Here is a 56,955-nt window from a genome sequence, read left to right on the forward strand (position 1 = left end):
TCTTGAAAGTGCGATTCGCCATAAGACGAATCCTACATCAACTCCCAAAAAGCAACATTCTTGCCCAGCCTCGACGGATCAAATCGGGCTTCGCTTAATCGGAATTGCCCGCCGCCCCGCCGTTGGCCCCTGCCACAGGAACCATCGTTCCCCCGCGGCATTTCTTCCCGGCTTCCCTTTTTCTCAGACGGCACGCCGGAAAGACCCGAGACCCCTTCATGAGCGACAGCGCCCTCGCCCCGCCGAAATCCGCCTCGACGCCGCTGAAAAGACTGGGGCCGGGTCTCATCACGGGGGCGGCCGACGACGATCCTTCCGGCATTGCCACCTATTCGCAGGCCGGCGCGCAATTCGGTTACGGGCTGCTCTGGACGGTGTTTCTGACCACGCCGTTCATGATCGCCATTCAGCTCGTCAGCGCGCAGATCGGCCGGGTCACCGGAAAGGGGCTGGCCGCCAACGTGATGCGGATCGCGCCGCGCTGGGCGGTGCTGGCGCTCGTCTTCATGCTGGTCGCCGCGAACACCTTCAACATTGCCGCCGACATCGCCGCGATGGCCGAGGCGCTCTCCCTCGTGATCGGCGGCCTCAACCACGAGCACGCCCTGATCTTCGCGGCCGGCTCGACCCTGCTCCAGGTGTTCGTGCCCTATCGCCGCTATTCACCGGTGCTGAAATTTCTCACTTTGGCGCTGTTCGCCTATGTCGCGACCGCCTTCACCGTGAAGATCCCGTGGAGCACGGCGCTGCTCGCCGCGGTGTGGCCGGAGGCGAATGTCAGTGCCGGCTATTTCATGATGGTGGTGGCCGTGCTCGGCACCACCATCAGCCCCTATCTGTTCTTCTGGCAGGCCTCGCAGGAGGTCGAGGAGATGAACCAGGGCGAGCGCGACATGCCGCTTCGCGAACTGAAGCGCGGCGGCAGTCCGGAGCTCGCGCGCATCAGGGCCGATACCATCGCCGGGATGCTGCTCTCCAACGGCATCGCCTTCTTCATCATTCTCACCACGGCGTCGGTGCTGCACGCCAACGGCGTCACCAACGTCAATTCGGCGACCGATGCCGCCGAGGCGCTGCGGCCACTCGCCGGCGATTTCACTTTTGCCCTGTTCGCGCTCGGCATCATCGGCACGGGCCTGCTCGCGATCCCGGTGCTGGCGGGCTCGGCTGCTTACGGCGTTGCCGAGATTTTCCGCTGGCACGCCACGCTCGAGGCGAAACCCGACGAGGCCGTCGGCTTCTACACCATCATCGCTGCCGCGACCGCTATCGGCTTCGGGCTGGGATTCACCGGCATCGATTCCATGCACATGCTGGTCTGGAGCGCCGTGCTCAACGGCATCGTCGCTGTGCCGATCATGGCGATGATGATGCGCATCGTCTCGAGCCGCACGATCATGGGCCGCTTCAGGGCCCGGCCGTGGCTGATCGCACTGGGCTGGCTCGGCACCACGCTGATGGCGCTGGCCGTCCTCGCGCTGCTCGGCTCCTCAATGATTGGCTGACTAACCTCGCGACAGCGGGCTTCACGCCGGTCCGTTGTTGGCCTAACAGTTGCAACCAGGGCGCGGCTCTTTCGACCTCGCCACAACAAAAATAAAGCCCGACGGGGCAACAGGGAGCAACATGACCAAATCGTCAAAAGCAACAAGCCTCGAAATCCTCGCCTGCGATGCCGGCTGGAGAAACTACCATTTCGTCAAGCTGACCACCGAAGACGGCATCGTCGGCTGGAGCGAGTTCGATGAGGGCTTTGGCTCACCCGGAGTCGGCGCCGCGATCCAGGGCCTGTCCGCCCGCGTCATCGGGCAGAACGTTTTCCAGCACGAGCGCATCTACGCCGAGCTGTTCGCAGCCACCCGCCCCGCCGCAGGCGGCGTGGTGGCGCAGGCGCTCGGGGCCATCGAGAACGCGCTACTCGATGCCAAGGCGAAGTGTCTGGGCGTGCCCTGCTACGAGTTGCTCGGCGGCAAGATCCGCGATCGTGTCCGGGTGTACTGGTCGCATTGCGCGACGTGGCGGATCAATCACCCATCCTGGTACAAGCCGGCGATCGAGAGTCTCGATGGCGTCAAGGCGATGGGCGGCGAGGTGCGCGAGAAGAAGTTCACCGCGCTCAAGACCAACATCTTCTTCTACGATGACGGCAAGCCGACCGGCTGGCGGCCCGGCTTCGGCTCACCGTTTGCGCCGGAGATCAATGTCGACAGGAAAATCCTGCGCGACCTGCGCATGCATCTGGAAGCGATCCGCGAGGGCGCCGGCCCTGACGTCGACATCCTGCTCGACTGCAACTTCAACGCCAAGACCGAGGGCTACCTGAAGATCCTGCGTGCCATCGCGGACCTCGACATGTTCTGGATCGAGATCGACAGTTTTAATCCGGAGGCGCTCGGCTACATCCGCAGGCAAAGCCCGCATCCGATCTCCTCGTGCGAGACGCTGCTGGGCTTGCGTGAATTCCTGCCCTATTTCCATGAGCAGGCGATGGATGTCGCGATCATCGACACGCCCTGGAACGGCGTCTGGCAATCGATGAAGATTGCCGCGGCGGCCGAAGCGTTCGAGGTCAACGTCGCCCCGCACAATTTCTACGGCCATCTGTGCTCGATGATGAACGCGCATTTCTGCGCCGCCGTGCCCAACCTGCGCATCATGGAGATCGACATCGATCGTCTGTCCTGGGATCGCGAGTTGTTCACGCACGAGCCCGAGATCCAGAACGGCCATCTCCTCGTCCCGGACCGCCCCGGCTGGGGCACCGAACCGAACGAGGAGGCGTTGCGTGCCCATCCACCCAAGACGAGCGGCGGGCTCCTCAACTACGGTCGCAAGGGCTGACGCGGATTACGGCGTCACGGGATTGACGGTCGGGGATGTCTTCGGCCCCGGCCGCGCCGGCTCGATCGGCGACTTTCGTTCGGTCGGAAGCACTGCAGCGCCTGCGGCGCGTGCAGCTTCCCCCGTCGTCGCATACATCGCGACATGGGCCGGCTGTGTCTTGGCGCGGCTCCACGGTCCGTGGTCGACGATCAGCATGGCTGCAATCGTCAAACCAGCCACGATCAGCGCGATCACGCCGGGATGGCGGAGCGCCGTAGAGATGGAGTTCGCGAAACGATCAGTCATGAGGGATCCGCTTCTTTCCTATCGCAGGTTAATTCAATTGCGCCCCTCGGAGTTCCCCCGTTCGACTTAAGCAAGTTCCACGCCAAACCTTCGGAACTTGATCTGTTCATCGTTTCACATCCGGGCGAGCATCGCCGACGAATCTGTCGCGGTTCGGCATCTTCACCGCGGCCAACGATTTCGCATCGAGGATCGCATCCGCTCCCACCAGCCCGTTCAGGTTCAGGATAAAAGCGGACACCGCATAGACGTCCTCATCACTCAGCGACTGCGGCGCGTTCTGCGGCATGGCGCGACGGATGTAGTCGAACAATGTCGGTGCATAGGGCCAGTAGCTGCCGACTGTGCGGATCGGTTTGGCCGTTCCGATCGTGCCCTGCCCGCCGGCGAGCCGATCGCCCAAACCGCCCTCGCCCTTCTCGCCGTGGCACGAGGCGCATTGCTGGGCGAACACCTCACGTCCGTGGCTGACCGAGCCGCTTCCCTCAGGAAGATTACTGCCGTCGCGTCCGATATCGATATTCCACCCCGCAACCTCGGCGGCTGTTGCTGGTCGGCCGATGCCATACAGACTCTGCGCCTGCGCTTCGTTCGAGAAGGCACACAGCACGATTGCGGAGAGGATCCCGCAAATCTCACGCCAGCGCATTGGTCACCTCGCCATCGGCCGCGATGCGCCAGGGCCAGATCGCGTTGTTGTGGTAGAAATAGTTTTCTCCGCGCACCGCGAGCAACTCGGCCAGGGTCGGCTGCACGTAGCCAGTCTCGTCGATCGCTCGGCTCTGAATCACGGCGGGCTTGCCGTCCCATCGCCACGGCAGACGGAAGCGCGTCAGGGCACGCGTCAGCACCGGCTCCTGCAAACGAGCCTCCTGCCAGCTCTTCCCATCGTCGACGGACACCTGGACGCGCGCGATCTTGCCGTGCCCGCTCCAGGCGATACCCGTGATCTCATGAAAGCCCGGCGCGCTCAGACGCTGACCGCCGGAGGGACGGGTGATGATCGACTTGGCTTCCATGTAGAAGGAGAATTCTCGCGCCGTGCCGTCGGGCAGGAGGTCGGTATATTTCGACGTTTCCTCACGCGAATAAACCGGCTCCGTGGTCACATGCAGGCGACGCAGCCATTTCACGCTCATATTGCCCTCGAATCCCGGCAGGAGCAGCCGCAGCGGATAGCCTTGTTGCGGACGGAGCCGCTCGCCGTTCTGGCTGTAGACCAGCATCGCGTCCTCGAGACATTTCTCGATCGGGATACTTCGCGTCAGCGCAGCCGCATCCGCCCCTTCCGCGACCACCCATTTGGCTTCTGCCTTCAGCCCGGCCTCCTGAAGCACCCGCTTCAGGCTCACGCCGGTCCATTCGGCACAACTCACGAGACCCACGAGGTCCGAAGCCGTCTTGCCATAGGGCTTGGTGTAGCCGGGATTGCCGGAGCATTCGAGAAAGTGGATGCGCGACTCCGACGGAAAGCGCCGGAGATCGTCCATCGTGAAGACCAGGGGACGTTCGACCAGCCCATGCAGCATCAGCCGGTGCTGCGCGGGGTCGATAGTCGGAACACCGCATGCCGTCAAGCTCCTGCAAGGGCGTCCGGCTGGACGCGGAGATGTATTGCTTGAGAGTCTTCGAGATGTTCCTGACGACGCCCTTCTCGAACGGCGACGGCGTGCCGTAGGGCTGACCTCCGGTTGGCTCGCCCGGCGCCTTCATCCATTCAGGAACGTTGGGCGGAAAATTATCCGCCTCTGCGGCAACGGAAGCGCCTGCTCCGAGAACAACGCCTCCCGCCGCAGCGGTGCCGGCTGTCAGGAAGCGACGGCGTGTCGTCGCCACGGAATCATTGTCGGGATCGGTCGTGCTGTTCATTGCGGCCCCTCGGCTGGCGCTGAGCCCGCATGAAACAGTCCGACGGCGGCATTTGCAATTCGCAGCCGTTTCAAAAGCAGGCGATTTCGATCAAAGCTGATCTAAATCGCCCGGCTGCTGGAGCAGTTCCTTTCCTTGCAGCGCACAAACACTGCCCGGCATGATTCACTCGCCCGGAGCAATCGCGTTGCTCGGCGTGGGCCGGTCGGTGATCTGCTGCCCGAACAGGCTGCCGATCAGTTCGACCGCCGTGCGCGCGGTCCGGCCACGCTCGTCGAGGAAGGGATTGAGCTCGACGATGTCGACCGATCCCACCACGCCGGAATCGTGCAGCAGCTCCATGATCAGATGTGCCTCACGATAGGTCGCCCCGCCCGGCACTGTTGTCCCGACGCCCGGCGCAACGCAGGGGTCGAGGAAGTCGACGTCGAAGCTGACATGCAGCACGCCGTTGCACGCCTTGACGCGCTCGATGACGCGCCGGATCAGCACGGCAACACCGAATTCATCGATCTGGCGCATGTCGACAACCCTGATCCGGCGCGAACGCATCAGCTCCTTTTCGAGCTTGTCGATCGAACGCGCGCCGAACAGATCGAGTCTATCAGGATCGATCGACGCACGCGGGTCATCGCCGAGCAGGCCATCGAGACCCGGCTCGCCACACAGAAACGCCGCCGACATGCCGTGCATGTTCGCCGTGATCGTCGTCTCCGGCGTATTGTAGTCGGCATGCGCGTCCAGCCAGAGCACGAAAAGCTCCCGTCCGCGCTCCTGCCAGTGGCGCGCCATGGCATTGACCGAGCCCATCGACAGCGTGTGATCGCCGCCGAGGAAGATCGGAAGCGCACCGGTTTTCGCGATGTCATAGCCTCTGCGGCTCAGCACGCGCGTCCAGCGCTGGATTTCGCGGTAGTGGTTGGCCTTTTCGGGCGGTCTGTCGGCGAGATCCGTGACCTCGGCCACGGAGAGATCGCCGTAATCGACGACTTCAAGATCCAGGCTCTCGAGCAATGTCGCAAGGCCCGCGGTGCGCAGCGCCGCGGGGCCCATCAGGGTGCCGCGCTGCGAGGCGCCCATGTCGATGGGAGCACCGAGCAAGGCGATGCGCCGGGCTCGATCCGTCATGGTCCGATCGGTCACGGCGGTCTCCTGTGATCAGCAAGGCTGCCGCCAGCCTAACAGAGATTCGCATCCGTCGTTTCACGGGGATCGTCCCGCCTCGGCTGGAACAAAACCCCGCGCGCCGAATTGCCCATCCAAGGCCGGTGCCCGCCGTCAATTACGGCGCCTGTCGCGGATAGCCAAAGGTCGTCAGACCCGCTGTTCAGAACGAGCGCTCGCGCGGATAGCCAAAGGTGCCGGCCTCCATCGCTTCGTCGGGTCTGGAGGTCGCAAGCTTGAGCACGGAGATACCGCAGCCCAATCCCCAGCCCAGCGTGGCGGAACGCGCCATCGATGCCGCGACCGACGTATCCCGCACGATCGGCGAGGTCGTCGGCGGCCTGCACGCCGCGGTCGATCGCCTCACCCTGGCGATCGAAGAGGCACGTAAGCCCGGCCGGCCGCTCGCGACCGTCGCGGCCATCACGCGTGAAGCGCCCTTGGCCAGTCTCTTTGTGGCCTTCCTGTTCGGCGTGGCGGTGGCGCGCCGGCGTTAGCGAGCTTACCGGATATGCGCCGACTAGGCGGCGCTGATCGTAACCTTCTCGGTCGCCAGGAACTGCCGATCAAATGCTTCCGCCGGCATCGGACGGCCGAAGAAATACCCCTGTCCTTCCGCGCACCCCATGCTGACGAGAAAATCGGCCGTGGCCCTGTTCTCGATGCCTTCGGCAACGACCGTGAGCCCGAGCTGTTTGCTGAGGCCGATGGTCGAGCCGACGATCGCGGCGTCGTCGGAATCGGTGAGCAGATCGAGCACGAACGACCGGTCGATCTTGAGCCCGTCGAGCGGAAACTTCTTGAGATAGCTCAGGCTCGCATAGCCGGTGCCAAAATCGTCGAACAGGACGCGCACGCCGAGCTGCTGAATCCGCTTGAACATGTCCAGCACGCGGCCTTCGTCGTGCAGCAGGATATCTTCGGTGACCTCGAGCTCGAGCAGCGACGGCGTCAATCCCGTCGCTTCGAGCAACGCCGCAACCGAATGTGCGAGATCGCCGGATTCGAGCTGAGAAGGCGAGAGATTGATCGCAACGCGTACGCTGTTGCCGGACAATTCCCACGCACGCGCCTGCCGACAGGCGGTTTCCATCACCCAGTTCGCGATCCGCTCCGATAGCGCCGAGGTATTGACCACCGGCATGAACTCGCCGGGCGAAACGTAACCGCGCACGGGATGCCGCCAACGGATGAGCGCTTCGGCTCCGAGCAGGCTGCCGTCGACCAGGCGGACCTGAGGCTGGTAGAACAGCTCGAACTCGCCGCGATCCGCGGCAAGCGCCAATTCGCTCTCCAGCGTCAGCCGGTTCTCCAGCTCCTGCCTGATCGCGCTCTCGAAGATCACGTGGCTGCCACGTCGCGTCGCCTTCGCGCGGCTCAACGCCAGATGGCCGTTGCTCAGGAGATCGTCGGCGTTGTGTCCACCGTCAGGATAGACGGCAACGCCGAGGCTGATCCGAACGCGATGCTGTCGTGTGCCCGTTCCAAGCGGCGCTTCGAACGCGCGAGCGATCCGACCGGCGAATTCCGCAATCGGCTCGCCGGCTTCCGCACAGTCGAGCGCGATCGCGAATTCGTCACCACTGAGCCGGGCAATGATCGCCTTGCCGTCGACTTTGGTACGAAGTCGCTCGGCAACAGCCCGCAGCACGAGGTCGCCGGCCGAATGTCCGAGCATGTCGTTGATCTGCTGGAAGCCGTCGAGCCCGAGCACGAGCAGCGCGACCTCGGAAGACCGCCGCTCCGCCGCGGTGATCAGACCGGTGAGGCCCGCATGCAGCATGTTGCGATTGGCAAGCCCCGTCAGCGCATCATGTTCAGCCAGGTACCTGACGCGTTCGGCCTCGCGCTTGCGGACCGAGATGTCGCGCAGGATCGCGCCGTACTGGAAGCCGTCCGTTCCCTGGCAGCCGGAGAAGCTCGCCTCGACCGGGAAGGTCTCACCATTCTTGCGCCGGCCTTCGAACTCGACGACAACGGCCCCGCCGGGGACCAGCAGCGCCTGGCGGGCGGCGTCGCCCATGGACGGCCTCGCGTTGCCGTCCGCCGGTACAGCACAAAGCGTTTCGAACGGGCGGCCGATGATCTCGGCTGGCATGTAGCCGAAGATCGCGCTCGCACCGGGGTTCCAGACCGTGATCCGATGATCCTCATCTGTGCAGACGAGGCCATCGCCGAGCGACATCGCGATGCGATGAAAGCGGCTCTCGGCAATGCGTCCCAGGAGACTACGGAAGTCGATCTCGTCCAGTGCGATCGCCGTCAGGTAAGCGATGATCGCGATGTGGAACAGCGACGTGTCGATGACGAGGGGCCATCTTGCCTGCACGAAGACCGCGGTCAGTTCGACAGCCGCCCCGGCTGCGACGAGGATTGCGACGCGCAATCCCGGCGCCAAGCGGCGCCACGAATACATCATCATCAGGCAGATCGCGCCGAGGCCCAGGATCATGCCGATGTCGGAGGTCCAGCGCAGCGTCCGATTTTGCAGGATCGATTCTGCCGCCAATGCCTGAAGAACGGGCCCCGAGACGATGCCGCCGTTTGGAACGCTGAACCGGTCGCCGAGCTCGAGCGCCGTGGCGCCGACGATGATCTTCTTGTCCCTCAGCTTGTCGAGACTCGCAGTGTCGCCACGGATCACGTCGACATAGGATACGCGCGGAATGGACGCCGCCTGAATACTGAAGTCGATCAGGAAGGGCGGCCGCCGGTTGGCGTCCTGTCCGGCGAGCACGACGGCCATGGACGGCATCAAGGCATCGCCGAATTTCTCACCGAACGGATAACGACGAACCAGTCCGTCGAATTCGACCGCGACATTGACGAGGGCTGGCCACGACTGGTTGCCGAACGGCTTCAGGGGGCGATTGAGGTGAACCGCGCCACCATTTGCCGTCGGTTGCCTGAAGGACGGCAGGATCGTCGAACCGCCGACGTCCCGAAGCGCCTTGACGAAGGCCTCGTCGGAGGCCGCATCCGACGGCGTGCTGAAATCGACGTCGAACGCGACGTCCTGCGCGCCGGCCGCTTCGAGCCTGTGCAACAGTTCAGCGTGGAGTCGGCGCGGCCAGGGCCACACCCCGATCTGGTCGATCGAGGGCGCGTCGATGGCGACCACGACGACATTGCCGCTCGCCGCACGCGACTGCCAGGCGAACCGCAGATCGGTGAGCGCATTGCGAAGCGAAGCATGCCACCCCGTGGACAGCACGACCGCCAACGCGATCACGACAAGAATATGCGGCCGATAACGTTTCACTTTGCTCCCCTGCACCGGCGGTGCTTGCCGCCGCGCGCTCCCCCTATGCCGACTGCACGGTCCTAATGATGGCCTCTGCCCCAGTACCAACCATGATGGTGGCCGTTATTGCCGCTGTTACCATTGTTGCCGGTGCCGCCGCTTCCATTGCCGGTCGCACCCGTCCCACTGCTTCCGGTCCCGGAAGTTCCGGTGGACACATTGCTGCTCGACCCGGCGGTGGTTGCAACGGTCGTCGTCGCACTCGACGACGTCGATGCGGCGCTGGCCGTTGATGCGCTGCTGCTCGCGGTGACCGCTGTCACGGTGGAGCTGTTGGAGGCTGTGGTGGTGGTGTTCGACGAGTTGTCGCTCCACACCGTAGCTGTGCTGGCACCGGTGCTGGCGTGCGCGTTGCGCACGCGCCCCGTTGCCACGGCTCCGTGAGCGAGGCCATTCGTGACCTTGTGGACGTTCAGCTTGACCTCGCCGAGCGAGCTCGAGATGCGCACGACGCCGGCCTTCGGCGCTTGACCTCCGGCCGCCTGATGCGATTGCATCGACGCGCCCACTGCCTTGGTCCCCTTGTCGATCGGACCGAGCGCATGGATGGCATGACCATTCGCCGCGTTGCGCGGCGCCGACAATCCCGATTTCGGCACGGGAATTCGCTCGATCGTCGAGGCGCGCGGCTTGCCATGCTCGATCGGATTGAAGGTGCCGGAGCCGCTCAGGCTGAGGCCTGGCTTGCCATGCTCGAAGGCGGTGGCCGCTTGTCCCGGCATGACTTGCGCGATCTGTCCGGTCTTGAAGTCGGAGACTTCGACCTGGCCGCGCAGCACCCCGACCTTGGTGCTGCCCGCACCCACCGTGACGCTGAACTGCGTTCCCTTGACGACAGCGGCGAGATAGGGCGTCTCGACCTCGAAATGCTTGACGTTGCGCTTCTCGACTTCGAGCAGGATCGAACCCGCCCGCTGGATGATGGTGGTCGAGAGCCCGTCCTTCTTCTCGGCCGGCAAGCCGACAACGGAATTGGGCGAGATCAGGATCGTCTCTTCACCGCGGACGAGCAGCACCCGGCCATTGCGTCCGGTGCGAATGGTATTGCCGGGCTTGAGAGTCTCTTCCTGGTTCAGCGAGACCTGTTGCGCGCCATCGGTCGCGACCCAAACCTCGCCGGTGGCCTTGCTGACCGACCAGACGCCATCGTCCCCGGCGAACGCGCCGGAAGCCGTTCCCAGGGCCAGCGCCGCCATGAAGGCGCACCGCATTCCAATTCTGCCGAGCATGACGATTCTCAGTCCCCGTTACAGCCGGGCCCGAGGCGTATCCGAAATCACTCAAGAGAGGATTAGCAGGAAGAGGTCAGTGGAACTGCCGCATTAACCAATCATTGACCATAAAAACCTATGAAAAATCATGCGGCTAACGATCCCTTACCGCCCCGTGGCAATCGCTCCGTCAAACTACGGAGACAGGTTTGTTGCGCGCGTTGGGAGGCGGCATCTCATTACCGCACTGGCATTGTTGGTACCGACTTTTGCGGGAGTCCCGCAGGCATTCGCACAACAGGCGAACCAGCCGGGTTTTGATCCGCGCCAGCCCGAGAAATACTTTGAAAACCAAACCGAGCGGGAAACTCTGAATCGTCCCCCGGTCAAGCTTCCGCCCGTCAGCCCAACCAACACCGGCGGCGACACCAAGCCCCAATTTGCGCTGCGCGACGTCAGCGTCACCGGCGCTCAAGCCGTCCCTCGCGATCGTATCACCGCGGTCTATCAACCCTATCTCGGCAAGAAGGTCTCACAGGCGGATCTCGCCGCGATCGCCGGCGCAATCAGCGACCTCTACCGCGCCGATGGTTTCCATCTCAGCCGGGCCATCGTGCCGCCGCAAGACATTGCCGATGGGCGCGTCCGGATCCAGGTGATCGAAGGCGCCATCGTGCAGGCTGAGCTGAAGGGCGACGGCGCCGAGCAGTTCGGCATAAGGCCGATGCTCGGGCCGGTTCTCGCCGAGCAGCCGTCGCGGCTGGCAACGCTCGAACGCCAGCTCTTCCTCATCAGCGGCAGGCCCGGCGTCCGGATCACCGATACCGCGCTGGAGGAGATTGGCGGTGCCACCGGCCGCTTCCGCCTCGTTGTCTATTTGAAGACTTGGCACGTTTTCACGTCGTTCGGCCTGGACAATCTGGGCTCATCCTCCGTCGGTCCGTGGCAGAGCTACGCGACGGGCGCGTTCAACTCCTATCTCACACCCGGCGATACGCTGGCGGTCAACCTGTCGACCATTGCCAACGACCCGCGCGAACTCGGCTTTGCCCGGCTGTCCTATGACGCGCCCGTCGGCGTCGACGGCGTGCGGCTCGGCGTGTCCGTCCTCTACAGCGCGGTCCGGCCGGGCGACGCCCGTCGGCTCGACAGCGATATCACCACGACCGAGGCTTTCGAGGTGCGGGCAAGCACCGTGCCCTTCATGTCGCAAGCCTCGGCACTGACGCTGACCCTGGCCGGGACCTTCAGCAACGTGTCCGAGCACGACCTGTACGGCCCCTGGTACAACGACCACATCAGGACCGCGAGCCTGACCGCCGACTACCGCCTCCAGGATCGCTTCGGCGGCACCAATTTTGCGACGGTGACCTACCGCCAGGGCCTCGACGTCTTCGGCGCCTCGCATTTCGACGACGATTTGTTGTCGCGCGACGGCGCATCGTCGAACTTCTCGGTGCTGAACCTCTGGTTCACCCGCTACCAGGCGCTCAACGACGCCTGGTCGCTCAAGCTTTCCGCGGCGAGCCAGACGGCATCGCGGCCGTTGTTCACCTCGCAGCAATTCTACCTCGGCGGCGCGGCCTTCGGCCGGGGCTATGGCGCCGCCGAGATCAGCGGCGACAACGGTCTTGCCGGCTCGCTCGAGCTGCGCTTCGACCAGAAGCTCAATTTCCGCTACTGGAGCGGCTATCAGCTCTACGCCTTCGGCGACGCCGGCGCGGTCTGGAACGACGGTTACCGGCTGAGCGATGGCCTCTCGCTGACGTCGGCCGGAGCCGGTGTGCGCTTCTTCCTGTGGGACGACCTCCAGGCCGATCTCGGCGTGGCCGTCCCCTTGAGCTACCGGGCGCCGGACAATGAACGCCGCAGCCCGCGCTTCCTGTTCACGCTGTCGAGCGCGTTTCGGCTCTGCCCCGAGCGCGGCCGGGGCGGCTGCCTGTAGCTCGCTTCCTTCGCGCAGCAGACCCGGCATGCGGCCGTTTTGCGGTCTTGCGCACAGACTTGCCTAAATTTAATCCCGTAACCTGCTCACGATCGCTCGATCCGGGGGCTCCAATGACCATTTTCAGCCGAAAGTGATTGGGAAGGAATCATGAAGAGGGTGTTTGCGATCCTGGCGTTCTTTGGCGTGCTCGGTGTCGGCGAATATTTCATCGTCAGCCGGTTCGCGATCCGCCACGAGACTTTGACCCTGTTCGACGCCACGCGCCAGCGGCCGATCTCGGTCGAGATCGCGGTGCGACGCGATTACGAAACCAAGGCCAATCTCGGTCTCTGGAAGCTACCGCTTGCCGTCATCAGCAACGGCAATACCGTCAAGGCTACCGAGTATTCCTTCCTCGCCAACGCGCTCGCAGCGCGCGGCTATCTCGTTGCCAGCATCCAGCAGGACCTGCCGAGCGACCCGCCGCTGATGACCCATGTCGGTCAGCAATATGTCGGCCGGCGTGAAGTCTACATCCGCTGCGAGGCGAATATCCTCTTCACCCTGGGCGAACTGAAGCGGCGGCAGGAAAACGCGGACTACGACCACATCACCCTCGTTGGACATTCCAACGGCGGCGACGTCTCGATGTATGTCGCCCACCAGCACCCGGAGCTGGTGTCGAAAGTCATCACGCTCGACAATCTGCGGGTGCCTTTCGTCCTCAGCGACAACATGAAGATCCTGTCGTTCCGCTCGAAGGATCCGCACTTCCTCACCGACTCGGGCGTGTTGCCGACCCCGGAAGAGGCCAAGGCGCGCGGCATCGACATCGTCCATACCGGTGCGCAGCATAACGAAATGAGCGACCGTGGTCCTGATGCGGTCAAGGAGAAGATCCAGGCGACGCTCGACCGCTTCCTGCGCGACAGCGCCAGCAGCGCACTCGCCCCGGCCGATACGAAAAGCCCGATGATCATGAACCCCGGCGACTATTAGCCGGGAGCGCCCTTGCGACAGATCAAGGCAGCTCCGGGCCGGCAGGCTAAAAAGGCCATGTAGCGTCGGAGAGACACGTGTCGCACTATACCGAAAGTCTCGATACCAAAGGCCTCGGCCTGCCCGCGACGAGAACGCCGTCATTCGCACGGCATCTCTATCGTGCGACCCGCAGGCTGCTGCGGTCGATCATCGCCCGCATCGATCTCTCGCAATTTCCGGGATCGTGCTGTGGATGAGCACGGCCGCAGGCGAACGCATGAAGGTTGCCTTATGCACCAGCATTTGAGACGAATTTGCCTGCTGCTCGCAGTGACCTCGAGCCTAGGCACGTCCTCTGTTCTGGCCGCCGATGCCGGTCACGGTGCCGACCTCGCCAAGCGCTGGTGCGCAAGCTGCCATGTCGTGGCCAACGGCCAGGCGACAGCCAGCGCCGACGTGCCCTCCTTTGCTTCCGTTGCACGACGGCCGGATTTCAGTTCGGAGAAGCTCGCCTTTTTCCTGCTCGACCCGCATCCGAAGATGCCGAACTTTCCCCTGAGCCGGATCGAAGCTGGCGACATCGCGGCCTATATCGGATCGCTGCGTCCCTAGGGCATGATCCGGCCCCCAAGGGCCGCGTTAGCGCAAAGTGCGGAGCGGTTTTCCGGAAAGATCGAGCAACAGCCTAAGCCGCGAGGATGGTTCCTCTCAATCTCATCGTGCCTGGCAGCGCAGGCCGATCGCGACACCTGGCACAAATGCAAATCCCTGCCGGAGGACCGACAGGGATCAGCAGAAAGGATGATGGACGGCGAATGAGACATCATTCGGTGGCCCATCATGGACCTGCGCCAAGCATCGAAATGCGGATCTTCATGCCGCGCAAGATCAATTTGTAGGCAGCTGGCACACAGGCCGGGAATCAGGATTTACCCTTGCCCGACTGCATGAGACTGCCGGTCATCTGGCGCATGTGATCTCCGGCGCTGGTGAACTGGCTGCGCAGGAAATCGGACTGGATCCGCATCGCTTCCTGAAGGTCGGTGGCATGCACGAGCTTGCGTGCATGCTCGAATGCCGACTTCATATTCTGCTCGGTGAAAGCAAGCGCCTGCTTCGACACGTCCGTCCCGGCTCCCGGAACGGACGTCATCGATTTCGTGGCGGCTTCGAAAAACATGCCGAATGCTTTTTCTGCTTGGTCAATTGTCCTCTCGGCCAAGTCGCGCAGTTCGGCCGGAACTTCGAGCTTCGGTTCGATCATGGTCGCACTCCTCCCTTTTTCTTGACTGAATACCACACTTGCCCGACCGCCTTCCAGCAGCGAACACCGGGGCAAACACCCCCCGGGTGGCCTGGCTGGGCAGGAAAGGGAGGAAAAAGGCGTGAGACAGGCGGTCCGGGTCAGGACAGGGGGTGTTCGGGAAGGGCTTCTTCGGTGGCGAGGTCTTCAACGAGTTTGATCACCTCGAAGCGCTGTCGAGGCGCGAGCTTCAGAAAAGCGCGGAGCAGGCGCAGGCTTTCGACGGTGCCGGTCGCAGGCGCGCCGAGCTTGAGGTGCAGTTCAGCCGCGAAGTTGAGGTTCTTCATCTCGCACCTATGACAAGCATCGGCCTTCCTGAACTGACATCGGGGTCCACGCCAGAGCCGAACACCACAACCGGACGCCATGGCGAGCACGCACTCTCGGGCGGAGGGCCCGGCAGGTTAGTACCCTCAACGACACATCCGGGCTCAACCGATGAGGTTGCAATTATGCCAAGGAACAACCCATCCGGCAAGCCCAACCCACCGGCTTGGCGATGCTTCGCCTGCATCGCTCCACCGCAATTCCGGATAACAGGAATATGAGCCGTCGTCACCCACCTGCGTCAAGAAGCTGCATTAAATCACGCACGCAGCACCGATTGCTGTCAACCCGCACTACATTTCGCGTTGTTTCAGGTGTGAATGGGCATTGACGGAGGCGTCTAGCGCTTCTTCAGCGTATACACGTAATTGTTGAGTCCCACCTCGACGGTTGTATCGTCGACGAAATGAACGTCGATCTCACAGCCGGTTTCCAAGGTCTTGATTGACGCGCCGGTAAAGCCGAGCGAGGCGGCGAGCGCCTTCGGGTCGGCCTTCTTGTCGCCACGCTGCATCTCGTCGAATGCGCCCTGGAAGATCATATCGGGGCCATAATCGGCCAACTTGTACTGCGGCTTGGCACAGGCAAAGGGGCGCGGCCCCGAGATGCCGTTCGCCTTCAGGACGACCGCCTTGCCCATCAGCCGCTCCCGCTCGGTGCCGTCAGGCTTGCGCTGCGGGTCGGCCCACGGCGCGACCACGGCGGCCGTGAATGTCCAGGTGCCGATGTAAAAGGGATCTGCGGCCGCAGCAGTACCCGCGGTGCCGACAGCGACGAGAAGGCAAACAGTTCCGGCGAATTTCATCCAGGTATCCCCTTGAGTCTTTGGCTTGGACTCGCCTCTTTGCTTCAAGGTTCATCGCGCCCGGCGATATCTCCGCCCGTGAACCGTTGTCTAGGATCGAGCGACCAAGCGTTTGCGAAACGGCCACGCAGATCACGGGCGCCATGGCTGATGGACTGATTGATTCGGGCGCGCCTCAGCACAAGGACGACGGCATGCTTTCTCGCTGCGATCTCATCAAGGGCGCCGCGGTCGCGCTTCTCACCCTCTCGATCCAAGGCGCATGGGCGCAGGAGACCAAGATGAACCTGTTCAAGATCGTCACCATCAAGGACGAAATCGTCGTCGGACTGTCTGCGGAGGAGCTTCAGGCGCTCGGCGGCAATGATGCGAGCGCCGTTGCGCACGCGCTGGCGCAGAAGGGCGACCTTACCGTCTGGCAATACAACGTGCATCGCGGCCCGAACGGCGAATTGCAGCAGGCGCCGACCGCCAAGATCGGGCTGTTGGCCAACGCCTCGCTCCGTGTCGAGCCCTACACGACGCCCTACCAGATTGTACCTCATCCGTAAGCGGTAGACAGGCGCGCCTGCGGCCGAGACCGCAGGCGCGCCGCATTCATCTGCGCCCATCCGCACGCCGTGTCCCCGCCTCCGTCGCAAAGCCGTAGATCAGCGCCAGCCGATCCAGGCATTCGCGAAACCGGCGGCCAAAATAGTCGTTCCAGCGCTGCGTGCGGACGGCACGACGCTGCCCGATCTGATCCATGGTCAGACCCAGCACCAGCACGTCGTGCACCAGCGCGGCGCCGTCGGTGCCGAGTTCGCGCTCGATCCGGTTCAACCGCAGCACCGCCTGACGCTGGCTCTCGGTGACAGGCTCGCGCGTGCCGGTCCCATCGACATATTCGCGGGTCGTATCCACCGCCTGAGGGCCTCGCTCCGCCCGCTCCCAATCGTTCTGGAAGGCGCGCCCACCGCGGTATTGCGCTTCATCGATCTGGTGGTGCGCGTGCAGCCGGCCGAGCGGATCGCTGCGGATCGACCGGATGGCCAGGATCTTTTCGCCGGAATCGAGCGCGAGCGGATTGTCGACCTCCACCTCCGCCACCTCGGCATTGAACGGCACCTCCCGCGACCGCCGGTCGTAGATCTGCGCCAATTTGTAGGACTTGTTACGTCGGGGACGTGCCACTCGGATGCTCCTTGCAAGACTGACGATTGAACGGACGGCGCGGCTTCAGGCGGCGGAGACCAACCTCAGCACGACAGGAGTTGCGATGCGGGCGGACGCAACTCCGGAACGGCGCGTCAGGCGCGCATGCGGTGCGCAATAGCTGGAGCCCGGCTGGCGCGGATGGCCGCAGAAGGCGATGTCCTCCCCATCCTTGTCGCCGCCGTAGGGATAGCGGCAGTCGGCCGCCTCGAGCTCGACCAGCTCGATCAGGCGCGGCTGGACGCCGACGCAGCGCAACTTGACCCGCGCGGCAGGCTTCATTGCGGACTTCGGCGGCAAGTTCAGGTTCGGCAACGCGGAGCGGCGCGGCGAAACCAGAGCCTCGCCCGGCAAAGGCGGTACGATCGACGGGCTCGTCATCCATTCCGGTATAACGAGCCCGAGCCGCTTGGCGCGGCCGACCACCGCGTTGCGCGTGTAAGCCGTTCCGAATCTTGCATTAATCTGCCGTCCGATCTCCGCATAAGACATCCCCTTGAGAAAATAGTCGCGAAGCGCGTCGGAGTGCTCCGACGGCCAATGGCCCGGTTCCATGATGCTGTCCTGTGATGCGCCTCCCCCGACCGCACGATCCGGAGGCGGGACACACATTCCGGTATTCCGAAGCTAGTGTCAAGCAGAAATTCTGATATTCATAATTGCATCAATTCCGAATTTCGGATTACAAGAGACGACACGATGGGCAATCGAGGGAATCACCATGTTGGACGTTGCAATGATCGAGCGGGGCCTGGAGAAGACAGGCAAGAGCAAGGGCGGCCTGGCCGCGGCCATGGGCGTGCGGCCCGGCGCGGTGTCGGAGATCCTCGGCGGCGAGCGCCTGGTGAAGGCGTCGGAAATCATTCCGATCATGGAATATCTCGAGCTCAATCTCGCGCCGATCATGGGCCGCGTCGGGGCCGGCGCCGTGATCGAACCGGATTATGAGCAGGTTCCCCCGGAAGGCCTCGGTGACATCGCGCTGCCCTTCCCGATCATGGAAGAGACCGTCGCCTTCGAGATCGTGGGCGATTCGATGCTGCCCAAATACGAGAGCGGCGACGTGATCGTGGTCTACAAGGACCAGCGTCATCCGCTGTCGAGCTTCTACGGTGAAGAAGCCGTCGTCCGGCTCAAGACCGGCGAACGCTATTTGAAGACCATCGAGCGGGGTAAATCCCCCTCCGTCGTCAATCTCACCAGCTTCAACGCCAAGCCCATCGTCGGCGTCAAGCTCGACTGGGTCGGGGAGATCTGCCTTTCCATGCCCAAGGGGCAGCTCGAACGGCTGCGCGCCAAATCGGCCCGCCCCCGCAAGAAGGGCAAGTAGGCGCTCGAGGATTTCCGTTTTTTAGAAATCCACCTTGACACAATTCCGTTTTTCGGAAATACTCTGCCGCACCCCGACCATGGGGCGCGGCAGGGCCGTTTCATGCAGTATTTCGTCGTAATGATTGACTACGGGCGGCGCGGCCGCGAGGCGGTCGTCGATCCCGAGATCACCAGACGCGAGGTCATCTCCCGCCTCGCCTCGGGTGAGTATCGGAACGTCTCGTTCATCCACGAGATCGTGGAGAACTCGGTCGAGGACGTCACCGAGGCCATCCTGGCCGAAGCAGCCCTTCCACAGATCGAGCCCGAGGACGTCGATCTGCAGGCGATCCGCCTCGATCAGGTCCGCGACCTGCGCGAACACGAACGGACGTGATGCAGGCCGCAGCGGCCTGCATCACGTCCGGACGAATATTACACCAGGAGAACGGTCGACCCCGTCGTCTTGCGCGCGGCGAGATCGGCATGCGCCTTGGCCGCGTCCTTCAGCGGGTAGGTCTGGTGAACCTCGATCTTCACCGCACCGGACTTGACGACGTCGAACAACTCGCCCGCCATCGCCACCAGGTTCTCGCGCTTGGCGGCATAGGTGAACAGCGTCGGCCGGGTGACGTAGAGCGAGCCCTTCTGGGCGAGCAGGCCGAGATTGAGCGGCTCGACTGCGCCTGAGGACTGGCCAAACAGCGCGGCGACGCCGAGCGGTGCAAGGCAATCCAGCGATTTCAGGAACGTGTCCTTGCCGACGGAATCATAGACCACCGGCACCTTCTTGCCGCCGGTGATCTCGTCGACGCGCTTCACGAAATCCTCGCGGGTGTAGATGATCACATGGTCGCAGCCATGCGCTTTGGCGAGCTTCGCCTTCTCGTCGTTGCTGACGGTGCCGATCACGGTCGCGCCGAGATGCTTGGCCCACTGACTCAGGATCGAGCCGACACCGCCGGCCGCGGCGTGGAGCAGGATGGTATCGCCGGCCTTCACCCGATAGGTCTGCCGGATCAGGTACTGCGTCGTCAGCCCCTTCAGCATCATTGCCGCCGCGGTCTTGTCATCGACGCCATCGGGCAGCTTCAAGAGACGGTCGGCGGGGATCAACCGCGCCTCCGAATAGGCACCGAGCGGCGAAGCGCCATAAGCGACGCGATCGCCCGGCTTCAGATCGGTGACACCTGGACCGACCTCCTCGACAACTCCGGCGGCCTCGCTGCCGAGCCCACTCGGCAATTGGGCGGGATAGAGACCTGAACGGTTGTAGATGTCGACGAAGTTGAGACCGACGGCGGTGTGGCGAATGCGCGCCTCGCCAGGTCCCGGCTTGCCGACACTGACCTCTTCCCAGACCAGGACTTCCGGTCCGCCGGTCTTGTGAAAACGAATGGCATGCGTCATGGGCGTTGCTCCCTTATTGTTGCAGTGAAGGTCCGATAACCGGATCGGCCTGTGAAATAGGCATTTGGTCCGCCCGTTACAGTATAGAAGGCGTAACAAGAATGTCACAGCGAACGACAAACGCCCGCCGTTCCGCCTCTGTTCGAAAGAGTTGATGACGGCCTTGGAGCAACCAGCAGTAGCCTTTGCGCGGGGATTGGTGGTCGCCTGCGAAGGAGAGCCGAGATGCCAGCTTATGTACAGCATCATCAGGATATCGAGATCGCGCCTGTGATTTGCCCGACGTGCATGGGGTTCCTGCCAATGTATGTGCGCGAGGTCGAGCCGCATTGGAGCCTTGCCAAGATCGACTTCGTCTATGAATGCGCCGATTGCGGCGCCGAGGTCCGGCAGACGATCCGCAAGCCGGAGCTGCTCCGGAACTGAGCGCGACCGAACCGCTCAACTATTTGCGCTGAACGGAAAAAACGCCGCTCACGCGGATCTGATGTCTCCCAAACGAGGCTTGTTCTTTGCCGTGAACGCAGGCAGAACAAGCCTCAAGCAAGACCTTTGGGAGCGCCATTTCGTGGCTGATCAGAAGGCCTCGACGTCGATCGAGGCAGTGGAGAGCGGCCTCGCCGCGCAGGGCTATATCGCGAGCCGGCAGATCGCGACCGCCGTCTATTTGTCGCAACAGATCGAGAAGCCGATCCTGGTCGAGGGCCCGGCGGGCGTCGGCAAGACGGAGCTCGCCAAGGCGATCGCCGCCTGGCGCGGCATGAAGATGATCCGCCTGCAATGCTACGAGGGCCTCGACGAGGCCAAGGCGCTCTACGAGTGGAAATACGCCAAGCAGCTTCTCTACACGCAGATCCTCAAGGACAAGCTCGGCGAAGTTCTGGGCGGGGCGCAGACGCTGCATGCCGCGCTCGATCAGCTCCACGATTTCGGCGACGTGTTCTTCTCCAAGGAGTTCGTCGAACCGCGGCCGCTGCTCCAGGCGCTGGAGCAGCCGGGCGGCTGCGTGCTGCTGATCGACGAGATCGACAAGTCGGACGCTGAATTCGAGTCGCTGCTGCTGGAAATCCTGTCCGACTTCCAGGTCACGATCCCCGAGCTCGGCACCGTCTCGGCGATCACGCCGCCGACGGTGATCCTCACCTCCAACAGCGAGCGCGACCTGGGCGATGCTCTCAAGCGGCGCTGCCTGCATCTGCATATCGGCTTCCCCGAGCAGCGGCTGGAGGAACGCATCGTCGAAAGCCGCGTGCCCGGCATCTCGCAGGCGCTGCGCCGGCAGATGGTCGGCTTCATCCACGAGATCCGCTCGCTGGACTTGAAGAAGCTGCCCTCGGTCAGCGAGACCATCGATTGGGCGCGCGTCCTGGTGCTGCTCCAGGCGTCGGAGCTCGACACCGATATCGTCAAGGACACCCTTAACGTACTCCTGAAATACGAAGCCGACATCCAGGCAGCCGCGCCGCAGGTGACGACCTTCATTGCCAAGGCGGCCCGGTCCAACGTCTTCGGTTGACGCCGATGCGCGAGAATCTCCATCGTTTCTTTCGGGCGGCACGCGGCGTCGGCGTCCACGTCTCGCCCGCCGAAAGCATCGATGCGATGCGCGCGGTGTCGCAGGTCGGCTTTTCCGACCGGACCATCCTGCGCGACGCGCTGCTGCTGACGCTTGCCAAATCCCAGGACGAGAAGCTCGCGCTCGGCGACTGCTTCGATCTGTTCTTCAGCCAGCCCGAACCGCGGCAGGAGCAGCCCGAGGGCGCCGACCAGGATGCCGCACAGGACGCGGATCAAGCGCCCTCTTCCGGCGCGGCCAGTGATGCCGGCGGCGGTTCACCGCAACAGGAACTCGGGCCACTCGCCCAGATGCTGCTGTCGCAGGATCGCAATGCCATTGCCGCCGCGATCGCCAGCGCGGCGGGCGCCGCCTCGCTCTCCGACATCCGCTATTCCACGCAGCGCGGCATCTTCTCCAGCCGCATCCTCGATGCCATGGGCCTTCAGCGCCTGCGCGACGAGCTCGACCAGCTGACCGCAACCAATCCCGCACTGGCCGAACGCCTGCGCGCCGCGCTCGATGGTTTGCGCGAGGCGGTACGCGACACGGTCTCACAGGGACTTGCGCTTTATGCCCGCGAGGAGGCCGAAAACCTCCGCAACGAGATCCTGCGCAACGCGCCGCTCGCGCGCATCGAGCGGCGCCAGGTCGCCGAGATGCGGGCCCTCATACGCCAGATCGCCCGCCGCTTGCGCGAGCGCTACTCAAAACCGCGCAAGCGCCAGCGACGCGGCCATCTCGACGTCCGCCGCACGCTGCGCCGCAACGCGGCCTGGGGCGGCGTTCCCTTCCTCACCGCGTGGAAGCGCAAGCACCGCGACCGGCCGAAGATCGTGGCGCTCTGCGACGTCTCGGGCTCGGTCGCACAGGTCTCTGATTTCTTCCTGCTGCTGATCCATTCCCTGCACGAGGTCGTCGACGACGTCCGCTCCTTCGCCTTCTCCTCGCATCTGATCGAGGTCAGCGACATCCTGGAATCGAAGTCGCCGGAAGAAGCGATGGCCGAGATCATGTCCAAGGTGGGCTTCGGCTCGTCGGACTACGGCTCTTCGCTGGTCGATTTCGAGAAGGATTTCATGAGCACGCTGACACCGCAGACCACGGTGATCGTGCTTGGCGACGCCCGCAGCAACAACCTCGATCCGCGCGCCGACATCCTGCGCCGGATTTCCGAGCGATCGAAACGGGTGGTCTGGCTCAATCCCGAGGGACGGCTTGCCTGGGGCTTTGGCGATTCCGAGATGCCGCGCTATGCGACCTTTTGCAGCGTCGTGCGCCAATGCGCCACCGCGCAGCAGCTCGAGCGCGCGGTGTCTGACATCGTGGCGACTTATCAGTAGGCGGCGACGACGACCTCTCGCGTCAGGCGGCGGTCAACTCGGCCTGGATGAGATTGCACTCCCGAAAGTGATACGCAATTTCGTCGAGCGCGCGCTGCTCCCACTCCTGGGCCTGTGCCAGCCAGAACAGCCTGCGCTCAGAATCGAGCGCAGCGCGCTCGCGACACAGGGATTCCTGACTGCGAATTTCCACCAGCCTGTTCATGCACTCCACTCCTGCCGTGTGAAGCCATTCCCCGCGAATCAACGTAACAGAGTCCCGAGCTCCTCGCCTCATGATTTCTGTGCATATCGCGACGCAGAATGGGACAGCGATGCTTCCCGTGCACCGCGGCAGTTCGCAGCGCAACATCAAATGTGGATCATCAATTAGTGATTGTCGGGACGATATTCCTGCGCGAACGATCTTAATTCCTGTGGCCGCAATGAAGTGCCGCAATTTGTGAAGAGATGTTCTAAACAGCTGACCGAATTCCCGACTCATTGTCGTCGCACGGTCTTCATGCGGCGCCGCTAACAGGGGCACGCAAACCGGACTATCGCCTGAGGCAGCATGAGCAACGATTTCGACGTCGATCTTTCATCCGACCAGTGGGAAGCGCTGAAGGCGCTTCGCAACCCGGTGTCGAACGGTCGCCTCGCGAAGGCCTATCTCGTCGGAAGCCTCGTCAAGCTCGGGCTCGTTGTCATGAATGATGGCGTGCCTGCGATGACTCCCGCTGGACGCAAGGTGCTGGTGCGCGGATCGTGTCGGCTGCTGGATCTCGTGGCGTGACGGGATCGCCTGCTGCCGCGTAACTGCGCCATCGCCTGAAAAATAATCTTTAGCTCCTCGCCGAAATCGGATTTGCTTCTTGCGACAGGATCCGGCGCGCAACGACGCAGTGCCGGACGGGCAAGGGAGCTGATCATGAACGGGCTCGGCGGGCTGAACAAATCTCCCAACGGCGTGGTCGTCGGACTTGTGCAGCTTCAACTGCCGAATGTCGTGACTCCGGCCGATCTGGCCAGGCAGACCGAGCGCATCGTCTGGATGGTCGGCAAGGCGCGCCGCAATCTCTCCACCATGGATCTGGTGGTGTTCCCCGAATATTCGTTGCACGGCCTCTCGATGGACACCAATCCGGAGATCATGTGCCGGCTCGATGGACCGGAGGTCGCGGCCTTCAAGCGGGCCTGTGTCGACAACAAGATCTGGGGCTGCTTCTCCATCATGGAGTTCAACCCGCACGGCAATCCATACAATTCCGGCCTGATCATCGACGATCACGGCGAGATCAAGCTCTACTACCGCAAACTTCATCCTTGGATTCCGGTCGAGCCATGGGAGCCCGGCGATATCGGCATTCCCGTGATCGAGGGTCCGAAGGGTGCGAAGATCGCATTGATCATCTGCCATGACGGCATGTTCCCGGAGATGGCGCGCGAATGCGCCTATAAGGGCGCCGAGATCATGATCCGCACTGCCGGTTACACCGCGCCGATCCGCGACGCCTGGCGCTTCACCAATCAGGCCAATTCGTTCCAGAACCTGATGGTCACGGCGAATGTCTGCATGTGCGGCTCGGACGGCTCGTTCGATTCCATGGGCGAAGGCATGATCGTCAATTTCGACGGCACCGTGCTGGCGCATGGCACCACCGGCCGCGCCGACGAGATCATCACCGCCGAGGTGCGGCCCGACCTCGTGCGCGAGGCGCGCATCAACTGGGGCGTCGAGAACAACATCTACCAGCTTTGGCACCGCGGCTATGTCGCGGTGAAGGGCGGCGCGATGGACTGCCCCTACACGTTCATGCAGGACATGGTCGCAGGCACCTTCCGCCTGCCATGGGAAGACCAGGTCAAGGTGACCGACGGCACCTCCTGCGGCTTCCCCGCCCCGACGCGGATGTTCGGCGCCCGGACGGCCAAGGCGGCGGAATGACTCCGAACCCGACCGACCGCGCGTTCTAGGCAGGCGGCCTGAAGACAATGCAAACGGGGCTTCCGACCTTCACGGTCTGGTCCGTTCGAACGAGGCGGCCGGTGTCGGCATTTCGGCTGAACAGAACGGCCGTGTCGCTGTCTTCATTCGCCACAAACAGGAATCTGCCTGAAGCATCCAGCGTGAAGAAGCGCGGTGTCTTGCCACCGCTCGCGGTCCAATCGACGGGACTCAACCGTCCGCTCGCAGCATCGATAGAAAAGATCGCGATGCTGTCGTCGCCGCGATTCGAGGCATAGACGAAGCGTCCGTCTGCCGACACGGCGATCTCGGCGGCGCGGCTGTTCCCCGTGAAGGCATCCGGAACCGCGGAGACGATCTGGAACGGGGCAAGCGCGCCGGTGGCCGGATCAAAATGGTAAGCCGTGACGGTCGAGTCCAATTCGTTGACGACATAAGCAAGCTTGCCGCCGGGATGAAACGCGACGTGGCGCGGCCCGGCGCCCTCGCGCGTCTGCACCGGTTTGGTCGCCTGCACGAGCTTTCCGGCCCCGGCATCGATCCGATAGGTGAAAATCAGATCGAGCCCCTTGTCCGGCACGACGATGAATACGCCTGACGGATCGAACTCGACCTGATGCGGCTTGGCAAACGGCTGCTCCACCCGATGCGGCCCGATCTTGCCCTCCAGCTTGACCAGATCGATCACGGCACCGAGCGAGCCGTCGTCCCGGCGCGGCAATAGTGCGAGCGTGGAGGTAATGTGATTGGCGACCACGACGAACCGGTTGCCCGGATCGACGGCGAGATGGACGGGGTTTTTCCCTTCGGTACTCTGGCGGTTGATCACGCTGAGCTTGCCGCTCACAGGGTCGATCGCCATGGCGGTGATGTCGCTGAGATCGCCATGCACGGTGTAGAGAAACCGGCGCGTCCTGTCGAAGGCGAGGAACGAAGGATTGACGAGATCACCGAGCAATTGGACGTGGCGCCAGACCCCCGTCGCATTGTCCATCACATAGACGTTGAGCCCGTCGCCGCGGGCATTGCGCTCCTTCGTGGTGCGCGCGCCGACATAGACGAATGAGCGAGAGCCTTCGATCATGATGTCCCCCTTGTGGGCTCCCAGTGTTTGCGCTGATGCTGCGGGTATTGCAGAGGTCACGGCACCGGCGGCGATAAGCTGCGCGAACATACGCCGCGACAGGCTCGCCCGATCGGCGCAGACAGGCGAGGCATCGCGTCCAACAGAATGTCCCGGCGTCACGGCTCCTCCCATATTGCTTTTTATTTTTTAAAACACAATTTTACAGCTCGCGCAAGGACCGCCCCAGCGACCGCTTGTGCCGCGCCCGCCGTTGGGCGAAATCTTGCCAATCAGGACCAGCCCGAGTCGCCAATGCCACGCCCCAATCTCGCGACCCAGATGACCGCACGGATTCTCGATTACATCCGCGCCAACGGCTTGCAGGCCGAACAGCATCTGCCGAGCCAGACGCTCGCGGACGCACTGCGGGTGTCGCGCGCGCCGATCAACGCGGCGCTCCAGATCCTCGAAGACATGAAGGTTGTGCGCTCCGAGCCCAACCGCGGCTTCTTCCTGGTCAAGGGCGCCGGCGAGCTTCCCGATCTGCCCGATGCGGAAGACACCGAGCCGGAGCGCGAGGACGAATGGTATTTCGCCATCGCAGAGGACCGCCTCGCAGGAAAGCTTCCGGACAAGGTCAGCGAGAACGAGCTGATGCGCCGCTACGGCCTCTCGCGCACCCGCCTGCTGAAGATTCTCACGAAAATAGCCGATGAAGGCTGGATCGAACGCCTGCCCGGCAACGGCTGGGCATTCGGCCCGCTCCTCACCTCCCGCGAGAGCTATCAGCAGGGCTACCAACTGCGCGTCGCGCTCGAGCCGCAGGCATTGCTGCTGCCGAGCTTCGAGATCGATCGCGCGGCCTTTGCGGCCGCACGCGAGCAGCAGCAATGGCTGCTCGATGGCGCCTACAAGCGCGCATCGCGCTCGGAGATATTCGCCGCCAACGCCGAGTTCCACGAGATGCTCGTCGGCTGCGCACGCAATCCGTTCTTTCTCGACGCGGTCAAGCGCGTGAACCGGCTGCGCCGGCTCGTGGAGTACCGCATCACGGTGGACCGCAGCCGTCTTCCGATCCAGTGCCGCGAGCACATCAACATCCTGACTTTGCTGGAAAAAGGCCTGCGACAGGAGGCGTCCGACTTCCTCCGCGTCCACATCGAGGGCGCCGGCCTGATCAAGGTCCCCAAGGTCTGATTCAGGCCTTATTGCATTTTATATTATAAAATGCATATATGCCCGCAAGGCGCCCGCCTGCGGGGAAGGCTGGCGTTGCCCGACAAGCCCCAGAAACGCAGCCAGGGAACGCGCCAATGTCCGCCACCACAGCGACCATCGAGCAATCCACCATGCGCAAGGTGCTTTGGCGCATCGTGCCCTATTGCTTCGGCCTCTACGTCATCTCCTATCTCGACCGCGCCAATATCGGCTATGCGGCGCTCCAGATGAACAAGGAGCTCGCACTGACGAGCGAAGCCTTCGGCTTTGCCGCCGGCATCTTCTTCATCGGCTATTTCCTGTTCGAGGTGCCGAGCAACGTCGCCCTCAACAAATACGGCGCGCGCATCTGGATCTCCCGCATCCTGATCAGCTGGGGCATCGTCGCCACCGCAACCGCCTTCGTGCAGAGCGCGATGCAGCTCTACATCCTGCGCTTCCTGCTCGGCGTCGCCGAAGCTGGCTTCTTCCCCGGGATCATCATCTATCTGACCTACTGGTTCCGCACCAAGGAGCAGGCCACGACGGTGGCGCTGTTCACCGCCGCCATTCCGGTCTCCTACCTGATCGGCGCGCCCCTCAGCACCTGGATCATGGACCACGTCGGAGGCCTGGGCCTGAGCGGATGGCGCTGGATGCTGCTGCTCGAAGGCGGTCCCGCGATCATCGCCGGTATCCTCAACTATTTCATCATGACCGATCGTCCTGAGCAGGCGAAGTGGCTGACGCAGCAGGAGCGCGACTGGCTTGTCGATGAGCTGCGCAAGGACCAGACCGGCCGACGCAACGTGCAGCATCTCGGAATCATCGCCGCCATCACCAACCCGAAAGTGCTGTTCCTGTCGGTGATCTATTTCATCTACCAGGTCGGCAATCTCGGCATCGGAATGTGGATGCCGCAGATCATCAAGGGCCTGTCGTCGACGCTGACGAATTTCGAGGTCGGACTCATTGCCATGCTGCCCTACGCCTTTGCCACCGTGGTCATGGTGTTGTGGTCGCGCAATTCCGATCGTACCGGCGAGCGGCAGAAGCATTCGGCGATCCCGCTGCTCTGGGGCGCCGCCGCGCTTGCGCTCACGGGGCTCGTGGTTCAGCCCGCCATCGCCATGACGCTGATCTCGCTGTCGCTCGCGGGCATCTACGCCTTCAAGTCGCCGTTCTGGTCGTTGCCCGGCCTGTTCCTGACGCGCTCGACGGCGGCGGTATCGATCGCGGCGATCAACTCGATCGGCAATCTCGGCGGCTTCGCCGGCCCCTACGCCATCGGCGCCATCAAGGACTGGACCGGCAGCGCCTATGGCGGGCTGCTGTTCCTCAGCGGCTTGCTGTTCGTGTCGTTCCTGATGACCTGGTTCGCACGGATGGAGAACGCGGACGAGACAGAGACACAACCAGCCGAGCAACACGCCTGATCTCGCAGCCAGGATGAGATGATGACCGCCTTCGCAACGCTTATCATGGGGTCGCAGACCTACCGCATCGCCGACATCACGGCCGCGGCGGGCGAGGGCCTGCTTCGCTTGCCCATGATCCTGCGGATCCTGCTCGAGAACGTGCTGCGCAACGGCGGCGAGGAACGGGATGCATCCGTTGCCGCGATCCTCGGCTGGCTCGCCAATGGGCGCAGTGACCGCGAGATCGCGTTCCAGCCCTCGCGCGTTCTCATGCACGACACGACTTGCGGTCCCGCGCTGGTCGATATCGCGGGCCTGCGCGCCTCGCTCGCGGAAGCCGGCGGCGATCCCAACCGCCTCAATCCGGTCCTTCCCGTCGACGTCTCGACCGACCACTCGCTCGGCGTCGACGTATTCGGGCGCCCCGACGCGATGAAGCTGAACATGGCGCAGGAGCTCAAGCGCAATGGCGAGCGCTATCGCTTCATGAAATGGGCAAGCCAGGCGCTCGACGGAGTCCGCGTGCATCCGCCGGGCACCGGCATCATGCACACGCTGAACCTCGAGCGCCTCGCGAGCGTCGTGACGACCACGACTCGTGACGGTCAGCTCTGGGCCGTGCCCGACACGCTGATCGGCACCGACAGCCACACGCCCATGATCAACGGCATCGGCGTGCTCGCCTGGGGCGTCGGCGGGCTCGAGGCTGAAAGCGTGATGTTCGGCATGCCCGTGACCATGCGGGTCCCCGAGGTGGTCGGCGTCCGCCTGACGGGACGCTTGCGCGAGGGCGTGCTGGCAACCGATCTCGCGCTGACCGTCACCGAACGCCTGCGGCGGATCGATCTTGCCGATCGCTTCGTCGAGTTCTTCGGCCCCGGAGTCTCCGCGCTCTCGGCCGGCGACCGTGCCGTCGTCGCCAATATGACGCCGGAGTTCGGCGGCAACTCGGGCTACTTCCCAATCGACGAACGGACGGTCGACTATCTCGGGCAGACCGGCCGGTCGCGCGAGCAGCTCGCTTTGGTCGAGGCCTATGCGCGCCGCCAACAGCTCTGGTTCGATCCGGCCGCCGAGCCCCGCTACACCGAGACGGTCACCATCGACCTCGATGAAGTCGAGGTGAGCCTCGCCGGCCCTCGCCGCCCGCAGGACCGTATTGCGGCCGGCAGGACGGCCGAGGCACTCGGCCTGGAGCGCCGCGCGGCGACCGCAGACACGGATCGCGCGCGCCCACCAGCCGACGGAGCGGTTGCGATCGCCGCGATCACGAGCTGCACCAACACATCAGACGCACGCCTCCTGATTGCCGCGGGTCTCCTGGCCCGCAAGGCGCACCAGCGCGGGCTCAGGCCGCCGTCCTGGGTCAAGACCTCGCTCGCGCCGGGCTCGCCGACGGCCGAGCGCTATCTGATGCGTTCCGGTCTGCTCGACGATCTCAAGACGCTGGGCTTTGGCATCGTCGGCTACGGTTGCACGACCTGCATCGGCAATTCAGGTCCTCTGGCCCCCGCAATGGCACAAGCGCTCGCCGGAGGTCACATCACGCCCGTCGCCGTGCTGTCAGGTAACCGCAACTTTCCCGGCCGCGTGCATTCGCAGATCGAGCTCGCGTTTCTCGCGTCACCCCCGCTCGTCATCGCCTTTGCTCTCGCCGGCGACGTCAGCCGCAACATCCTGCAAGACCCGATCGGGCGCGACGATGCCGGTGTGGACGTGCGCCTTGCGGATCTCTGGCCGACCGGCCCTGAGATCGACGCGGCGCTCGCCCGCGCCCGGGAAGCAAGCGATTTTGGCCGCGCCTATGACGCGGCCGAAGCGAGCGCCGACTGGGCCGCCTTCGAGGCCCCTGACACGGCGCTGTTTCCTTGGGACGACGCCTCGACCTACATTCGCCGCCCGCCCTTTGCGGATTTCGGCCAGGGCACGCGTCTCGGACACTATGCGGCAACGCCCCTGCTGGTGCTCGGCGACGACATCACCACCGACCACATCTCACCGGCAGGAGCGATCGGAGCGAGCAGCGAGGCGGCCCGCTATCTCGTCGCGCGTGGCGAGGATGCGCAAGACCTGAACGTCTTCGCCTCACGCCGCGGCAACTGGGAGGTGATGCTGCGCGGACTCTTCACCAACAAGAGCGTGCGCAATCTGCTCGATCCCAACCTACCGCCCGGACAGACGATCCTCGCAGGCACCCGTGAACGCCTCCCGCTACGTCTCGCGGCCGACCGCTATGCACAGGAGGGACGCCCCGCCGTCATCGTGGCCGGCGAACGCTACGGCATGGGCTCCTCGCGCGATTGGGCAGCGAAGGGCGTCGCCCTGCTCGGCGCGCGCGCGGTGCTGGCACTGAGCTTCGAGCGAATTCATCGCTCCAATCTGATCGGCATGGGCATCCTGCCGCTGCGCCTGCCGGCGGATCGTCGGCCGCAAACGCTCGGGCTGAAAGCGGACGACATGATCGAGATCGAGGCGTCCGTCGAAGCTCTCGCGCCGCGCGCCGCAATCGAGGTTCGGATCCTGCGGGACGGCACCGAGATCGACCGCTTCACGGCCATCGCCGCGGTCGAGACCAATCTGGAATGCGAGACCCTGCGCGTCGGCGGACTGCTGCCGCTGATCCTGCGCCGGCATTCGCCTGAGCCTACCGGGCAGGCCCTTGGGCTGCCTTCCCGACGGCCCGCTGGCGCGCCGGTTTGAGCGGCCTGAACGGCAAATTCCCGGTTTCCGGGAGGTAACCGCGACATTCTGGCACGGTTGTTGCTCCTTTTTTGGACGACGGAAACGTCGTCAGAAACGGGGAGTTTTCATGTCGACCATTGCCGCGGCTCCGGCCGCCGAGTCCAAGCCGCTCTATACCTCGCTGTTCGTCCAGGTCTTGGCCGCGCTGGTGCTCGGCGTCATCCTGGGAATGGCCGTCCCGGACTTCGCGATCGGACTCAAGATCCTCAGCGACGCCTTCCTGAAGCTGATCTCGATGATCGTGGCGCCGATCGTGTTCTGCGTCGTCGTGCATGGCATCGCCGGCGCCGGTGACCTCAAGAAGGTCGGGCGGGTCGGCGTCAAGGCGCTGGTCTACTTCGAGGTCATGACGACGGTGGCGCTCGTGGTCGGCCTGCTGCTCGCCTATCTCTTCGGCCCCGGCCACGGCATGAACATCGATCCGTCGACGCTGGATGCCAAGGCGCTCAACACCTATGCCGACAACGCCCACAAGCTGTCCGGCGGCGGCATCGGCGCCTTTCTGATGAACGTGATCCCGACCACCTCCTTCGATGCGCTGTCGCGCAACGACGTGCTGCAGGTGCTGTTCTTCGCCGTGCTGTTCGGGGTCGGCCTTGCGCTGGTCGGCGGCGAGAAGGGCGCGCTCGTTACCTCCATCATCGACGCGGCCTCCACCGTGCTGTTCCGCGTGATGGGACTGATCGTGCGTGTCGCCCCGCTCGGCGTGCTCGGCGCGGTCGCCTACACCGTCGGCAAGTACGGCGTCGGCTCGCTGAAGCAGCTCGTGTCGCTGGTGATGTTGTTCTACGTCTCCGTCGGCATCTTCGTGTTGGGCGTGCTCGGCGGCGTCATGGCGCTTGCCGGAATCAACATTCTTAAATTCCTCGCCTATCTGCGCGAGGAGCTGACCATCGTGCTCGCGACGGCGTCCTCGGACGCGGTGCTGCCCCAGATCATGAAGAAGCTGGAGCGCATGGGCGTGAAGGATTCCATCGTCGGCCTCGTGATCCCGACCGGCTATTCCTTCAACCTCGACGCCTTCTCGATCTACCTGACGCTTGCCGTCGTGTTCATCGCCCAGGCGACCAACACGCCGCTCTCGTTCGGCGACCTCCTGCTGGTGCTCGGCGTCTCGCTCATCACGTCGAAGGGCGCGCATGGCGTGCCGGGCTCAGCCATCGTGATCCTGGCCGCGACGCTGAACGCGGTGCCGAGCATCCCCGCGATCGGCCTCGTGCTGGTCCTCTCGGTCGACTGGTTCATCGGCATGGCCCGCGCGCTCGGCAACCTCGTCGGCAACTGCGTGGCGACGGTCGTGGTGGCGGCCTGGGAAGGCGATCTCGACAGCGCCAAGGCGGCCAAGGTGCTCGAAGGCGGCGAACTCGTAGACGTGACGGCGGGATAACCCCGCGGATCAATCATTCCACTGGAGGAGCGGCGTTCCATACGCCCTCCTCCAGACGGACAGGAAGCGCGGAAACCAGGAGTGGGCCACCGCCCCCTTGTAGGCCCAGGTGCGATATTTCAGGCCCTGCTCCGAGATCAGCTCCTGATAGCCGCCATGGACCTCGGTCGCGGTGCGAATGTCCTTCAATATCCTTTGCGCGCAGGCCCGGTAGGTATCGCTCCCTGAGGCCTCATCAAAGTCCAGCATACGATCCGCAAACTCGACATTGAACGTCGGCCAGGACGAACGCCCCTGATAGGCCGGCGCCGCGATCTTGTGGATGATCTTGTTGCGCGGATTATCCGCGGACACCAGGAAGTGGAACGTGCTGGGGATGCGGAAGCGCGGTTCGGCGATGATCAGATCGGCCGTCGCCGAGAACAGCGCGCGCTCGCTGGCATCGCTCATATCCCAGAAGCCGCGATGCACGCTGACGAAATCCAGGGCCACCAAGGACACCGGCGCGCCCGCTGCGCCGTCAAGCGAATGCCTGATATAGCCGTCCTTGCCGAACAGACGGAGCAGATCCCGCTTGTACTGCACAAGGTCGCGCCCAAGCAGCCGCTTCAGCTCGTTTTCGTCGACGATCCCAAGCCGCACTCCCCACACGAACGTCGTGTAGACGCAGGCATTGGTGACGAAACGCCGGCGCTCGGCACGTGTATCCGTCGCCGCAGAGCGAGGCCCGCTGGCGTCGCACAGCAAATATCTGGTGCCGTCAGCGTCGAACGGCTCCAGCTCGCTTGCAAGCTTCAGGATCGCGCGCTTCAGATCGGCGCCATATTCGGTCAGCAACAGGTGGCCTGCATGCGCGCATTGTGACATCGCCAGATAGGTCGACGCCCTCTCCTCGGCGGAGAGCATCTGCTGGAGACCGGCGAGAATGCCGAGCAGCGTGTCCGAGGGGCGCGAGAAATAATTCACGCCGAGATACCGGCCGCGTCCCGCCGGCACGATGGTCGTGGTGACGACGTCGGCGCGAACCGCCTCCAGCAACAGGCGGACGCTCTTCTCGAGCAAACGAGCCCGTCGAACCGCGTCCTGCGCATCCATGATGGTCTCGGGGTCGAGGACATCGGGGTAGAACCAGGCGAAGTCGCGCGGGTAATAGGCGGAGGCATGGGGCGCGCCCGTGACGAGGAAAGCCTCGGTCACCGAAAAGGCGCTGTCCATCGAGTGCCGGTAAAGATCCGCGATGGCCGAGAACGAATGGGGCGATTGTCTCAGGAATCGATCGCCGAGAAAATTGACCGCCTGAAGGGCGTTGGCGACGAAGGTCGCAGCTTTGCCCTGGTAAAATCGATTTCCGCGATGTGACGGCAAGAAAATATCGCTATTCATTCGCGCCTGATGTCTCGTGCTTCCGGCCATTGCCGGTCACCATTCTCAGGATGACTGATTCTTATCTCTTCCCGATGACAGGCAGCTCCCGGCCGTCAGTTCGCGCCGGCGCGGTCCTCCCGCGGCCTGAAATTCTCGATCACCCGCAGCAGCACCCGCGCGCCGGCGTCGGCATCGGCAAGCTCGACGTGTTCGTCCGGGTGATGGCTGATGCCGCCGCGGCAGCGGACGAAGATCATGCCGACATCGGCGATGTCGATCATGGCCATGCCGTCATGACCCGCCCCGCTCGGCAGCTCGAACACGGAGAGACCTTCCGCAGCGATCGCCTGCGCGATCTGCTGCTTCAGCCAGGGTGCGCAGGGCGCGGTGCGGTTCTCGTGGGTGACGTCGAGCTGGAGCGTCAATTGCCGGCGCTTTGCGATCGCCTCGATCTGGCGGACGACGTCGGCAACCGCGCGCTTGCGGTGCATGTCGGTTGGCGCGCGCATGTCGATGGTGAAAGACACCTCGCCTGGGATCACGTTGGTCGCACCGGGCCTCGCCTGGATGTAGCCGACGGTGCCGACCAGACCGCCCTCGTCGGTGCGGCAGAACTGCTCGATCGCGCCGATACATTCGGCCGCACCGGTGAGCGCGTCACGGCGCAGCGCCATCGGCACGGTGCCGGCGTGACCGGCCATGCCGGTCAGCCGCGCAGCAAGCCGTGTCGCGCCGGCAATTGCGGTGACCACGCCGACGGGCAAGTTCTGTGCTTCCAGCACCGGACCTTGCTCGATGTGCAATTCGAGATAGGCGAGCAGTTCGCGCCGAGTCCGTGCGGCCGCGCCGATGTGATCGGGATCCAGCCCAAACTGAACGAGCGCATCGCGCATCGACACGCCGTCACGGTCGCGCGTGTTCAAAACGCTCTCGTCGAAGGTGCCGGCCACCGCGCGGCTGCCGAGCAGGGTCGAGGCGAACCGCACCCCCTCCTCGTCGGCGAAGCCAATGACCTCGATCGCAAACGGCAGACGCTTGCCGCGGCGGTTGAGATCGGCGATGCAGGAGATCGCGGTGATCACGCCCAGCGGTCCATCCCATTTGCCAGCATCGCGCACGGTGTCGTAGTGCGAGCCGAGCATCAGGCAGGGCGCGCCCGGCCGCTCGCCTTCATACCGGCCGCAGACATTGCCGATCGCGTCGAGATGCGCGCTCATGCCGGCCTCGCGCATCCAGCTCAGGATGAGGTCGGCGGCCTTGCGCAATTCCTTGCTGAGGAAGATGCGGGTGAGCTTGTCGGGCTCTTCCGAGATCGCGCCGAGCTCGTTGATGCGGCGAACGATCTCCTTGCCGAGCGATGCATCGTGAACGGTACCAGCACCCATCTCGGCGAGCTTTCCATCTTCTAGGGGACCACAGCAGCGGCGGTCCTGACGACAATCGATACAAGTTCGGTGCCAGCGAACATCTTCCGGCGCCGTCCCAGTCAGCGCGTGGTTAGCATGAATGCACCTTCTCGGCCGACGGTCCGAAGCTGGTCATGCACATCTGGGAGCCGGTTAAGACTGCTTAACTCCACTGCATACAATTACGAAATACTGCCTATAAATTAATCTGCTACTTTCCTCGCCAAGTTCTCGACGATTATTATATCTCATATATTCCATATACTTAATCGCAATTGCACTCTTCATAATCTCTGGCACGAAGCTTGCGACATCCGATCCCGGCTCCGCCAGGCTGGCGCAGCCGCGAGATCAAGGCGGGGCATCCGCCAAGGGGAGCGAGCAATGGATTCTGGCAGGATTTCACGACGTCATTTGTTGCAGGGCGGCGCGGCCCTCACCCTCGGCGCGGCAGCGGGCCTCCGCCCGGCCTTCGCGGCCGAGACCACCATCGGCTTCATCTATGTCGGCTCGCGCGACGACTACGGCTACAACCAGGCCCACGCGCAGGGCGCGGCGGCACTCAAGAAGATTCCCGGCCTCAAGGTGGTCGAGGAGGAGAAGGTGCCGGAGACCGACGCGGTCGAGAAGACGATCGAGTCCATGATCAATCTCGACGGCGCCACCCTGCTCTTCCCGACCTCGTTCGGTTACTACAATCCGCACATGATCAAGATGGCCACCAAGTACCCGAAGCTGCGCTTCGAGCACTGCGGCGGCCTCTGGAGCGACAAGGACCCCAAGAACGCCGGCAGCTATTTCGGCTATATCGACGAGGCCCAGTACATCTCCGGCATCGTCGCCGGCCTGACGTCGAAGAGCAGCAAGCTCGGCTTTGTCGCGGCCAAGCCGATCCCGCAGGTGCTGCGCAACATCAACGCCTTCGCGCTTGGCGCCAAGTCCGTCAATCCAAAGGCCACCACGCAGGTGATCTTCACCGGCGACTGGTCGATGCCGGTCAAGGAGGCCGAAGCCACCAACAGCCTGATCGATCAGGGCGTGGATGTGCTCACCTGTCACGTCGATGGTCCCAAGACCATGGTCGAGAACGCCGCGCGGCGCGGCGCCTTCGTCTGCGGCTATCACACCAACCAGTCGGCACTGGCACCCAAGGCCTATCTCACCGGCGCCGAGTGGAACTGGGAAGCGCTCTATCCGAAGTTCGTCAAGATGATCGCCGCCGGCGAAGGCATCCCGAACTTCTACCGCGGCGGCCTGAAGGAAGAGATCGTGAAGGTCTCCCCCTACGGCGAAGCGGTCTCAACGGAAGCGCGCAAGGCGGCTGACGAGGCCAAGGCAAAATTCCTGTCGGCAGAAGGCTACGCCATCTTCAAGGGTGGGCTGGTCGACAACAAGGGCAAGACGGTGATCCCTGCCGGGACCGACCGAGGCCAGAAGGATCCCGAACTCGAGAAGATGGACTATCTGGTCGAGGGCGTGATCGGAGCCACTTCGTGACCACGGAAGCGGCGGATTCCACGGACGCGGTCGGGACAGTCGCCCCGGCCGCCGATCCCGGCTTCCTCCAGCGTCACGGCGGCACGATCGAATATGTCCTGATCCCGGGCGCGGCGCTCGTCGGCGCGCTTGCGGTGTTCGGCGTCTTCGTCGCGATGTTCGGCAAGAACCCGCTCGATCTCTATTTCTACATGTATTACGGCGCGTTCGGCACCTGGTTCTCCTGGCAGAACACGCTGACGCGCGCAGCCCCCCTGATCCTCACCGCACTCTGCACCGCGCTACCCGCGCAACTCGGCATGGTCATCATCGGCGGCGAAGGTGCGCTGCTGATCGGCGCACTGTCGGCAACCAGCGCCGCACTCGCGCTTCAGGGCATGCCGCCGTTCGTCGTCCAGATCGCCATGGTCTGCGCCGGCGTGATCGGCGGCGGGCTGTGGATCATGCTCTCCGGCTCGCTCCGGCAATATCGCGGCGTTAACGAGACCATCTCGAGCCTGCTGCTGGTCTACATCGCGCTCGCGATCCTCAACCATCTCGTCGAGGGGCTGATGCGCGATCCCGCCAGCCTCAATAAGCCCTCCACCCGCGAGATCGGCGCCGCCAACATGATCGGCTCCATTCCCGGCACCGACGTGCATTGGGGCCTCGTCTTCGGCCTGATCGCCGCGATCGCGTCTTACATCCTGATCTATCACACCGTGTTCGGCTTCGCCGCGCGTGTTGCCGGCGGCAACATCCGTGCTGCCAAGATCGTCGGCCTCGGGGTCAGCAAGCTGATCTTGACCGTCTGCTTCCTCGCCGGCGGCGCGGCGGGTCTTGCCGGCATGGTCGAGGTCGCCGCCGTGCAGGGGCGCACCAACGCCAACCTCGCGGCCGGCTACGGCTTCACCGGCATTCTCGTCGCCTTCCTCGCGCGGCAAAATCCGCTCGCCATCATCCCCATCGCGATCCTGCTCGGCGGCATCAGCGCCAGCGGCGGCCTGCTGCAACGCCGCCTGGGACTGCCCGATGCGTCCGTGCTGGTGCTGCAGGGCATCATCTTCGTCTTCGTGCTCGCCAGCGATGCGCTCTACGGCCGCATCGGATTTTTGAAGGGAAAATCCTGAGATGGCAGACGGATCGATCGGACTCTGGACCGTCCCGCTCGCCGTGCTCGGCGGTGCCATTCGCGTCTCCACCCCGTTCCTGTTCGTGAGTCTCGGCGAATGCATCACCGAGCGCGCAGGCCGTATCAATCTCGGCCTCGAAGGCACACTGGTGATGGGCGCGATGAGCGCCTATGGCATCTCTTACCTCACGGGATCACCATGGTTGGGGGTGCTCGCCGCCGGCATCACCGGCGCGCTGCTGGGCGCACTGCATGCCGGCATCTGCTCGCTGCCGCGCGTCAACGACGTCGCGGTCGGTATCGCGCTCATGCTGTTCGGCACCGGCCTCGCTTTCTATCTCGGCAAACCGCTGATCGAGCCCACCGCACCACGCCTGCCCGCCATCGATTTCGGCTGGTGGAGCGACCTCCCGCAGGTGCGCGCCGCGCTGCGTATCAACGTGCTGTTCCTGATCGGCGTCGTGCTGGCGCCAATTCTCTATTGGGCATTCCGTACCACGCGCTGGGGCCTGCTCATCCGCACCGCCGGCGAGAGCTCGGATGCCGCCCGTGCGATGGGCCATTCCGTGCTGCTGATCCGCCTGCGCGCCACCATGGTCGGCGGCTTCCTCGCCGGCATCGGCGGCTCGTTCCTGTCGCTGTTCTATCCCGGCAGCTGGAACGAGGGCCTGTCCTCGGGTCAGGGCATCACCGCCGTGGCGCTCGTGATCTTCGCGCGCTGGGATCCCCTGCTCTGCCTGTGGGCCTCACTCGCCTTCGGCGGCGCCGCGGCGCTGGGACCGGCGCTGCAATCGGTCGGCGTCACCTCCGGCTACCACCTCTTCAACGCTGCGCCCTACATCCTGACGCTGGCGATCATGATCATCACCTGCTCGCCGAAGCGGACGCTGACCGGCGCACCCGCCGAACTCTCGATCACACGGTAACACGCACGAGGTCGTCCATGCCCGAGCGCTACATCAAGTCCGAACCCTACGCCTGGCCCTACAACGGCGATCTCCGCCCCGAGAACACCGCGCTCATCATCATCGACATGCAGACCGATTTCTGCGGCGTCGGCGGCTATGTCGACAAGATGGGCTATGACCTCTCGCTAACGCGGGCGCCGATCGAGCCGATCAAGAGGCTGCTCGCCGCGATGCGCAAGCAAGGCTTTCACATCATCCATACCCGCGAGGGCCACCGCCCTGACCTCTCCGATCTTCCCGCCAACAAGCGCTGGCGCTCGCGCCAGATCGGCGCCGGCATCGGCGACCCCGGCCCATGCGGCCGCATCCTTGTGCGCGGCGAGCCCGGCTGGGACATCATCGAGGAGCTGGCACCCCTGCCCGGCGAGCCGATCATCGACAAGCCAGGCAAAGGCTCGTTCTGCGCCACCGATCTGGAGCTGATCCTGCGCGTCCGCGGCATCGAGAACATCGTGCTGACCGGCATCACCACCGACGTCTGCGTCCACACCACCATGCGCGAAGCCAACGACCGCGGCTTCGAATGCGTGCTGCTGCACGATTGCTGCGGCGCGACCGACAAGAGCAACCACGACCACGCGCTGAAGATGATCAAGATGCAGGGCGGCGTGTTCGGCGCGGTCTCGACCTCCGATGCCTTCATCGGAGCGATTTCGTGATCATCGGCGAAACGCCTCCGCCGTCGGGCGCCTTCGGCGTCGATGCCATCGCCATGACCATGCGCTTCGGCGATTTCCTGGCGCTGGACAATGTCGAGCTGAAGGTGCGGCCGGGCTCGTTCCACGCCCTGCTCGGCGAAAACGGTGCCGGCAAATCCACCCTCGTCAAATGCATCATGGGCTACTACCACGCGACAGAGGGCGACATCATCGTCGGCGGCCGCGAGCAGGCGATCACCAACCCGAAGGATGCCCACGCGCTCGGCCTCGGCATGGTCTACCAGCATTTCACACTGGTGCCGGCCATGACGGTTGCCGAAAACCTCGTGCTGGCGCGAGACCATGTGCCGGCCGTCGTGAACTGGCCCAAGGAGATGAAAGAGCTCGAGGCGTTCCTTGCTCGGATGCCTTTCAAGGTGCCGCTCTCAGCGCGGGTCTCCGACATCTCCGCCGGCGAGCGCCAAAAGTGCGAGATCCTCAAGCAGCTCTATCTGAAGCGTCGCTTCCTGATCCTGGACGAGCCGACCTCGGTGCTAACGCCGGCGGAAGCGGACGAAGTGCTCGGCATGCTCCGCGACATGGTGGTCAGGGGCGAGCTGACCATCCTGATGATCACGCACAAGTTTCGCGAGGTCATGGCCTTCGCCGACGAGGTCACGATCCTGCGCCGCGGCAAGCTTGCCGGGGCCGGCAAGGTCGCCGAGCTGACGCCGGATGCGATGGCGCGCACCATGATCGGCGCCGAGGAGCTGACGGTGCAGCCGCCGCGCACCGGCGAAGCCGGTCAGGCGCGGCTGGAGCTTGAGAAGGTTCGGGCACTCGACGATGCCGGCGCGATCGCCGTGCACGATGTTTCCCTGACCGTGCGCGCCGGGGAGATCGTCGGCATCGCCGGCGTTTCCGGCAACGGCCAACGCCAGCTCGTCGAGGTGCTGGCCGGCCAGCGCGAGGCCGAGAGCGGCGAGGTGCGCGTGGCGGGCGATCCCTATCACGCCAGCCGCGAGGAGATGCGGCGCCACCGGATGTCGCTGCTGCCCGAGGAGCCGCTGAAGAACGCCTGCGTCGGCGGCATGAGCGTCGCCGACAACATCGCCTTCCGCGAATTCGACCGGGCGCCCTTTGCAAGTGGCGGCTGGTGGCTCAATCGCAGCGCCTTCCGCAACGACGCCAGGAAAAAAATTGGTCAGTACAAGATCAAGACCCGCACGCCCGATACGCCAATCTCGGCACTGTCGGGCGGCAACGTGCAGCGCGCCGTGCTCGCCCGCGAGCTCGGCGGCGACGTCGAGGTGCTGATCGCAGCCAATCCCTGCTTCGGCCTCGATTTCGCGGCGGTGGCCCAGATCCACGCCGAGATCATGGCGGCGCGCAACCGCGGCGCCGCGGTGCTGCTCGTCAGCGAGGATCTCGACGAACTGCTCGAACTGTCGGACCGTTTGGTGGTGATGTTCCACGGCGAATTCGTGTATGAAGCACGGACCAGCGAAGCCGATCTCACCGTGTTCGGCCGGCACATGGCGGGTCATTGATCGCGGAGGAGCGATGAGCGAGGCAACCGAACGCGACGAACACTTCTTACGTTTGTCCTTCGCGGTCGCCCGGCGCTCGCTCACCCACGGCAACCATCCCTTCGGTTGCATTGTCGTCGGTGCCGACGGCAAGGTGCTGATCGAGACCGAGAACGGCTACATGCCGGACCGCGACGGCACCGCACATGCCGAGCGGCTCGCGGCCACCCAGGCCTGCCGCACGCTCGGCCGCGAGGTGCTGGCCAAAGCCACGCTCTATTCGTCCGCCGAACCCTGCGCGATGTGCGCCGGCGCGATCTACTGGGCCGGCATCGGCCGCGTCGTCTACGGCCTCAGCGAGCACCGCCTGCGCGGCGTCACCGGCAACCACCCGGAGAACCCGACGCTCGATTTGCCCTGCCGCGAGGTGTTTGCCAGCGGCCAGCGACCGACGGAGGTCGTCGGGCCACTGCTCGAAGACGAAGCCGAAGCGCTGCACGCCGGCGTGTGGACGAAGTAGGTATCCAGCAAACAGTGCCGTAGGGTGGGCAAAGGCGCCTTGCGCCGTGCCCACCATCTCAACGCAATGGAAGCAGAAGTGGTGGGCACGCTACGCTTTGCCCACCCTACGGCAGTTCATCGCCAAACGAAGATGGCGCCGCGGAGGTTTGACGCGGCGCCATCGTCTTTCACCTGAAATATCTCAGGTGGCTAGAACTTCACGGTGATACCGGAGTAGAGCGAGGACTCGGTGCAGGACCCGGTGCTCACCTTCGCTCCACCGACCAAGGTGGTGCAGGCAACTGCGTTGTTGTGATCGAGGCCGAACTTGTTCTGCCAGTAGCGATAGGCCACCCAGACATCGACGAAGTGCGAGTACTTCTCACCCCAGATCGCCTTCGAGGCATCCATTGTCAGGCGGATCGGCTCCGAGTTGAACTCGACCTTGGTGGGATAGACGCCGTTGGCAACGCTGGCCGGAAGCGGCTCGGTGTCCGTTCCCTTCTTGCCATACCAGCCGGCGCGGCCGCTGATCGAGAAATACTGCATGTTCGGCGGCAGGAAGCCGAGGTCCATGTAGTAGTTGGTCTCGATCGCCCAAGTCGGCTTGAACGAGGTGTTGCCGTCGGTGAGACACGGGGCCATCCAGCCGGCGCCGCACTGCGAGAAGGAGTTGTGGTTCGCGAACTCCCAATACACCAGAGGCGCCACGTTGAAGTAGCCCTTGTAGGGAAGGTCGAAAGCGAACTGCAGACCGGCGACGACGTCACGCTTGGCGGCGCCGAAATAGCGGTTCTCGGTGTTGGCATCCATGCCAACCTCGAACGAGATGTTGTGCAGGGGCCCTTGCGTGAACGCCTTGGTGTTGAATATCTCGTTCCAGCCGAAGGTCGAGCGGAACAGGCCGTAGATTTCGGTTGCGCCGGCGCAGCTTGCGGGCGTGGCTGCGAAGCCGGCAGCCGGTGACACGATCACGCCGGTGGCGGTGCACGGACCCGCCGGATCGTTGTGATCCGACTTGAACATCGAGATGGTGAAGAAGTTGGTGCCGTAAGCCCAGGCGTCGAAGTGGGTGAAGGAGTAGACCTGCTTCGTCGTCTTGGCGTTGATCACACCGTTGGTGTTGGTGAACGCACCGGGCTGCGAGGCATTGAAGATGTAGGAGAAGGTGACGCGGTCGTCGATCACCAGGAAGAACGGAAGGTCCGGCGCCTTCTTGGCAGCCTTGACCGGCAAATCCGCAGCCTGAGCCAGGCCACCGGTGGCGAGCGTAGCAAGTGACAGCGCCGCCGCTGCAATTGCCTTGAAACGAAACGACATCCTGATACCCCCAAGTTTGGACACGTAAAAATGAATGTCCCTTGGGTGCGACACTTGCGCCGATCATCAGGAGTGAGAAGCCTCAACTTTTTTCAAGGCATGCCGTTTGTTTCGGCAGCAGGCGACATTTCATCGCTGGATTTCGAGGATTTTCGCGGGCCATGCGCGCCGGCACACAGCGATGCGAGGCCGGCCATTGCCAAACATTCCCGTTTGATTTTGTTCGCGTTTCACGTCGAGCGAACGAGGTTGACGGAATCGTCGACGGCGCGTCGCGCGGCGATCCGACGTTGCATACGCGTCTTGGCGCGATTTTGCTCAACTTCAGATCAGGCCTGCACACGGGGTTCCGATTTGATTTGAACCGTCACAAATTTGCAACAGGCCCCACGCCCGAGCGGTCCCCACAAGGACAATCCTGGAGCGCTCAAGCACAATCCGCGCCCGGCGAGAGCCACGACTCGCCGACACCGCCCGCCTGCCGAAGCGTTGAGCAAGGGATGACGCTTTTTCACACCTTACGCGGCGGTTCAAACTAGCCCACTATTGAGGCACTTCACCCCATGCAAGCGCATCAGCGAATGTTAGATCCGACGCCTAACGGCCTGCATTCCGGCGAGTCCCCGTTGCTTCAGACGCTCGGGCTCACCAAACGCTATGGCGATTTTCTCGCCAACGATTCCATCGACATCGACATCTGGCCGAAGGAGATTCACGCCCTGCTCGGGGAGAACGGCGCCGGCAAGTCGACGCTGGTCAAGGCGATCTACGGGCTGATCCAGCCTAGCGCCGGCGAGATTCGCTGGCAGGGCCAACCGATCGTCCTGTCTGGTCCGTCCGAAGCGCGCAGCCGCGGTATCGGCATGGTGTTCCAGCACTTCTCGCTGTTCGACAATCTGACCGTCGCCGAGAACGTCGCGCTCGGCCTCGATGGGAAAGAATCCTTCAAGGACATGTCGGCGCGGCTGGAGCAGGTGTCGAAGACCTACGGTCTGCCGCTCGATCCCAGGCGCGAGGTCTGGCAATTGTCGGTCGGCGAGCGCCAGCGCATCGAGATCGTCCGCGCCCTGATGCAGGACCCGAAATTCCTGATCCTGGACGAGCCCACCGCGGTGCTGACCCCGCAGGAGGCCGATCAGCTCTTCATCGTGCTGGAGCGCCTCAAGGCGGAAGGCCGCGCCATCCTCTACATCAGCCACAAGCTGGAGGAGGTGAAGCGCCTCTGCGATACCGCCACGATCCTGCGCGGCGGCAAGAAGGTCGAGACCTGCAATCCCCGGCTCGAGACCGCAGCTTCGCTCGCCCGCATGATGGTCGGCGGCGAGATCAAGGAAGTGAAGGCTCCCGCCGGCCGGCAGACGACGGTGCCGCGGCTGGTCGTCAACGATCTCTCGCTGGCGCCAAGCGAGGCGCATGGCGTGCGGCTCGAGCACATCTCGTTCGAGCTGAAGGGCGGCGAGATCCTCGGCATCGCCGGCGTCGCCGGCAACGGCCAGGACGAGCTCTTTGCGGCGCTCTCCGGCGAGCGGCTGTCCAAGGATCCCGGTACCGTGGTGATCGAAGGCATCGCCGCCGGCCACCTCTCGATCACGCAGCGCCGCAAGCTGGGCGCGGCTTTCGTTCCCGAGGAGCGGCTCGGCCATGGCACCGCGCCGCGCATGAAGCTGTCGGAGAACGCGTTGCTGACCGGGCACGCCGCCAGCGGCATGGTCCGTCGCGGCTTCATCGACACCGCGGCGACGCTGAAGACAGTTGATCGAGCGACCGAAACTTTTGATGTCCGCAAGGCCAAGCGCGATCCCGAGGCCGCGAGCCTGTCCGGCGGCAATCTGCAGAAGTTCATCGTGGGACGCGAGATCCTGCGCAACCCGGCGGTGCTGGTGGTGAGCCAGCCGACCTGGGGCGTCGACGCCGGCGCTGCTGCGGTGATCCGCCAGGCGCTGCTCGATCTCGCAACCGCCGGCGCCGCCGTGCTGGTGACCAGCCAGGACCTCGACGAGCTCGCGGAGATCGCCGACCGCATCGCCGTGATGTTCCACGGCCGGTTGTCCGCACCACTTGCGACAAGCGAAGCGACGCGCGAAAAGCTCGGCCTTCTCATGGGCGGCAGCAGCCTGGAGCCGAAGGAGGCCGCGCATGCAGTTGGTGCTTGAGAAGCGCGCCGAGCGCTCTGGCACGATCGCGCTGGTCTCGCCGCTGATCGCGATCGGCCTCACGATCGTCACCATGACCATCCTGTTCGCGATCCTCGGCAAGAATCCGCTGCTTGCACTCCACGCCTATTTCATCGCGCCCTTGACCGACGGCTATTCGCTGCAGGAGATCGCGGTGAAGGCGACGCCGCTGGTAATGATCGCGATCGGCCTGTCGCTCTGTTATCTCGCCAATGCCTGGAACATCGGCGCCGAGGGGCAATTCCTGATCGGCGCCGTCGCCGGAAGCTGGATCGCGGTGAAGACGCAGGGCACTGATGCCGGCGCCTGGGTGCTGCCGGCGATGCTCGTGCTCGCAGCCGCCGCTGGCGCGCTCTATGCGCTGATCCCGGCGATCTGCAAGGTGAAGTTCGGCGCCAGCGAGATCCTGACCAGCCTGATGCTGGTCTATGTCGCCGATCTCTTTCTGGATTATCTCGTGCGCGGCCCCTGGCGCGATCCGCACGGCTTCAATTTCCCGACCACGGCCGAGTTCGATCCGGTCGCGACGGTGCCGCTGCTGATCGAAGGCGGCCGGCTGCATCTCGGCTCGATCATCGCGCTGCTCGTCGTTGCGGCTGCGGCGATCCTGCTCGGGCGCACCATCAAGGGTTTCGAGATCCGCGTGGTCGGCGCCGCGCCCCGCGCGGCGCGGTTCGGCGGCTTCAACGCCAACCAGCTGATCATCCTGACCTTCGCGGTCTCCGGCGCACTGGCGGGCCTTGCCGGCATCATCGAGGTCGCCGGTCCCGTCGGGCATCTCCAGCCCGGCATCTCGCCCGGCTACGGCTTTACCGCGATCATCGTCGCCTTCCTCGGCCGGTTGAACCCGCTTGGAATATTAATTGCAGGCCTTTTTCTCGCACTGACCTTTATCGGCGGCGAGCAGGCGCAGATCGCGATGAAGATCCCGTTGGATGTCACCAAGGTGTTTCAGGGCATTCTGCTGTTCTACGTGCTCGCCTGCGACTCCCTCATCCTCTACCGCTTCAAGCTGGTGTTCCCGAACCGACAGGTGGCCCGTGGAACTCATTGAGGCCATCGTCCTCGCGGTGCTCGCCGCATCGACGCCGCTGCTGATCGCCGCGACCGGCGAGCTCGTGACCGAACGCTCCGGCGTGCTCAATCTCGGCGTCGAGGGCATGATGATCGTCGGCGCCGCCTGTGGTTTTGGCGGCGCGTGGCTGACCGGTTCGATTCTGGTCGGCGCATTGTTCGGCATCGTCGCGGGCACGCTGATGTCGCTCGTGTTCGCGCTGATGGCGCTCGGGCTCGCCGTCAACCAGGTCGCGACGGGTCTTGCGCTGACCATTCTCGGCATTGGCCTCTCCGGCCTGATCGGCGCCGGCTTCGTCGGAGAACGCATCACGCCGGCCGTGCACCTTTACATTCCCGGCCTGACCGACATGCCGCTGATCGGCCGCGTGCTGTTCGGCGAGGACGGCTTCGTCTATTTCTCCGTCGCGCTGATCGTTGGCGTCTGGTGGTTCCTGTACCGCACGCGGGCGGGATTGATCCTGCGCGCCTGCGGTGACAATCACGTCTCCGCGCATGCGCTGGGCTATCCCGTGCTGCGCATCCGAACCTTCGCCGTGATGTTCGGCGGCGCCTGCGCCGGACTTGCCGGCGCCTATCTGCCGCTTGCCTATACGCCGTTCTTCATTCCCGGCATGACCGCGGGCCGCGGCTGGATCGCACTGGCGCTGGTGGTGTTCGCGTCCTGGCGGCCGGGCCGCCTCGTGGTCGGTGCCTATCTGTTCGGTGCGGTGACGATCCTGCAACTGCACGCGCAGGGCTGGGGCGTCGGCATTCCCTCGCAGTTCATGTCGGCGCTGCCTTATCTCGCGACCGTCATCGTGCTGGTCCTGCTCTCCCGCGCGCGCACCGGCGGCTCGACCGCGCCGGCCGCGCTCGGCACCGTGTTCGTGCCTGATCGCTAGCGTTTCATTTCCGCGGCGTGCGCGATGGGGCGCGCACGTTGCGGATCGTGGCTTTCCCCTGATGTTTGGAGATTGATGATGAGGAAATCACTTCTTGCGCTGACTGCCGGGCTTTTGCTTGCCGGGAGCGTCAGCGCAGCCTCCGCCGCCGACAAGCTGAAGGTCGGCTTCATTTACCTGGGCCCGATCGGAGACCTCGGCTGGACCTACCAGCATGACGTCGGCCGGCAGGCGCTGGTGAAGGAATTGGGCGACAAGATCGAGACCACCTATCTCGAGAACGTGCCCGAAGGCCCCGACGCCGAGCGCGCCATCGAGCAGCTCGTCCGCGCCGGCAACAAGCTGATCTTCACCACATCCTTCGGCTACATGGACCCGACGCTGAAGGTTGCCAAGAAGTATCCGAACGTGCATTTCGAGCACGCCACCGGCTACAAGCGCGACAAGAACATGTCGACCTATTCGGCCAAGTGGTACCAGGGCCGCTACATCCAGGGCCTGATCGCGGCCAAGATGTCGAAGTCCGGCGTGCTCGGCTATATCGGATCGTTCCCGATCCCCGAGGTCGTCTCCGGCATCAACGCGACGATCCTGGCGGCGCAGACCATCAACCCGAACATCAAGGTCAAGATCATCTGGGCCAACACCTGGTTCGACCCGGGCAAGGAAGCCGACGCCGCCAAGGCGCTGATCGACCAGGGCGCCGACGTCATCATGCAGCACACGGACTCGCCGGCCGCCATGCAGATCGCCAGCGAGCGCGGCAAGCTCGCCTTCGGCCAGGATTCCGAGATGATCAAGTTCGGGCCCAAGACCCAGCTGACCTCGATCCTCGACACCTGGGGCCCCTACTACATCGATCGCGTCAAGGCCGAGCTCGCCGGAACCTGGAAGTCGGAGGACACCTGGGGCGGACTCGACAGCCACATGTTCGCGATGGCGCCCTACACCAACATGCCTGACGACGTGAAGAAGATGGCCGAGGATGCCCAGGCCGCGATCACCGCGGGCAAGTTGCACCCGTTCAAGTGCCCGATTGTTGCGCAGGACGGCAAGGCGGTCGAGTGCAAGGGCGGCGCCAATCTCGACGACGGCCAGATCCTCGGCATGAATTTCTACGTGAAAGGCATCGACGACAAGCTGCCGGGCAAGTAGCACGCTTCTTGCATTGCCTAACTCACCTGCTCCTCCCGGAGGAGGTTCGGAGGGGGTGGCCAGAAGCACCCGGCACTTGTGGTCGCCCCCTCTTTCAATTTTTCGGCCTGATTATCCCGACTGCATGGCCCGCGCCGCCGAACTGTGGCGGCGGATGAGGTCGGCGACATCCAGTCCCGGGATCGCGCCGTCGATCACGGCCCATTTCCCCGACACCATCACCCGATCGGCCCGATGCGCCCCGCATAGCACCAGCGCGGCCAGGGGATCGCCATGGCCGGAGAAGCGCAGCTCGTCGAGCTTGAATAGCGCGAGATCCGCCGCCTTGCCGACAGCGATCTCGCCGAGCTCCGGACGGCCGACGCAGGCTGCCGAGCCCCTGGTCGCCCAGCGCAGCGCATCCTTGTGGCTGACCCTCGTCACCCCGTAACGCGCCCGCTGCAGCAGGAAGGCGGCGCGCACCTCCTGCATCAGGTTCGATCCGTCGTTCGAGGCCGAACCATCGACGCCGATCCCAATCCCGACGCCGGCCTCCTCCATCTCGCACACCGGGCAGCAGCCGGACGCCAGCAGCTGGTTGCTGCAGGCACAATGGCTGACGGTCGTCCCGGCCTTGCCGAGCCGCCTCATCTCGTCGGGATTGAAGAAGATTCCGTGGGCGAGCCAGGTCCGCGCGTTGAGCCAGCCGCATTGCTCGAGATAGTCGAGCGGACGGCAACCATACATCTGCTGGCAGAATCTGTTCTCATCCTCAGTCTCGGCGAGATGGGTGTGCAGGCGCACGTCGAGCTTGTCGGCGAGATCGGCGGTGGCGCGCATCAGTGACGTCGTCACGGAGAACGGCGAGCAAGGCGCCAGCGCGATCTGCACCATAGCATCCACCCCGCGCTGGTGATGTTTTGCGACCACGCGCGCGCTGTCGGCAAGGATCGTGTCCTCGTCCTGCACGACGCTGTCGGGCGGCAGCCCGCCGTCGCGCTGCGACAGGTTCATCGAGCCACGCGTGAGCAGCACCCTCAACCCGAGCCGCTTGGCGACACTGACCTCGATGTCGACGGACTCCTCGAGCCCCGCCGGGAAGACATAGTGATGATCCGTCGTGGTGGTGCAGCCCGACAGCAGCAGCTCGGACATCGCCACGGTGACGCCAAGCTCCAGCCGCTCCGGCGTCAGCTTCGCCCACACCGGATAGAGCGCCTGGAGCCAGGGAAACAGCTCGCGGTCCATCGCCGCGGGCAGCGCCCGCGTCAGCGTCTGGTAGAAGTGATGATGCGTGTTGATGAGGCCCGGCAGGACGACGTGCTCGCCCGCGTCGAACACCGCAACATCCGCGGTTGCGGGCGTGCCGCCTGCCGGCACGAGCTCGACGATCCGGCCATCCCTGACCACGATCCCGCGCGCAGCACCGTCGGCGAGGATGGCCAGCGGATCCCTGATCCAGATCGGCTTTGCATCGTTCATGAACCTGCTTCTCCTCACATCTGCTGACGACAGGCCTGCAAGCCGGACGCCAGTCCGAACACGTTCATGCCATGACTTTGCTTGTTGCGACTTGGCTCCGGTCTTGCAAGACTCTATCGCACGATTCACCGGGCGGAAGCTTTTGGCGCAGCCATGGATTTGAATACCATCACAGCAGTCGCCCATCCGCAAACGCGCGCGCAGCTGCCCGTTTGGACGCCAGGTGATGCTTGGCTCGCAGGCGGCACCTGGCTGTTCTCGGAGCCGCAAGCCCACCTCACGCGGCTCATCGATCTCACCGATCTGAAATGGCCCGCGCTGACGATCACCGAGAGCCACCTCTCCATCGCCGCAACATGCACCGTTGCGCAACTTGACGGACTCGCTTGCCCACCCGACTGGCTTGCAGCACCTCTCATCGGCCAATGCTGTCGCGCCTTCCTTGCTTCGTTCAAGATCTGGAAGACGGCGACGGTGGGCGGCAATCTCTGCATGTCGCTGCCGGCGGGACCGATGATTTCCCTCACCTCCGCGCTCGACGGCGTCTGCACCATCTGGAAGGCCGGCGGTGGCGAGCAGAGGATTCCGGTCGTCGACTTCGTCACCGGCAACCAGCGCAACCGCCTGACGCCGGGCGACCTGCTCCGGCAGATCGATATCCCGGTTGCCGCACTGAAGCGCCGAACCGCGTTTCGCCAGATCTCGCTGGCTCCGGTCGGCCGCTCGGCAGCGCTCCTCATCGGCAGCCTCGATGCCGATGGCACGCTGACGCTCACGGTCACAGCCTCCACGGTGCGACCGATCCAGCTGTCGTTTTCCAAGCCGCCCGATGCGGGTGCGCTGCGCGATGCGATCATGCAGCAGATCACCGACGACCTCTACCACACCGACATCCACGGCAAGCCGCTCTGGCGCAAGCACATGACGCTGCGGCTCGCAGAGGAGATCCGCGGCGAACTCCTGGGAACCGCATCGCCATGAGTTTTGAGATCAACGGCAGCACGTTCACGCAGGAGCCGCGCGCGGGCCAGTGCCTGCGCACATTCCTGCGCGAGCTCGGCCATTTCGGCGTGAAAAAGGGCTGCGACGCCGGCGATTGCGGCGCCTGCACCGTGCTGCTCGACGGCGAGCCGGTGCATAGCTGCCTGATCCCGGCATTCCGCGCCGACGGCCGCACTGTGACCACGATCGAAGGCCTCGGCGGCGACCGCGGTGCGCATCCGATGCAGCAGGCTTTCCTCGACGCGCAGGGCTTTCAATGCGGTTTCTGCACCGCCGGCATGATCTTGACCTGCGCCTCGCTGAACCAGGCGCAGCGCACCGATCTCGGATCTGCACTGAAGGGCAATATCTGCCGCTGCACCGGCTATCGCGCGATCGAGGACGCGCTGCTCGGCAAGACCAATGTCGAGGAGAGCGTCGAGCCCGGCGCCGCCTTCGGCCGCAGCCTCCCGGCGCCCGCAGGCCCCGATGTGGTCCGCGGCGCGGCGCGCTACACCTTCGACACCGCAATCGACGGCCTTCTGCATATCAAGCTGCTGCGTTCGCCTCACGCCCACGCGCGGATCATCGCGATCGACACGTCGGATGCCCTTCGCGTTCCCGGCGTGCACGCTGTGCTGACGCATGAGGATGCGCCGTCGGTCCTGATCTCGACTGCGCGCCATGAGAAGGACTGGATGGACCCCGAGGACACGCGCGTCCTTGACGACGTCGTCCGCTTCATCGGCCAGAAGGTCGCGGCCGTCATCGCCGAGAGCGAAGGCGCTGCCGAGGAGGCCTGCCGCCGGATCAAGGTCGACTACGAGATCCTGCCTGCGCTGATCGATCCGGAGCAGGCGATGGCGCCGGGCGCACCGATCATCCATCCCGACCGGACCACTGCGAACCGCGTTGCCGATGCTCAGCGCAACCTCGCGGCGGAGACGCATGGCGAGTTTGGCGACGTCGCGTCGGCGCTTGCCACATCTGCCGTCACCTACGAGGCCACCTTCCACAGTCATCGCGTGCAACATGCCGCGCTGGAGACCCATGGCGGTCTCGCCTGGCTCGATGATGCGGGCGTGCTCAACGTCCGCACCTCGACGCAGGTGCCGTTCCTGACCCGGCGTGCGTTGTCGGACATCTTCCAGCTTCCCATGGACAAGGTCCGCGTGTTCTGCGAGCGCGTCGGCGGCGGCTTTGGCGGCAAGCAGGAGATGTTCGTCGAGGACATCCTTGCACTCGCCGCGCTCAGGACCGGGCGCCCGGTCAAGCTGGAGCTCACCCGCGAGGAGCAGTTCATCGCGACCTCGACGCGGCATCCGATGCGGGTCCACATCAAGGTCGGCGCCGATGCCGACGGCAAGCTCACCGCGCTCCAGCTCGACGTGCTCTCCAACACCGGCGCCTACGGCAATCACGCCGGCCCTGTCATGTTCCACTCCCTGTCGGAGTCCATTGCCGTCTACAATTGCCCGAACAAGCGGGTGGACGGTTACGCCGTCTACACCAACACGGTGCCGGCCGGCGCGTTTCGCGGCTATGGCCTGCCGCAGACGCTGATCGCGATCGAAGCCGCGATCGACGAGCTGGCCAAACAGCTCGGCATCAGTCCCTACGACATGCGTAGGCTGAACATCGTCAAGCCGGGCGATCCCATGCTGTCGCCGCCGCCATCCGAATTTCACGACGTGCTCTATGGCTCCTACGGGCTCGACCAGTGCCTCGACCTCGTCGAGCGCGCGATGCAGGCGGATGGCCCGCAGCCGGAGCTGTCGCCGGAATGGCTGATCGGCGACGGCGTCGCGCTGACCATGATCGACACCGTGCCGCCGGCCGGCCACATCGCGGACGCCATGATCGCGCTCAACGACGACGGCGGCTTTGATCTCACCGTCGGTACCGCCGAGTTCGGCAACGGCACCAGCACCGTCCACCGCCAGATCGCGGCGACGATCCTGGCGACCACCGTCGACAGGATTTTCCTGCGCCAGTCCGACACCGCCCATGGCGGCCACGACACCGGCGCCTATGGCAGCGCCGGCACCTTCGTCGCCGGCAAGGCGACGCAGGCCGCCGCCACGCAGCTTGCGACCGAGCTGAGGGCTGCAGCCGCAGACGCCTGGCTGTGCGACGTCGGTGGTTGCACGCTCGAGGGCGAGACAGTCGTCAGCGGCGTGCGACGCATGTCCTTTGTTGAACTGGCCAAGCTTGCCCGCGAGCGCGGCCAGCCGTTCGCAGCCAGCGGCAATTCCGGCGGCACGCCGCGCTCGGTCGGCTTCAACGTGCAGGGCTTTCGCGTCGCGGTGAACAAGGGCACCGGCGAGCTCAGGATTCTCAGGAGCGTGCAAGCCGCGGACGCCGGAATCGTCGCCAACCCCATGCAGTGCCGCGGCCAGGTCGAAGGCGGCGTCGCACAGGCCCTTGGTGCTGCGCTCTACGAGGAGATGGTGATCGACGCGACCGGCCGCGTCACCAACCCGAAATTCCGCGACTACCACCTGCCCTCCTTCGCCGACGTGCCGCGCACCGAAGTGTTGTTCGCGGAGACGTCGGACACGATCGGGCCGCTTGGAGCCAAGTCGATGAGCGAGAGTCCCTACAATCCGGTTGCCGCGGCGCTCGGCAACGCGATCGCGGACGCCACCGGCATTCGCTTCACTGCGCCACCCTTCAAGCCGGACCGGCTGTTTCCGGCGCTCCACGATAAATTTGGCTAGGCAGATGTTTCGGGGGATGCATCCATGACCAGCGAAGTTCATCCCGTCGACGAGGTCCTGCCGGTCCCGCGCCTGCTGGCGCTCGGACTGCAACATGTACTGGTGATGTATGCCGGTGCGGTCGCGGTGCCTCTCATCATCGGGCGCGCGCTGAAGCTGCCGCCGGAGGATGTTGCCTTCCTGATCAGCGCCGATCTGTTCGCCTGCGGCCTTGCGACACTGGTCCAGTGCCTCGGCTTCCCCGGCGTCGGCATCCGCCTGCCCGTGATGATGGGCGTGACGTTTGCATCCGTCGGCCCGATGCTGTCGATGGCCGCCGCGCCCGAGATCGGCCTGCTCGGCATCTACGGCTCCGTCATTGCGGCCGGCCTGTTCGGCATCACCGTCGCGCCGTTCGTCAGCCGGCTGCTGCCGCTGTTTCCGCCCGTCGTCACCGGCACCATCATTCTCATCATCGGCATTTCTCTGATGCGGGTCGGCATCAACTGGGCCGGCGGCGGCCTGCCGACGCTGACGAAGGTGGTCGACGGCGTCGCCGGCAGCTTTCCCAATCCGGCCTATGGGCAATTGCAGGGCCTCGGTATCTCGCTGTTCGTGCTGCTCGTCATTCTCGGCCTGATCAAATGGGGTTCCGGCTTCGTCGCCAACGTCGCGGTGCTGCTCGGCATCATCGCCGGCGCTGTGCTCGCGAGCATCCTGGGCGTGATGCATTTCGACAAGGTCGCGGCGGCCTCCTGGGGCGCACTTGTCATCCCCTTTCGCTTCGGCATGCCGCAGTTTCACCTCGTGCCTGTCATCACCATGTGCGTCGTCATGATCGTGGTGATGATCGAGTCGCTCGGCATGTTTCTCGCGCTCGGTGACATCACCGGCAAGGCCGTCGACCGCGAAGCGCTGAGCCGAGGCTTGCGCGCCGACGGGGTCGGCACGCTGCTCGGCGGCATCTTCAACACCTTTCCCTACACCTCGTTCTCGCAGAATGTCGGCCTCGTCTCGGTGACCGGCGTGCGCTCGCGCTGGGTGACGGTGACGGGCGGCTGCATCATGCTCGTGCTCGGCCTGTTGCCGAAGCTCGCCGCGCTGGTCGAGGCGGTGCCGCTGGTCGTGCTCGGCGGCGCGGGCCTCGTGATGTTCGGCATGGTGGCAGCAACAGGCGCGCGCATCCTCACCTCGGTCGATTTCCGCACCAACCGCTACAATCTCTTCATCGTCGCGATCTCGATCGGCTTCGGCCTGATCCCGCTCGCCGCACCCGGCTTCTTCCGGAATCTGCCTCACGATCTGCAGCCGCTGCTGGAGTCCGGCATCCTGCTTTGCGCGTTGGTCTCGGTGCTGCTCAATGCCTTCTTCAACGGATTGAGCGGCGGTGCTGCCGCGGAAGCCGACACCGCGTCAGCCGCCGCGTCGGCACAGCATGTTTAGCTGCCGCGATAGGTCGCGTAGCTCCACGGCGTCACCAGCAGTGGCACGTGGTAGTGATTTTCCGGCTCGCTGATCGCGAAGCGCAGCGGGATCTCGTCGAGGAACGGCGGGTCTGACAGCGGCACGTTGCGCTCGGCGTAATATCTGGCGACGCTGAAGCGAAGCTCGTAGCGGCCGATCGGCAATGGACGCCCGCCGATGAGCGGCTGATCGGTGCGGCCGTCTGTATTGGTAACGGTACGCGCGATGACGCGGTTCTCGCCGAGATTCGCAAGCTCGACGAGTTCGACCGGAATGCCGGGCGCAGGCTTGCCGGCGTGGTTGTCCAGCACATGGGTCGAGAGCCGGCCATGCACCTTGAGCTTGTCGTCGGCGATGACGAGCTGATCGAGCCGCAGCGCCGAGATGCGGCCGATCTCCTCGATCGCGCGGCGCGTCTCGGTCTTGCCGATATTGCGCAGGCGCGTCTCGAAGTCACGCAGCACGGAATCCTTGGTGTGACGGCGCACGCAGACGATATAGGGGAAGCCGAATTTCTCGCGGTAGGCGTTGTTGACGCGCTCGAATGCGGCGTATTCGGCGTCCGACAACCGGTCGAGGCCGGCGCTGTTCTGCTCGTCGGTCGATTCCGCCGTCAGGCCCGCCGCACGCTGGGTCTTGTTCGCGAGATCGGGATGCGCGCGGATGAGCGCGAGCTGTACGTCGGGCTCCGCAGCCTGGATCGCCGCCATCAGCGCGGCGTGCAACTGGTTGATGCCGGTGAATGGCCGCTGCTCGGCAAGCTTCTCCGCAATCCACGGCGAATACTCGACGACATTGGCAAGCGCGGCGACGAAGTCGGCCTTGCTGGCAGTATTGAGATCGGCGAGCGAAATTTGCGGCATTGTCCTTATCCGATCTCGAACGCATCGGCGGCGAGATGCGCATGCTTGTCGTGCCAATGCTGCGCGATCTGGAGCCGCGTCGGCACCCAGACACGCTCGCGCTTGCCGATGTAATCGAGGAAGCGGATCAGGCCCGCAGCACGGCCGGGCCGACCGGCGAGACGGCAATGCAGCCCCACCGACATCATCTTCGGCGCGGTCTCGCCTTCGGCATAGAGCACGTCGAAGGCATCCTTCAGATAGGTGAAGAACTGCTCGCCTTCGGCAAAACCCTGCGGGTTGATGAACCGCATGTCGTTGGCATCTAGCGTATAGGGAATGATGAGCTGCTTGCCTTTGGCGCCCTTGACCCAATAAGGCAGGTCGTCGGCATAGGAGTCGCAGAGATAGAGGAAGCCGCCCTCCTCCATCAACAGACGGTTGGTGTTGATCGAGGAGCGCCCGGTGTACCAGCCGAGCGGCCGCGCACCGGTCGCCTCGGTATGGACGCGGATGGACTCGGCAATCTCGGCGCGCTCCTGCGCCTCGGTCATGTCCTTGTGCTCGATCCATTTCAGGCTGTGACTTGCGATGTCCCAGCCCGACTCCTTCATGGCAGCCACGATTTCCGGATTGCGCTTCAGGGCAGTGGCGACGCCGAACACGGTGGTCGGCCACTTCCGCTCGGTGAACATCCGCCACAGCCGCCAGAAGCCGGCGCGCGAGCCATATTCGAACATGGATTCGATGTTGGCGTGGCGCTGGCCCGGCCAGGGTTGCGCGCCGAGCACGTCGGACAGGAACGCTTCCGAGGCGCGGTCGCCGTGCAGGATGTTGTTCTCGCCGCCCTCTTCGAAATTGACGACGAACTGAACCGCGACCCGCGCGTCGCCGGGCCATTGCGGATGCGGCGGATTGCGTCCGTAACCGCGGAGATCGCGCGGGTAGCGGGCGTCAGTCACTCAGACTTCCTCGAAGCGGATCGGCAGTGCACCCTTCCACAGCACGCTCTTGCCGAGGGTCGCCAGATTCTCCAGGCCCGAGGTCACGGTGATGAAGTGATTGCCGGCGAGCTGGCCCATCTTGCTGGCGAAGCTCACGCCGCCATAGGCCATCAGGATCTCGGTCTCGCTGATGCCGCCGGGATAGAGAATGATCTGGCCCGGCGCGGGATAGCTGGTGTGGTTCTCGTAGCCGACGCCGAAATCGAGGTCGCCGAGCGGCATCCACACCGCCTCGCCGCTCCAGCGCACATGGATGATGTGGCTTTCGAACGGCATGGCCTTGCGGAACGC

General features: G+C 64.3%; 53 protein-coding genes and 1 pseudogene (1 of these 54 only partly in view). 33 read left to right on the top strand and 21 right to left on the bottom strand.

Annotated elements, in window-relative coordinates; all coding sequences use genetic code 11:
• Positions 1-218: 218 nt before the first annotated feature.
• On the top strand, positions 219-1,505 hold the full coding sequence (locus JQ635_RS10935) for an NRAMP family divalent metal transporter (RefSeq protein ID WP_211409877.1): 1,287 nt from the start codon (positions 219-221) through the stop codon (positions 1,503-1,505).
• Between the two features lie 121 nt (positions 1,506-1,626).
• Complete coding sequence (locus JQ635_RS10940) at positions 1,627-2,841, top strand: mandelate racemase/muconate lactonizing enzyme family protein (RefSeq protein ID WP_211409878.1); 1,215 nt, start codon at positions 1,627-1,629, stop codon at positions 2,839-2,841.
• Positions 2,842-2,847: 6 nt separating this feature from the next.
• On the opposite strand, the gene JQ635_RS10945 is transcribed toward JQ635_RS10940, so the two are convergent.
• From JQ635_RS10945 to soxC, 3 genes and pseudogenes are all read right to left on the bottom strand, one after another.
• Entirely contained in the window at positions 2,848-3,129 is a 282-nt protein-coding gene (locus tag JQ635_RS10945; RefSeq protein ID WP_211409879.1) for a hypothetical protein, read from the bottom strand.
• A gap of 106 nt (positions 3,130-3,235) precedes the next feature.
• Positions 3,236-3,778 (bottom strand): c-type cytochrome, encoded by a 543-nt coding sequence (locus JQ635_RS10950; protein WP_211409880.1) that lies wholly within the window; start codon positions 3,776-3,778, stop codon positions 3,236-3,238.
• Positions 3,765-4,998: pseudogene (soxC, locus tag JQ635_RS10955) on the bottom strand (sulfite dehydrogenase). The gene JQ635_RS10950 and the pseudogene soxC overlap by 14 nt, the downstream one beginning before the upstream one ends.
• A gap of 29 nt (positions 4,999-5,027) precedes the next feature.
• Between soxC and JQ635_RS39205 the strand changes: the two are divergent.
• Complete coding sequence (locus JQ635_RS39205) at positions 5,028-5,162, top strand: hypothetical protein (RefSeq protein ID WP_283826559.1); 135 nt, start codon at positions 5,028-5,030, stop codon at positions 5,160-5,162.
• Position 5,163: 1 nt separating this feature from the next.
• Here JQ635_RS39205 and rocF read toward each other — a convergent pair whose 3' ends face one another.
• On the bottom strand, positions 5,164-6,141 hold the full coding sequence (gene rocF / locus JQ635_RS10960) for an arginase (protein WP_211409881.1): 978 nt from the start codon (positions 6,139-6,141) through the stop codon (positions 5,164-5,166).
• Positions 6,142-6,398: 257 nt separating this feature from the next.
• Here rocF and JQ635_RS10965 point away from each other — a divergent pair, with 257 nt between their 5' ends.
• Positions 6,399-6,659: a hypothetical protein gene (locus JQ635_RS10965; RefSeq protein WP_211409882.1), complete on the top strand. Its 261-nt coding sequence runs from the start codon at positions 6,399-6,401 to the stop codon at positions 6,657-6,659.
• 23 nt (positions 6,660-6,682) lie between these two features.
• On the opposite strand, the gene JQ635_RS10970 is transcribed toward JQ635_RS10965, so the two are convergent.
• Positions 6,683-9,424 carry an EAL domain-containing protein gene (locus tag JQ635_RS10970; RefSeq protein WP_211409883.1) on the bottom strand — a complete coding sequence of 914 codons (2,742 nt, stop codon included), beginning with the start codon at positions 9,422-9,424 and terminating at the stop codon, positions 6,683-6,685.
• Between the two features lie 62 nt (positions 9,425-9,486).
• Positions 9,487-10,695, bottom strand: a complete 1,209-nt coding sequence (locus JQ635_RS10975; RefSeq protein WP_211409884.1) for a FecR family protein — start codon at positions 10,693-10,695, stop codon at positions 9,487-9,489.
• Positions 10,696-10,825: 130 nt separating this feature from the next.
• On the opposite strand from JQ635_RS10975, the gene JQ635_RS10980 reads away from it, so the two are divergent.
• From JQ635_RS10980 to JQ635_RS10995, 4 genes are all read left to right on the top strand, one after another.
• A complete protein-coding gene (locus JQ635_RS10980) occupies positions 10,826-12,622 on the top strand; it encodes a ShlB/FhaC/HecB family hemolysin secretion/activation protein (protein WP_211409885.1) in 1,797 nt (598 codons plus the stop codon).
• 150 nt (positions 12,623-12,772) lie between these two features.
• A complete protein-coding gene (locus tag JQ635_RS10985; protein ID WP_211409886.1) occupies positions 12,773-13,603 on the top strand; it encodes an alpha/beta fold hydrolase in 831 nt (276 codons plus the stop codon).
• A gap of 77 nt (positions 13,604-13,680) precedes the next feature.
• Positions 13,681-13,842, top strand: a complete 162-nt coding sequence (locus JQ635_RS10990) for a hypothetical protein (protein WP_211409887.1) — start codon at positions 13,681-13,683, stop codon at positions 13,840-13,842.
• Positions 13,843-13,876: 34 nt separating this feature from the next.
• On the top strand, positions 13,877-14,197 hold the full coding sequence (locus JQ635_RS10995) for a c-type cytochrome (protein WP_211409888.1): 321 nt from the start codon (positions 13,877-13,879) through the stop codon (positions 14,195-14,197).
• Between the two features lie 310 nt (positions 14,198-14,507).
• On the opposite strand, the gene JQ635_RS11000 is transcribed toward JQ635_RS10995, so the two are convergent.
• The 3 genes from JQ635_RS11000 to JQ635_RS11010 form a co-directional block, all read right to left on the bottom strand.
• Positions 14,508-14,849, bottom strand: a complete 342-nt coding sequence (locus JQ635_RS11000; protein ID WP_211409889.1) for a phasin — start codon at positions 14,847-14,849, stop codon at positions 14,508-14,510.
• A 140-nt stretch (positions 14,850-14,989) separates the two neighbouring features.
• The gene (locus tag JQ635_RS11005; RefSeq protein WP_018644785.1) at positions 14,990-15,175 is read right to left on the bottom strand and encodes a hypothetical protein; all 186 of its coding nucleotides are present in this window, start codon (positions 15,173-15,175) and stop codon (positions 14,990-14,992) included.
• A gap of 380 nt (positions 15,176-15,555) precedes the next feature.
• Positions 15,556-16,020: a hypothetical protein gene (locus JQ635_RS11010; protein ID WP_211409890.1), complete on the bottom strand. Its 465-nt coding sequence runs from the start codon at positions 16,018-16,020 to the stop codon at positions 15,556-15,558.
• Between the two features lie 194 nt (positions 16,021-16,214).
• Here JQ635_RS11010 and JQ635_RS11015 point away from each other — a divergent pair, with 194 nt between their 5' ends.
• Entirely contained in the window at positions 16,215-16,571 is a 357-nt protein-coding gene (locus JQ635_RS11015; protein WP_100232835.1) for a hypothetical protein, read from the top strand.
• Positions 16,572-16,617: 46 nt separating this feature from the next.
• On the opposite strand, the gene JQ635_RS11020 is transcribed toward JQ635_RS11015, so the two are convergent.
• The gene (locus JQ635_RS11020) at positions 16,618-17,193 is read right to left on the bottom strand and encodes a hypothetical protein (protein ID WP_211409891.1); all 576 of its coding nucleotides are present in this window, start codon (positions 17,191-17,193) and stop codon (positions 16,618-16,620) included.
• Positions 17,194-17,238: 45 nt separating this feature from the next.
• Complete coding sequence (locus tag JQ635_RS11025; protein WP_211409892.1) at positions 17,239-17,769, bottom strand: GcrA family cell cycle regulator; 531 nt, start codon at positions 17,767-17,769, stop codon at positions 17,239-17,241.
• A 166-nt stretch (positions 17,770-17,935) separates the two neighbouring features.
• Here JQ635_RS11025 and JQ635_RS11030 point away from each other — a divergent pair, with 166 nt between their 5' ends.
• The gene (locus JQ635_RS11030) at positions 17,936-18,544 is read left to right on the top strand and encodes a S24 family peptidase (protein ID WP_018644790.1); all 609 of its coding nucleotides are present in this window, start codon (positions 17,936-17,938) and stop codon (positions 18,542-18,544) included.
• A gap of 102 nt (positions 18,545-18,646) precedes the next feature.
• On the top strand, positions 18,647-18,922 hold the full coding sequence (locus JQ635_RS11035) for a hypothetical protein (protein ID WP_211409893.1): 276 nt from the start codon (positions 18,647-18,649) through the stop codon (positions 18,920-18,922).
• Positions 18,923-18,960: 38 nt separating this feature from the next.
• Here JQ635_RS11035 and JQ635_RS11040 read toward each other — a convergent pair whose 3' ends face one another.
• Positions 18,961-19,935, bottom strand: coding sequence for a quinone oxidoreductase family protein (locus JQ635_RS11040; RefSeq protein ID WP_211409894.1), 975 nt, complete (start codon positions 19,933-19,935; stop codon positions 18,961-18,963).
• Between the two features lie 225 nt (positions 19,936-20,160).
• Here JQ635_RS11040 and JQ635_RS11045 point away from each other — a divergent pair, with 225 nt between their 5' ends.
• The 3 genes from JQ635_RS11045 to JQ635_RS11055 all read left to right on the top strand — a co-directional run bounded on the left by JQ635_RS11045 (position 20,161) and on the right by JQ635_RS11055 (position 22,833).
• Complete coding sequence (locus tag JQ635_RS11045) at positions 20,161-20,361, top strand: hypothetical protein (RefSeq protein ID WP_092022653.1); 201 nt, start codon at positions 20,161-20,163, stop codon at positions 20,359-20,361.
• A 142-nt stretch (positions 20,362-20,503) separates the two neighbouring features.
• Positions 20,504-21,451, top strand: coding sequence for an AAA family ATPase (locus tag JQ635_RS11050; RefSeq protein WP_211409895.1), 948 nt, complete (start codon positions 20,504-20,506; stop codon positions 21,449-21,451).
• 5 nt (positions 21,452-21,456) lie between these two features.
• Entirely contained in the window at positions 21,457-22,833 is a 1,377-nt protein-coding gene (locus JQ635_RS11055) for a vWA domain-containing protein (RefSeq protein WP_211409896.1), read from the top strand.
• Between the two features lie 22 nt (positions 22,834-22,855).
• Here the strand turns inward: JQ635_RS11055 and JQ635_RS11060 are convergent, their stop codons facing one another.
• Positions 22,856-23,038, bottom strand: coding sequence for a hypothetical protein (locus JQ635_RS11060; RefSeq protein WP_211409897.1), 183 nt, complete (start codon positions 23,036-23,038; stop codon positions 22,856-22,858).
• 348 nt (positions 23,039-23,386) lie between these two features.
• On the opposite strand from JQ635_RS11060, the gene JQ635_RS11065 reads away from it, so the two are divergent.
• The gene (locus tag JQ635_RS11065) at positions 23,387-23,608 is read left to right on the top strand and encodes a hypothetical protein (protein WP_211409898.1); all 222 of its coding nucleotides are present in this window, start codon (positions 23,387-23,389) and stop codon (positions 23,606-23,608) included.
• 135 nt (positions 23,609-23,743) lie between these two features.
• Positions 23,744-24,760, top strand: a complete 1,017-nt coding sequence (locus JQ635_RS11070) for a formamidase (RefSeq protein ID WP_211409899.1) — start codon at positions 23,744-23,746, stop codon at positions 24,758-24,760.
• A gap of 25 nt (positions 24,761-24,785) precedes the next feature.
• Here the strand turns inward: JQ635_RS11070 and JQ635_RS11075 are convergent, their stop codons facing one another.
• The gene (locus JQ635_RS11075; protein WP_246583452.1) at positions 24,786-25,865 is read right to left on the bottom strand and encodes a lactonase family protein; all 1,080 of its coding nucleotides are present in this window, start codon (positions 25,863-25,865) and stop codon (positions 24,786-24,788) included.
• Between the two features lie 294 nt (positions 25,866-26,159).
• On the opposite strand from JQ635_RS11075, the gene JQ635_RS11080 reads away from it, so the two are divergent.
• The 4 genes from JQ635_RS11080 (at position 26,160) to JQ635_RS11095 (ending at position 32,591) form a co-directional block, all read left to right on the top strand.
• Positions 26,160-27,044, top strand: coding sequence for a GntR family transcriptional regulator (locus JQ635_RS11080; RefSeq protein WP_211409901.1), 885 nt, complete (start codon positions 26,160-26,162; stop codon positions 27,042-27,044).
• 116 nt (positions 27,045-27,160) lie between these two features.
• Positions 27,161-28,480 (top strand): MFS transporter, encoded by a 1,320-nt coding sequence (locus JQ635_RS11085; protein ID WP_211409902.1) that lies wholly within the window; start codon positions 27,161-27,163, stop codon positions 28,478-28,480.
• A gap of 21 nt (positions 28,481-28,501) precedes the next feature.
• Positions 28,502-31,162, top strand: coding sequence for an aconitate hydratase AcnA (gene acnA, locus JQ635_RS11090; protein ID WP_211409903.1), 2,661 nt, complete (start codon positions 28,502-28,504; stop codon positions 31,160-31,162).
• A gap of 109 nt (positions 31,163-31,271) precedes the next feature.
• On the top strand, positions 31,272-32,591 hold the full coding sequence (locus JQ635_RS11095) for a dicarboxylate/amino acid:cation symporter (RefSeq protein ID WP_211409904.1): 1,320 nt from the start codon (positions 31,272-31,274) through the stop codon (positions 32,589-32,591).
• Positions 32,592-32,600: 9 nt separating this feature from the next.
• Here the strand turns inward: JQ635_RS11095 and JQ635_RS11100 are convergent, their stop codons facing one another.
• Positions 32,601-33,974, bottom strand: a complete 1,374-nt coding sequence (locus JQ635_RS11100) for a hypothetical protein (RefSeq protein WP_211409905.1) — start codon at positions 33,972-33,974, stop codon at positions 32,601-32,603.
• Positions 33,975-34,069: 95 nt separating this feature from the next.
• Positions 34,070-35,341, bottom strand: coding sequence for an allantoate amidohydrolase (locus JQ635_RS11105; protein ID WP_211409906.1), 1,272 nt, complete (start codon positions 35,339-35,341; stop codon positions 34,070-34,072).
• Positions 35,342-35,746: 405 nt separating this feature from the next.
• Here JQ635_RS11105 and JQ635_RS11110 point away from each other — a divergent pair, with 405 nt between their 5' ends.
• The 6 genes from JQ635_RS11110 to JQ635_RS11135 are packed head-to-tail and all read left to right on the top strand — an operon-like array spanning position 35,747 to position 41,625.
• Positions 35,747-36,859, top strand: a complete 1,113-nt coding sequence (locus JQ635_RS11110) for a BMP family ABC transporter substrate-binding protein (RefSeq protein WP_211409907.1) — start codon at positions 35,747-35,749, stop codon at positions 36,857-36,859.
• Positions 36,856-37,968, top strand: a complete 1,113-nt coding sequence (locus tag JQ635_RS11115; RefSeq protein WP_211409908.1) for an ABC transporter permease — start codon at positions 36,856-36,858, stop codon at positions 37,966-37,968. Before JQ635_RS11110 ends, JQ635_RS11115 begins: the two co-directional genes overlap by 4 nt.
• Position 37,969: 1 nt before the next feature.
• Positions 37,970-38,896, top strand: coding sequence for an ABC transporter permease (locus tag JQ635_RS11120; RefSeq protein ID WP_211409909.1), 927 nt, complete (start codon positions 37,970-37,972; stop codon positions 38,894-38,896).
• Positions 38,897-38,913: 17 nt separating this feature from the next.
• The gene (biuH, locus tag JQ635_RS11125) at positions 38,914-39,597 is read left to right on the top strand and encodes a biuret amidohydrolase (RefSeq protein WP_025037675.1); all 684 of its coding nucleotides are present in this window, start codon (positions 38,914-38,916) and stop codon (positions 39,595-39,597) included.
• A complete protein-coding gene (locus tag JQ635_RS11130; protein ID WP_211409910.1) occupies positions 39,594-41,126 on the top strand; it encodes an ABC transporter ATP-binding protein in 1,533 nt (510 codons plus the stop codon). The genes biuH and JQ635_RS11130 overlap by 4 nt, the downstream gene beginning before the upstream one ends.
• Positions 41,127-41,139: 13 nt before the next feature.
• Complete coding sequence (locus JQ635_RS11135) at positions 41,140-41,625, top strand: nucleoside deaminase (RefSeq protein WP_211409911.1); 486 nt, start codon at positions 41,140-41,142, stop codon at positions 41,623-41,625.
• Positions 41,626-41,816: 191 nt separating this feature from the next.
• Here the strand turns inward: JQ635_RS11135 and JQ635_RS11140 are convergent, their stop codons facing one another.
• Entirely contained in the window at positions 41,817-42,926 is a 1,110-nt protein-coding gene (locus JQ635_RS11140; protein ID WP_211409912.1) for a hypothetical protein, read from the bottom strand.
• Between the two features lie 581 nt (positions 42,927-43,507).
• On the opposite strand from JQ635_RS11140, the gene JQ635_RS11145 reads away from it, so the two are divergent.
• The 4 genes from JQ635_RS11145 to JQ635_RS11160 all read left to right on the top strand — a co-directional run bounded on the left by JQ635_RS11145 (position 43,508) and on the right by JQ635_RS11160 (position 48,213).
• Complete coding sequence (locus JQ635_RS11145; RefSeq protein WP_211409913.1) at positions 43,508-45,079, top strand: ABC transporter ATP-binding protein; 1,572 nt, start codon at positions 43,508-43,510, stop codon at positions 45,077-45,079.
• Complete coding sequence (locus JQ635_RS11150; protein WP_211409914.1) at positions 45,063-46,154, top strand: ABC transporter permease; 1,092 nt, start codon at positions 45,063-45,065, stop codon at positions 46,152-46,154. Before JQ635_RS11145 ends, JQ635_RS11150 begins: the two co-directional genes overlap by 17 nt.
• Positions 46,141-47,058 (top strand): ABC transporter permease, encoded by a 918-nt coding sequence (locus JQ635_RS11155; RefSeq protein ID WP_211409915.1) that lies wholly within the window; start codon positions 46,141-46,143, stop codon positions 47,056-47,058. Before JQ635_RS11150 ends, JQ635_RS11155 begins: the two co-directional genes overlap by 14 nt.
• A gap of 78 nt (positions 47,059-47,136) precedes the next feature.
• Entirely contained in the window at positions 47,137-48,213 is a 1,077-nt protein-coding gene (locus tag JQ635_RS11160; RefSeq protein ID WP_211409916.1) for a BMP family ABC transporter substrate-binding protein, read from the top strand.
• 111 nt (positions 48,214-48,324) lie between these two features.
• Here JQ635_RS11160 and JQ635_RS11165 read toward each other — a convergent pair whose 3' ends face one another.
• Complete coding sequence (locus JQ635_RS11165; protein ID WP_211409917.1) at positions 48,325-49,674, bottom strand: 8-oxoguanine deaminase; 1,350 nt, start codon at positions 49,672-49,674, stop codon at positions 48,325-48,327.
• 153 nt (positions 49,675-49,827) lie between these two features.
• Between JQ635_RS11165 and JQ635_RS11170 the strand changes: the two genes are divergently transcribed.
• The 3 genes from JQ635_RS11170 to JQ635_RS11180 are packed head-to-tail and all read left to right on the top strand — an operon-like array spanning position 49,828 to position 54,797.
• Complete coding sequence (locus tag JQ635_RS11170) at positions 49,828-50,655, top strand: FAD binding domain-containing protein (RefSeq protein ID WP_211409918.1); 828 nt, start codon at positions 49,828-49,830, stop codon at positions 50,653-50,655.
• Positions 50,652-53,375: a molybdopterin-dependent oxidoreductase gene (locus JQ635_RS11175; protein WP_211409919.1), complete on the top strand. Its 2,724-nt coding sequence runs from the start codon at positions 50,652-50,654 to the stop codon at positions 53,373-53,375. Before JQ635_RS11170 ends, JQ635_RS11175 begins: the two co-directional genes overlap by 4 nt.
• 24 nt (positions 53,376-53,399) lie before the next feature.
• The gene (locus tag JQ635_RS11180; RefSeq protein WP_211409920.1) at positions 53,400-54,797 is read left to right on the top strand and encodes a nucleobase:cation symporter-2 family protein; all 1,398 of its coding nucleotides are present in this window, start codon (positions 53,400-53,402) and stop codon (positions 54,795-54,797) included.
• Here JQ635_RS11180 and uraD read toward each other — a convergent pair.
• The 3 genes in view from uraD to JQ635_RS11195 are tightly spaced (at most 5 nt apart) and all read right to left on the bottom strand, a layout consistent with a single transcriptional unit that may run on beyond the window.
• On the bottom strand, positions 54,794-55,681 hold the full coding sequence (uraD, locus tag JQ635_RS11185) for a 2-oxo-4-hydroxy-4-carboxy-5-ureidoimidazoline decarboxylase (protein ID WP_211409921.1): 888 nt from the start codon (positions 55,679-55,681) through the stop codon (positions 54,794-54,796). The two genes, JQ635_RS11180 and uraD, sit on opposite strands and share 4 nt — an antisense overlap.
• Before the next feature lie 5 nt (positions 55,682-55,686).
• Positions 55,687-56,622, bottom strand: a complete 936-nt coding sequence (gene puuE / locus JQ635_RS11190) for an allantoinase PuuE (RefSeq protein ID WP_211409922.1) — start codon at positions 56,620-56,622, stop codon at positions 55,687-55,689.
• Positions 56,623-56,955 carry the 3' portion of a DUF3830 family protein gene (locus JQ635_RS11195; protein ID WP_008134648.1) on the bottom strand. It continues 81 nt past the right edge of the window, so the window shows 333 of its 414 coding nt (coding positions 82-414); the start codon falls outside the window, past its right edge; it ends in the stop codon at positions 56,623-56,625.

Origin of the sequence: Bradyrhizobium iriomotense (assembly GCF_018130765.1) — a bacterium.
Classification (GTDB): Bacteria; Pseudomonadota; Alphaproteobacteria; order Rhizobiales; family Xanthobacteraceae; genus Bradyrhizobium; species Bradyrhizobium iriomotense_A.

Coding starts and splice junctions, on each gene's coding strand:
- JQ635_RS10935 (WP_211409877.1), top strand. CDS start 219: ATGAGCGACAGCGCCCTCGCCCCGCCGAAATCCGCCTCGACGCCGCTG.
- JQ635_RS10940 (WP_211409878.1), top strand. CDS start 1,627: ATGACCAAATCGTCAAAAGCAACAAGCCTCGAAATCCTCGCCTGCGAT.
- JQ635_RS10945 (WP_211409879.1), bottom strand. CDS start 3,129: ATGACTGATCGTTTCGCGAACTCCATCTCTACGGCGCTCCGCCATCCC.
- JQ635_RS10950 (WP_211409880.1), bottom strand. CDS start 3,778: ATGCGCTGGCGTGAGATTTGCGGGATCCTCTCCGCAATCGTGCTGTGT.
- JQ635_RS39205 (WP_283826559.1), top strand. CDS start 5,028: ATGAAACAGTCCGACGGCGGCATTTGCAATTCGCAGCCGTTTCAAAAG.
- JQ635_RS10975 (WP_211409884.1), bottom strand. CDS start 10,695: ATGCTCGGCAGAATTGGAATGCGGTGCGCCTTCATGGCGGCGCTGGCC.
- JQ635_RS10980 (WP_211409885.1), top strand. CDS start 10,826: ATGCGGCTAACGATCCCTTACCGCCCCGTGGCAATCGCTCCGTCAAAC.
- JQ635_RS10985 (WP_211409886.1), top strand. CDS start 12,773: ATGAAGAGGGTGTTTGCGATCCTGGCGTTCTTTGGCGTGCTCGGTGTC.
- JQ635_RS10995 (WP_211409888.1), top strand. CDS start 13,877: ATGCACCAGCATTTGAGACGAATTTGCCTGCTGCTCGCAGTGACCTCG.
- JQ635_RS11000 (WP_211409889.1), bottom strand. CDS start 14,849: ATGATCGAACCGAAGCTCGAAGTTCCGGCCGAACTGCGCGACTTGGCC.
- JQ635_RS11005 (WP_018644785.1), bottom strand. CDS start 15,175: ATGAAGAACCTCAACTTCGCGGCTGAACTGCACCTCAAGCTCGGCGCG.
- JQ635_RS11010 (WP_211409890.1), bottom strand. CDS start 16,020: ATGAAATTCGCCGGAACTGTTTGCCTTCTCGTCGCTGTCGGCACCGCG.
- JQ635_RS11015 (WP_100232835.1), top strand. CDS start 16,215: ATGCTTTCTCGCTGCGATCTCATCAAGGGCGCCGCGGTCGCGCTTCTC.
- JQ635_RS11025 (WP_211409892.1), bottom strand. CDS start 17,769: ATGGAACCGGGCCATTGGCCGTCGGAGCACTCCGACGCGCTTCGCGAC.
- JQ635_RS11030 (WP_018644790.1), top strand. CDS start 17,936: ATGTTGGACGTTGCAATGATCGAGCGGGGCCTGGAGAAGACAGGCAAG.
- JQ635_RS11035 (WP_211409893.1), top strand. CDS start 18,647: ATGCAGTATTTCGTCGTAATGATTGACTACGGGCGGCGCGGCCGCGAG.
- JQ635_RS11040 (WP_211409894.1), bottom strand. CDS start 19,935: ATGACGCATGCCATTCGTTTTCACAAGACCGGCGGACCGGAAGTCCTG.
- JQ635_RS11045 (WP_092022653.1), top strand. CDS start 20,161: ATGCCAGCTTATGTACAGCATCATCAGGATATCGAGATCGCGCCTGTG.
- JQ635_RS11055 (WP_211409896.1), top strand. CDS start 21,457: ATGCGCGAGAATCTCCATCGTTTCTTTCGGGCGGCACGCGGCGTCGGC.
- JQ635_RS11060 (WP_211409897.1), bottom strand. CDS start 23,038: ATGAACAGGCTGGTGGAAATTCGCAGTCAGGAATCCCTGTGTCGCGAG.
- JQ635_RS11065 (WP_211409898.1), top strand. CDS start 23,387: ATGAGCAACGATTTCGACGTCGATCTTTCATCCGACCAGTGGGAAGCG.
- JQ635_RS11070 (WP_211409899.1), top strand. CDS start 23,744: ATGAACGGGCTCGGCGGGCTGAACAAATCTCCCAACGGCGTGGTCGTC.
- JQ635_RS11075 (WP_246583452.1), bottom strand. CDS start 25,865: ATGATCGAAGGCTCTCGCTCATTCGTCTATGTCGGCGCGCGCACCACG.
- JQ635_RS11080 (WP_211409901.1), top strand. CDS start 26,160: ATGCCACGCCCCAATCTCGCGACCCAGATGACCGCACGGATTCTCGAT.
- JQ635_RS11085 (WP_211409902.1), top strand. CDS start 27,161: ATGTCCGCCACCACAGCGACCATCGAGCAATCCACCATGCGCAAGGTG.
- acnA (WP_211409903.1), top strand. CDS start 28,502: ATGACCGCCTTCGCAACGCTTATCATGGGGTCGCAGACCTACCGCATC.
- JQ635_RS11095 (WP_211409904.1), top strand. CDS start 31,272: ATGTCGACCATTGCCGCGGCTCCGGCCGCCGAGTCCAAGCCGCTCTAT.
- JQ635_RS11100 (WP_211409905.1), bottom strand. CDS start 33,974: ATGAATAGCGATATTTTCTTGCCGTCACATCGCGGAAATCGATTTTAC.
- JQ635_RS11105 (WP_211409906.1), bottom strand. CDS start 35,341: ATGGGTGCTGGTACCGTTCACGATGCATCGCTCGGCAAGGAGATCGTT.
- JQ635_RS11110 (WP_211409907.1), top strand. CDS start 35,747: ATGGATTCTGGCAGGATTTCACGACGTCATTTGTTGCAGGGCGGCGCG.
- JQ635_RS11120 (WP_211409909.1), top strand. CDS start 37,970: ATGGCAGACGGATCGATCGGACTCTGGACCGTCCCGCTCGCCGTGCTC.
- biuH (WP_025037675.1), top strand. CDS start 38,914: ATGCCCGAGCGCTACATCAAGTCCGAACCCTACGCCTGGCCCTACAAC.
- JQ635_RS11135 (WP_211409911.1), top strand. CDS start 41,140: ATGAGCGAGGCAACCGAACGCGACGAACACTTCTTACGTTTGTCCTTC.
- JQ635_RS11140 (WP_211409912.1), bottom strand. CDS start 42,926: ATGTCGTTTCGTTTCAAGGCAATTGCAGCGGCGGCGCTGTCACTTGCT.
- JQ635_RS11145 (WP_211409913.1), top strand. CDS start 43,508: ATGTTAGATCCGACGCCTAACGGCCTGCATTCCGGCGAGTCCCCGTTG.
- JQ635_RS11150 (WP_211409914.1), top strand. CDS start 45,063: ATGCAGTTGGTGCTTGAGAAGCGCGCCGAGCGCTCTGGCACGATCGCG.
- JQ635_RS11160 (WP_211409916.1), top strand. CDS start 47,137: ATGAGGAAATCACTTCTTGCGCTGACTGCCGGGCTTTTGCTTGCCGGG.
- JQ635_RS11165 (WP_211409917.1), bottom strand. CDS start 49,674: ATGAACGATGCAAAGCCGATCTGGATCAGGGATCCGCTGGCCATCCTC.
- JQ635_RS11170 (WP_211409918.1), top strand. CDS start 49,828: ATGGATTTGAATACCATCACAGCAGTCGCCCATCCGCAAACGCGCGCG.
- JQ635_RS11175 (WP_211409919.1), top strand. CDS start 50,652: ATGAGTTTTGAGATCAACGGCAGCACGTTCACGCAGGAGCCGCGCGCG.
- JQ635_RS11180 (WP_211409920.1), top strand. CDS start 53,400: ATGACCAGCGAAGTTCATCCCGTCGACGAGGTCCTGCCGGTCCCGCGC.
- uraD (WP_211409921.1), bottom strand. CDS start 55,681: ATGCCGCAAATTTCGCTCGCCGATCTCAATACTGCCAGCAAGGCCGAC.